Annotated in this window: 67 protein-coding genes (2 of these 67 only partly in view); 25 read left to right on the top strand and 42 right to left on the bottom strand. The window is 66.1% G+C overall.

Going from position 1 to position 52,742, the window contains the following annotated elements; translation table 11 throughout:
* Window positions 1–237, bottom strand: the 5' portion of a protein-coding gene (locus ACFULV_RS04900; RefSeq protein ID WP_378653230.1) for a MerR family transcriptional regulator. The gene continues 72 nt to the left of window position 1, outside the view; only the first 237 of its 309 coding nucleotides appear in the window; it begins with the start codon at window positions 235–237; the stop codon falls past the left edge of the window.
* 157 nt (window positions 238–394) lie between these two features.
* On the opposite strand from ACFULV_RS04900, the gene ACFULV_RS04895 reads away from it, so the two are divergent.
* From ACFULV_RS04895 to ACFULV_RS04865, 7 genes are all read left to right on the top strand, one after another.
* Window positions 395–820: an Hsp20/alpha crystallin family protein gene (locus ACFULV_RS04895; RefSeq protein ID WP_378653228.1), complete on the top strand. Its 426-nt coding sequence runs from the start codon at window positions 395–397 to the stop codon at window positions 818–820.
* Between the two features lie 260 nt (window positions 821–1,080).
* Complete coding sequence (locus ACFULV_RS04890; RefSeq protein WP_378653226.1) at window positions 1,081–1,233, top strand: hypothetical protein; 153 nt, start codon at window positions 1,081–1,083, stop codon at window positions 1,231–1,233.
* 166 nt (window positions 1,234–1,399) lie between these two features.
* Entirely contained in the window at window positions 1,400–2,359 is a 960-nt protein-coding gene (gene ligD / locus ACFULV_RS04885) for a non-homologous end-joining DNA ligase (RefSeq protein ID WP_378628525.1), read from the top strand.
* Between the two features lie 582 nt (window positions 2,360–2,941).
* Window positions 2,942–3,232, top strand: coding sequence for a hypothetical protein (locus ACFULV_RS04880; protein ID WP_378653225.1), 291 nt, complete (start codon window positions 2,942–2,944; stop codon window positions 3,230–3,232).
* Between the two features lie 75 nt (window positions 3,233–3,307).
* Complete coding sequence (locus ACFULV_RS04875; protein WP_378653223.1) at window positions 3,308–3,904, top strand: hypothetical protein; 597 nt, start codon at window positions 3,308–3,310, stop codon at window positions 3,902–3,904.
* 127 nt (window positions 3,905–4,031) lie between these two features.
* Window positions 4,032–4,220, top strand: coding sequence for a hypothetical protein (locus ACFULV_RS04870; RefSeq protein WP_378653221.1), 189 nt, complete (start codon window positions 4,032–4,034; stop codon window positions 4,218–4,220).
* A gap of 108 nt (window positions 4,221–4,328) precedes the next feature.
* The gene (locus tag ACFULV_RS04865; RefSeq protein ID WP_378653219.1) at window positions 4,329–4,481 is read left to right on the top strand and encodes a hypothetical protein; all 153 of its coding nucleotides are present in this window, start codon (window positions 4,329–4,331) and stop codon (window positions 4,479–4,481) included.
* A gap of 46 nt (window positions 4,482–4,527) precedes the next feature.
* Here ACFULV_RS04865 and ACFULV_RS04860 read toward each other — a convergent pair whose 3' ends face one another.
* The 12 genes from ACFULV_RS04860 to ACFULV_RS04805 form a co-directional block, all read right to left on the bottom strand.
* Complete coding sequence (locus ACFULV_RS04860; protein WP_378628534.1) at window positions 4,528–5,013, bottom strand: hypothetical protein; 486 nt, start codon at window positions 5,011–5,013, stop codon at window positions 4,528–4,530.
* Between the two features lie 463 nt (window positions 5,014–5,476).
* Window positions 5,477–6,052, bottom strand: coding sequence for an alkaline shock response membrane anchor protein AmaP (locus ACFULV_RS04855; protein WP_378653214.1), 576 nt, complete (start codon window positions 6,050–6,052; stop codon window positions 5,477–5,479).
* Complete coding sequence (locus ACFULV_RS04850) at window positions 6,049–6,585, bottom strand: DUF6286 domain-containing protein (protein ID WP_378653212.1); 537 nt, start codon at window positions 6,583–6,585, stop codon at window positions 6,049–6,051. Before ACFULV_RS04850 ends, ACFULV_RS04855 begins: the two co-directional genes overlap by 4 nt.
* Window positions 6,582–6,896 (bottom strand): Asp23/Gls24 family envelope stress response protein, encoded by a 315-nt coding sequence (locus ACFULV_RS04845; RefSeq protein ID WP_378628541.1) that lies wholly within the window; start codon window positions 6,894–6,896, stop codon window positions 6,582–6,584. The genes ACFULV_RS04850 and ACFULV_RS04845 overlap by 4 nt, the downstream gene beginning before the upstream one ends.
* Complete coding sequence (locus tag ACFULV_RS04840; protein WP_358114335.1) at window positions 6,893–7,081, bottom strand: hypothetical protein; 189 nt, start codon at window positions 7,079–7,081, stop codon at window positions 6,893–6,895. Before ACFULV_RS04840 ends, ACFULV_RS04845 begins: the two co-directional genes overlap by 4 nt.
* Before the next feature lies 1 nt (window position 7,082).
* Window positions 7,083–7,556 carry an Asp23/Gls24 family envelope stress response protein gene (locus tag ACFULV_RS04835; protein WP_378653209.1) on the bottom strand — a complete coding sequence of 158 codons (474 nt, stop codon included), beginning with the start codon at window positions 7,554–7,556 and terminating at the stop codon, window positions 7,083–7,085.
* A 74-nt stretch (window positions 7,557–7,630) separates the two neighbouring features.
* Entirely contained in the window at window positions 7,631–7,966 is a 336-nt protein-coding gene (locus ACFULV_RS04830) for a hypothetical protein (protein ID WP_378653206.1), read from the bottom strand.
* A complete protein-coding gene (locus tag ACFULV_RS04825; RefSeq protein WP_378628547.1) occupies window positions 7,963–8,340 on the bottom strand; it encodes an Asp23/Gls24 family envelope stress response protein in 378 nt (125 codons plus the stop codon). Before ACFULV_RS04825 ends, ACFULV_RS04830 begins: the two co-directional genes overlap by 4 nt.
* Window positions 8,337–8,912, bottom strand: coding sequence for an Asp23/Gls24 family envelope stress response protein (locus ACFULV_RS04820; protein ID WP_378653204.1), 576 nt, complete (start codon window positions 8,910–8,912; stop codon window positions 8,337–8,339). The genes ACFULV_RS04825 and ACFULV_RS04820 overlap by 4 nt, the downstream gene beginning before the upstream one ends.
* Window positions 8,903–9,469 carry an RNA polymerase sigma factor gene (locus ACFULV_RS04815; protein WP_378628550.1) on the bottom strand — a complete coding sequence of 189 codons (567 nt, stop codon included), beginning with the start codon at window positions 9,467–9,469 and terminating at the stop codon, window positions 8,903–8,905. Before ACFULV_RS04815 ends, ACFULV_RS04820 begins: the two co-directional genes overlap by 10 nt.
* A 331-nt stretch (window positions 9,470–9,800) precedes the next feature.
* Window positions 9,801–12,032 carry a catalase/peroxidase HPI gene (gene katG / locus ACFULV_RS04810; protein WP_378653202.1) on the bottom strand — a complete coding sequence of 744 codons (2,232 nt, stop codon included), beginning with the start codon at window positions 12,030–12,032 and terminating at the stop codon, window positions 9,801–9,803.
* A gap of 22 nt (window positions 12,033–12,054) precedes the next feature.
* Window positions 12,055–12,483 carry a Fur family transcriptional regulator gene (locus tag ACFULV_RS04805; protein WP_378629990.1) on the bottom strand — a complete coding sequence of 143 codons (429 nt, stop codon included), beginning with the start codon at window positions 12,481–12,483 and terminating at the stop codon, window positions 12,055–12,057.
* Between the two features lie 380 nt (window positions 12,484–12,863).
* Here ACFULV_RS04805 and ACFULV_RS04800 point away from each other — a divergent pair, with 380 nt between their 5' ends.
* The gene (locus ACFULV_RS04800; protein ID WP_378653200.1) at window positions 12,864–13,082 is read left to right on the top strand and encodes a hypothetical protein; all 219 of its coding nucleotides are present in this window, start codon (window positions 12,864–12,866) and stop codon (window positions 13,080–13,082) included.
* Window positions 13,083–13,161: 79 nt separating this feature from the next.
* Here the strand turns inward: ACFULV_RS04800 and ACFULV_RS04795 are convergent, their stop codons facing one another.
* The 4 genes from ACFULV_RS04795 to ACFULV_RS04780 form a co-directional block, all read right to left on the bottom strand.
* On the bottom strand, window positions 13,162–13,422 hold the full coding sequence (locus ACFULV_RS04795) for a DUF4235 domain-containing protein (RefSeq protein WP_378653197.1): 261 nt from the start codon (window positions 13,420–13,422) through the stop codon (window positions 13,162–13,164).
* Window positions 13,419–13,826, bottom strand: a complete 408-nt coding sequence (locus tag ACFULV_RS04790; protein WP_378653195.1) for a DUF3618 domain-containing protein — start codon at window positions 13,824–13,826, stop codon at window positions 13,419–13,421. The genes ACFULV_RS04795 and ACFULV_RS04790 overlap by 4 nt, the downstream gene beginning before the upstream one ends.
* Window positions 13,823–14,242: a phage holin family protein gene (locus tag ACFULV_RS04785; RefSeq protein WP_378653192.1), complete on the bottom strand. Its 420-nt coding sequence runs from the start codon at window positions 14,240–14,242 to the stop codon at window positions 13,823–13,825. The genes ACFULV_RS04790 and ACFULV_RS04785 overlap by 4 nt, the downstream gene beginning before the upstream one ends.
* A 318-nt stretch (window positions 14,243–14,560) precedes the next feature.
* Window positions 14,561–15,028, bottom strand: a complete 468-nt coding sequence (locus ACFULV_RS04780; protein ID WP_378628559.1) for an SRPBCC family protein — start codon at window positions 15,026–15,028, stop codon at window positions 14,561–14,563.
* Between the two features lie 236 nt (window positions 15,029–15,264).
* On the opposite strand from ACFULV_RS04780, the gene ACFULV_RS04775 reads away from it, so the two are divergent.
* Complete coding sequence (locus ACFULV_RS04775) at window positions 15,265–15,939, top strand: TetR/AcrR family transcriptional regulator (protein WP_378653191.1); 675 nt, start codon at window positions 15,265–15,267, stop codon at window positions 15,937–15,939.
* A gap of 34 nt (window positions 15,940–15,973) precedes the next feature.
* Entirely contained in the window at window positions 15,974–16,375 is a 402-nt protein-coding gene (locus tag ACFULV_RS04770) for an ester cyclase (protein WP_378653189.1), read from the top strand.
* A gap of 78 nt (window positions 16,376–16,453) precedes the next feature.
* Here the strand turns inward: ACFULV_RS04770 and ACFULV_RS04765 are convergent, their stop codons facing one another.
* Window positions 16,454–17,107, bottom strand: a complete 654-nt coding sequence (locus ACFULV_RS04765; protein ID WP_378653187.1) for an HD domain-containing protein — start codon at window positions 17,105–17,107, stop codon at window positions 16,454–16,456.
* Between the two features lie 112 nt (window positions 17,108–17,219).
* On the opposite strand from ACFULV_RS04765, the gene ACFULV_RS04760 reads away from it, so the two are divergent.
* Window positions 17,220–18,182 carry a GlxA family transcriptional regulator gene (locus tag ACFULV_RS04760; protein WP_378653185.1) on the top strand — a complete coding sequence of 321 codons (963 nt, stop codon included), beginning with the start codon at window positions 17,220–17,222 and terminating at the stop codon, window positions 18,180–18,182.
* A gap of 229 nt (window positions 18,183–18,411) precedes the next feature.
* On the opposite strand, the gene ACFULV_RS04755 is transcribed toward ACFULV_RS04760, so the two are convergent.
* Together ACFULV_RS04755 and ACFULV_RS04750 are read right to left on the bottom strand one after the other, a co-directional pair.
* Entirely contained in the window at window positions 18,412–20,061 is a 1,650-nt protein-coding gene (locus ACFULV_RS04755; protein ID WP_378653183.1) for an FAD-dependent monooxygenase, read from the bottom strand.
* A gap of 130 nt (window positions 20,062–20,191) precedes the next feature.
* Complete coding sequence (locus ACFULV_RS04750) at window positions 20,192–20,713, bottom strand: hypothetical protein (protein ID WP_378653181.1); 522 nt, start codon at window positions 20,711–20,713, stop codon at window positions 20,192–20,194.
* 245 nt (window positions 20,714–20,958) lie between these two features.
* Between ACFULV_RS04750 and ACFULV_RS04745 the strand changes: the two genes are divergently transcribed.
* Complete coding sequence (locus ACFULV_RS04745) at window positions 20,959–21,840, top strand: hypothetical protein (RefSeq protein ID WP_378653178.1); 882 nt, start codon at window positions 20,959–20,961, stop codon at window positions 21,838–21,840.
* 112 nt (window positions 21,841–21,952) lie between these two features.
* On the opposite strand, the gene ACFULV_RS04740 is transcribed toward ACFULV_RS04745, so the two are convergent.
* Window positions 21,953–22,576 (bottom strand): carbonic anhydrase, encoded by a 624-nt coding sequence (locus ACFULV_RS04740; RefSeq protein WP_378628569.1) that lies wholly within the window; start codon window positions 22,574–22,576, stop codon window positions 21,953–21,955.
* A 526-nt stretch (window positions 22,577–23,102) separates the two neighbouring features.
* Here ACFULV_RS04740 and ACFULV_RS04735 point away from each other — a divergent pair.
* Complete coding sequence (locus ACFULV_RS04735) at window positions 23,103–23,480, top strand: hypothetical protein (protein WP_378653175.1); 378 nt, start codon at window positions 23,103–23,105, stop codon at window positions 23,478–23,480.
* Window positions 23,481–23,497: 17 nt separating this feature from the next.
* On the opposite strand, the gene ACFULV_RS04730 is transcribed toward ACFULV_RS04735, so the two are convergent.
* Both ACFULV_RS04730 and ACFULV_RS04725 read right to left on the bottom strand, forming a co-directional pair.
* Window positions 23,498–24,214, bottom strand: a complete 717-nt coding sequence (locus ACFULV_RS04730) for a phosphodiesterase (RefSeq protein ID WP_378653173.1) — start codon at window positions 24,212–24,214, stop codon at window positions 23,498–23,500.
* A 161-nt stretch (window positions 24,215–24,375) separates the two neighbouring features.
* Entirely contained in the window at window positions 24,376–24,546 is a 171-nt protein-coding gene (locus ACFULV_RS04725; protein WP_378653170.1) for a VOC family protein, read from the bottom strand.
* Window positions 24,547–24,629: 83 nt separating this feature from the next.
* Between ACFULV_RS04725 and ACFULV_RS04720 the strand changes: the two genes are divergently transcribed.
* Complete coding sequence (locus ACFULV_RS04720; RefSeq protein ID WP_378628576.1) at window positions 24,630–25,451, top strand: class II glutamine amidotransferase; 822 nt, start codon at window positions 24,630–24,632, stop codon at window positions 25,449–25,451.
* A 29-nt stretch (window positions 25,452–25,480) separates the two neighbouring features.
* Here the strand turns inward: ACFULV_RS04720 and ACFULV_RS04715 are convergent, their stop codons facing one another.
* From ACFULV_RS04715 to ACFULV_RS04700, 4 genes are all read right to left on the bottom strand, one after another.
* Window positions 25,481–25,708, bottom strand: a complete 228-nt coding sequence (locus tag ACFULV_RS04715; RefSeq protein WP_378653167.1) for a three-helix bundle dimerization domain-containing protein — start codon at window positions 25,706–25,708, stop codon at window positions 25,481–25,483.
* 86 nt (window positions 25,709–25,794) lie between these two features.
* Window positions 25,795–26,928: a glutamate--cysteine ligase gene (locus tag ACFULV_RS04710; protein WP_378653165.1), complete on the bottom strand. Its 1,134-nt coding sequence runs from the start codon at window positions 26,926–26,928 to the stop codon at window positions 25,795–25,797.
* 65 nt (window positions 26,929–26,993) lie between these two features.
* Window positions 26,994–27,422, bottom strand: a complete 429-nt coding sequence (locus ACFULV_RS04705) for an acetyltransferase (protein ID WP_378653162.1) — start codon at window positions 27,420–27,422, stop codon at window positions 26,994–26,996.
* Between the two features lie 395 nt (window positions 27,423–27,817).
* Window positions 27,818–29,275 (bottom strand): MFS transporter, encoded by a 1,458-nt coding sequence (locus ACFULV_RS04700; protein WP_378653159.1) that lies wholly within the window; start codon window positions 29,273–29,275, stop codon window positions 27,818–27,820.
* A gap of 131 nt (window positions 29,276–29,406) precedes the next feature.
* Between ACFULV_RS04700 and ACFULV_RS04695 the strand changes: the two genes are divergently transcribed.
* A complete protein-coding gene (locus ACFULV_RS04695; RefSeq protein WP_378653157.1) occupies window positions 29,407–30,204 on the top strand; it encodes a TetR/AcrR family transcriptional regulator in 798 nt (265 codons plus the stop codon).
* A gap of 150 nt (window positions 30,205–30,354) precedes the next feature.
* Window positions 30,355–30,720: a VOC family protein gene (locus tag ACFULV_RS04690; RefSeq protein ID WP_378653154.1), complete on the top strand. Its 366-nt coding sequence runs from the start codon at window positions 30,355–30,357 to the stop codon at window positions 30,718–30,720.
* A 207-nt stretch (window positions 30,721–30,927) separates the two neighbouring features.
* Here the strand turns inward: ACFULV_RS04690 and ACFULV_RS04685 are convergent, their stop codons facing one another.
* The 7 genes from ACFULV_RS04685 to ACFULV_RS04655 form a co-directional block, all read right to left on the bottom strand.
* The gene (locus tag ACFULV_RS04685; RefSeq protein WP_378653152.1) at window positions 30,928–31,341 is read right to left on the bottom strand and encodes a GNAT family N-acetyltransferase; all 414 of its coding nucleotides are present in this window, start codon (window positions 31,339–31,341) and stop codon (window positions 30,928–30,930) included.
* A gap of 230 nt (window positions 31,342–31,571) precedes the next feature.
* Entirely contained in the window at window positions 31,572–32,405 is an 834-nt protein-coding gene (locus tag ACFULV_RS04680) for a hypothetical protein (RefSeq protein WP_378653150.1), read from the bottom strand.
* Between the two features lie 58 nt (window positions 32,406–32,463).
* Window positions 32,464–32,787 (bottom strand): hypothetical protein, encoded by a 324-nt coding sequence (locus ACFULV_RS04675; protein WP_378653148.1) that lies wholly within the window; start codon window positions 32,785–32,787, stop codon window positions 32,464–32,466.
* A gap of 17 nt (window positions 32,788–32,804) precedes the next feature.
* Complete coding sequence (locus ACFULV_RS04670) at window positions 32,805–33,032, bottom strand: hypothetical protein (protein ID WP_378653145.1); 228 nt, start codon at window positions 33,030–33,032, stop codon at window positions 32,805–32,807.
* Between the two features lie 201 nt (window positions 33,033–33,233).
* Window positions 33,234–34,289, bottom strand: a complete 1,056-nt coding sequence (locus ACFULV_RS04665; RefSeq protein ID WP_378653143.1) for an SEFIR domain-containing protein — start codon at window positions 34,287–34,289, stop codon at window positions 33,234–33,236.
* Window positions 34,290–34,495: 206 nt separating this feature from the next.
* Window positions 34,496–35,323 (bottom strand): Mov34/MPN/PAD-1 family protein, encoded by an 828-nt coding sequence (locus ACFULV_RS04660; protein WP_378653140.1) that lies wholly within the window; start codon window positions 35,321–35,323, stop codon window positions 34,496–34,498.
* Complete coding sequence (locus tag ACFULV_RS04655) at window positions 35,320–35,589, bottom strand: hypothetical protein (RefSeq protein ID WP_378653137.1); 270 nt, start codon at window positions 35,587–35,589, stop codon at window positions 35,320–35,322. The genes ACFULV_RS04660 and ACFULV_RS04655 overlap by 4 nt, the downstream gene beginning before the upstream one ends.
* A gap of 122 nt (window positions 35,590–35,711) precedes the next feature.
* Between ACFULV_RS04655 and ACFULV_RS04650 the strand changes: the two genes are divergently transcribed.
* From ACFULV_RS04650 to ACFULV_RS04630, 5 genes are all read left to right on the top strand, one after another.
* Window positions 35,712–38,087 carry an NB-ARC domain-containing protein gene (locus ACFULV_RS04650; RefSeq protein ID WP_378653136.1) on the top strand — a complete coding sequence of 792 codons (2,376 nt, stop codon included), beginning with the start codon at window positions 35,712–35,714 and terminating at the stop codon, window positions 38,085–38,087.
* Between the two features lie 48 nt (window positions 38,088–38,135).
* Window positions 38,136–38,672 carry a hypothetical protein gene (locus tag ACFULV_RS04645; RefSeq protein WP_378653133.1) on the top strand — a complete coding sequence of 179 codons (537 nt, stop codon included), beginning with the start codon at window positions 38,136–38,138 and terminating at the stop codon, window positions 38,670–38,672.
* 171 nt (window positions 38,673–38,843) lie between these two features.
* Entirely contained in the window at window positions 38,844–39,518 is a 675-nt protein-coding gene (locus ACFULV_RS04640) for an NPCBM/NEW2 domain-containing protein (RefSeq protein ID WP_378653131.1), read from the top strand.
* 98 nt (window positions 39,519–39,616) lie between these two features.
* A complete protein-coding gene (locus tag ACFULV_RS04635; RefSeq protein ID WP_378653128.1) occupies window positions 39,617–40,450 on the top strand; it encodes a DUF1707 domain-containing protein in 834 nt (277 codons plus the stop codon).
* Window positions 40,451–40,533: 83 nt separating this feature from the next.
* The gene (locus ACFULV_RS04630; protein ID WP_378653126.1) at window positions 40,534–41,676 is read left to right on the top strand and encodes a serine hydrolase domain-containing protein; all 1,143 of its coding nucleotides are present in this window, start codon (window positions 40,534–40,536) and stop codon (window positions 41,674–41,676) included.
* A gap of 162 nt (window positions 41,677–41,838) precedes the next feature.
* Here the strand turns inward: ACFULV_RS04630 and ACFULV_RS04625 are convergent, their stop codons facing one another.
* Both ACFULV_RS04625 and ACFULV_RS04620 read right to left on the bottom strand, forming a co-directional pair.
* Window positions 41,839–43,203, bottom strand: a complete 1,365-nt coding sequence (locus tag ACFULV_RS04625; RefSeq protein WP_378653123.1) for an NtaA/DmoA family FMN-dependent monooxygenase — start codon at window positions 43,201–43,203, stop codon at window positions 41,839–41,841.
* 10 nt (window positions 43,204–43,213) lie between these two features.
* Window positions 43,214–44,422: an LLM class flavin-dependent oxidoreductase gene (locus ACFULV_RS04620; RefSeq protein WP_378653122.1), complete on the bottom strand. Its 1,209-nt coding sequence runs from the start codon at window positions 44,420–44,422 to the stop codon at window positions 43,214–43,216.
* A gap of 439 nt (window positions 44,423–44,861) precedes the next feature.
* Between ACFULV_RS04620 and ACFULV_RS04615 the strand changes: the two genes are divergently transcribed.
* From ACFULV_RS04615 to ACFULV_RS04600, 4 genes are read left to right on the top strand one after another with little or no spacing between them, the layout of a single operon-like run.
* The gene (locus ACFULV_RS04615; protein ID WP_378653119.1) at window positions 44,862–45,017 is read left to right on the top strand and encodes a hypothetical protein; all 156 of its coding nucleotides are present in this window, start codon (window positions 44,862–44,864) and stop codon (window positions 45,015–45,017) included.
* 26 nt (window positions 45,018–45,043) lie between these two features.
* Window positions 45,044–46,105, top strand: a complete 1,062-nt coding sequence (locus tag ACFULV_RS04610) for an LLM class flavin-dependent oxidoreductase (protein ID WP_378653117.1) — start codon at window positions 45,044–45,046, stop codon at window positions 46,103–46,105.
* On the top strand, window positions 46,102–46,947 hold the full coding sequence (locus tag ACFULV_RS04605; RefSeq protein WP_378653114.1) for an MFS transporter: 846 nt from the start codon (window positions 46,102–46,104) through the stop codon (window positions 46,945–46,947). Before ACFULV_RS04610 ends, ACFULV_RS04605 begins: the two co-directional genes overlap by 4 nt.
* A 5-nt stretch (window positions 46,948–46,952) precedes the next feature.
* On the top strand, window positions 46,953–47,348 hold the full coding sequence (locus tag ACFULV_RS04600) for a hypothetical protein (RefSeq protein ID WP_378653112.1): 396 nt from the start codon (window positions 46,953–46,955) through the stop codon (window positions 47,346–47,348).
* A gap of 295 nt (window positions 47,349–47,643) precedes the next feature.
* On the opposite strand, the gene ACFULV_RS04595 is transcribed toward ACFULV_RS04600, so the two are convergent.
* The 6 genes from ACFULV_RS04595 to ACFULV_RS04570 all read right to left on the bottom strand — a co-directional run.
* Window positions 47,644–48,675 (bottom strand): aldo/keto reductase, encoded by a 1,032-nt coding sequence (locus tag ACFULV_RS04595; RefSeq protein WP_378653110.1) that lies wholly within the window; start codon window positions 48,673–48,675, stop codon window positions 47,644–47,646.
* 356 nt (window positions 48,676–49,031) lie between these two features.
* A complete protein-coding gene (locus ACFULV_RS04590) occupies window positions 49,032–50,075 on the bottom strand; it encodes an LLM class flavin-dependent oxidoreductase (protein ID WP_378653108.1) in 1,044 nt (347 codons plus the stop codon).
* Window positions 50,072–50,896: a DUF1684 domain-containing protein gene (locus tag ACFULV_RS04585; protein ID WP_378653105.1), complete on the bottom strand. Its 825-nt coding sequence runs from the start codon at window positions 50,894–50,896 to the stop codon at window positions 50,072–50,074. The genes ACFULV_RS04590 and ACFULV_RS04585 overlap by 4 nt, the downstream gene beginning before the upstream one ends.
* Window positions 50,897–51,125: 229 nt before the next feature.
* Complete coding sequence (locus tag ACFULV_RS04580) at window positions 51,126–51,539, bottom strand: hypothetical protein (protein ID WP_378653103.1); 414 nt, start codon at window positions 51,537–51,539, stop codon at window positions 51,126–51,128.
* Window positions 51,540–51,594: 55 nt separating this feature from the next.
* The gene (locus ACFULV_RS04575) at window positions 51,595–52,419 is read right to left on the bottom strand and encodes an SAM-dependent methyltransferase (protein WP_378653101.1); all 825 of its coding nucleotides are present in this window, start codon (window positions 52,417–52,419) and stop codon (window positions 51,595–51,597) included.
* A gap of 32 nt (window positions 52,420–52,451) precedes the next feature.
* Window positions 52,452–52,742 carry the final stretch of a helix-turn-helix domain-containing protein gene (locus ACFULV_RS04570; protein ID WP_378653099.1) on the bottom strand. 603 nt of this gene lie beyond the right edge of the window, so only the last 291 of its 894 coding nucleotides appear in the window; its start codon lies off the right edge, out of view; its stop codon occupies window positions 52,452–52,454.

Below are 52,742 nucleotides of genomic sequence, written 5' to 3'. Positions count from 1 at the left end.
GCGAGCCACCGCGGTCAGATTGACCCCCTCGCCGGTGAGGGTGGTAATCCGGTGCAGGCGCGTCAGATCGTCACCGCTGTAACGACGGGTGCCACCGGCACTGCGTGCGGGAATGAGCAAGCCGTGCTGCTCGTACAGGCGCAGGGTCTGGACCCCGATGCCGGCCAACTCCGCGGCAACCGAGATCGCATACACCGCCTGTGCTGGTGACGGCCCTGAGTCGTGCCGGGAGATCATCTGTGTCCTCACCTCGATTCGTGTCGTCCACTCTCAGATTACTTGTCTCCAGTACTTGCACTCACCTGGGTCGAGTGCTAGAAAATATCTATGTCAGGTGACAGAGGTTATCTGATGACAATCCTACCGAGAATGGAGTGAGTTGGAGGTGGCGACCATGTTGATGCGCACCGATCCTTTCCGTGATCTGGACCGGTTGACCCAGCAGATGTTCGGCACAGCAGCGCAACCGGCGGCAATGCCGATGGATGCCTGGCGCGACGGGGACGAGTTCGTCGTCGAGCTCGATCTGCCCGGAATCGACCCGGACTCGCTGGATCTGGACGTCGAACGCAATGTGGTGACCGTGCGCGCGTCCCGGCCCGGCCTCGACGTGAATCGGTCGATGATCGCCGCGGAGCGTCCGCGCGGAGTGTTCAGCCGACAGCTGTTCCTCGGCGAAAGCCTCGACACCGACCAGATCCGCGCCGACTACCGCGACGGAGTTCTGCGACTGTCGATCCCGGTCGCGGAGAAGGCCAAACCCCGCAAGATCGAGATCGCCCGCGACTACGACCGCGAACGCCAGGCGATCAACGCCTGAGCCCGTGAAAGAGGTCGGCGATGACTGCCTCGATCACCGGGGCGGCTGGTTCGGTCGCGCCCACTCAGCGCAGCCCTCCGCCGCGCACGCAACCTCGTAGCAGCCGTTTTGCCGGTTCGTCACCGGTGCTGTCCCGAAAGTGAGGTGATCCGTATCGAACGATCCCCGAAGCCCTTTCGAATGAGCTGAATTCGACCTCCCTGCAATCCGGTGGCCGGGTCACGGACCCGGCCACCCTGAGCGCACCGACTGGATCACCGATGCCGATCGACTACGCCATCGAACGACGAGAACAAGCCGAACCGACCGATCCGACCGCGATCCGGTGGCCCGAGCCCAGCCCGCTCGAGCCGTGGTGGACCGAGATCATGGACGGTGTATCACCGCTACACCTGCCGCGACCTGATCGCTGACCCGCTCCGAGCGGCCCTCCTGTCGCTGCCCCCAATGGCAGTGGATCCGGGACGGCCGCACGGTGGTCGAGCTGGTCGTCGTGACATCGGCGCGTAACGCACCAGAGCTATGCTGAATGTTTGCTGACGGTGTCCAGGGGATCGATCAGGTGATGGCGAGGCCTGTATGACCCGATTGCCGCACTATGCCGCGATGCTGGCCACGGCGGGCCATCTACCTGCCGACGATGACCGCTGGGCATACGAAGTGAAATACGACGGCGTCCGGGCCATTGCCTATATCGACGACGAATTGCGGCTCGAGTCGCGCAACGGCAACGACATCACCGTCGCCTGGCCCGAGCTGTCCGGGCTCGCCCCCGCCGAGCCCGGGTTCGTGGTCGACGGCGAGATCGTGATCGAACACGCGGGCCGATCCTCGTTCCAGGCATTGGCGCCGCGGATGCATCAGCGCAATCCGGCCACTATCCGCGCCCTCGCGCAATCGACTCCGGCGACTTACATGATCTTCGACCTTCTCCACATCGGCGACCGGTCGCTGATCGAATTGCCCTATGCCCAGCGACGCGAGCTCCTCGAACATCTCAGGTTGACCCGCTCGCATTGGCGGGTCCCGCACTTGCTCCCCGGTCCCGCCGCCGACGCCCTGGCGGTCTCGCAGGAACTCGGGCTGGAAGGCATCATCTGTAAGCGTCGCAACAGCTGGTACCTGCCCGGGCAGCGCAGCCCCGCCTGGACAAAGGTCAAGAATGTCACTCACCAAGAGGTCGTGCTGATCGGCTGGAAGAAGGGCGCCGGTCGCCGTGCCGGGCAGATCGGATCCTTGCTGGTCGCCGTGCCCGATGATCGCGGCAGCCTGGAATACGCCGGCAGTGTGGGCACCGGATTCACGACCGCGATGCTCGCCGACCTCTTCGAACAGCTCGCACCGCTGCACCGCACCGATCCGCCGATATCGGGCATCGGCCGTACCCCGGACGGGGTCTCGTGGGTGCAGCCGAAACTGGTCGGGGAAGTGGCGTTCACGGAATGGACCGGCGACGGCCGGTTGCGGCATCCGAGTTGGCGAGGTCTACGTTTCGACAAGGATGTCGACGAGGTCGAAACCCCGACCGGGCGCAATTGACTGTCCGCGCACGCATTTGTTCGGTGCTGTTCTCTCGGGGTCGGCGCGGATGTCGATGCCTGGCCGCTATCACTGCCTCGGGTCGGTGGATTGTGTTCGAGGTGCGCCGGTGTGCAAGTGGCAACGCAAGTGAATGTCAATTCATGCTGGAAGTGCCGAGTGTGATTCGGACTCGGGATTCCATCGGGAAGCAAATAGCGTGACAAGCTGCTCGAAGTCGTGTCGTGCCGACATTTGTCACGATTGCATAAACTACGCCGGTGAAATTCTTGCCTGCCCGATGCGTGAAGCGCCCTGCTTGCCGCGTGTGACCTGGTATCAGGGAAAACGGCCAATTGTCACCGATAAATAACGGCCCTTCGCGAGGTGCGGGAATTTCGGTTTCTGCTTCCATCGACTTCCACCATCTGGCACTCTATGGGTCATCGAGATCGCGGCACCGATTGCGGCGACCGCAAATCTCGGGTGAGCTCATCGTCGTTATAGGGGGAATGAACGGGCGCATAAGAGAAATGGTCCGGCTGGGGTAGCCGGGTGGGAGGATTCATGGTCTACATCAGAGCTCACTTCGATAATCGGTTCGTGCTACAGGAGCATCGCGACGGTCCGCGCGGCATCTCGGAGGAACGCGGCGACGAGTTGGCGCCACTGGCGCCGCTGGCCGTCATTGTGTCGTTCGTGCTCGTGGCGGCGGGATGCATCGCGTCCTCGGCAATGGGGGAGTGGACCCGCGACTACGGGGCAGAGCTCGTCGTCATCGCCTTTTGCCTGCACATGTTCCTTTCGGCTCTGTTGGGCTCGTGGGGACTTCGCATGTGGCTGCAGCCCACCCGGATCTGGCGTCGGTTCGAGCACCGATCTCTGCGCGGCTGAGTCATATCCGCCTCAGTACTACTGCGCTAGGAAAATCCGCGGCAGCCCGCGTGGATGCCATGAGTGGGAGGCGTTGTGAGAAAGACCGTCGAAGTACCGATCTTGTCCCGGCGCGTCACCGAAGGCGGCCAGATCGTGGCCATCGAGGTCAGTCGGCCGCGACCGGTTGGCGGAAAGGTGGAGTGCGCCTATCGGCTGGCGGACACGCGGCGCACCACCGAAGGCCCCGATTCGCTGGCGGCGCTCTACCGGGCTTTACTCGAGATCGGTGACTTGCTGGCGCAGGCGAATCGCGGCGCGTCGGCGCGGTTTGTCGTCCCGGCGAATCTCGGCTTTCCGGTACCACCCGCTGGTGATCGCCCCGATGCAGTGGACGGCGCCGATGTTGTGGCGACGCAGACGATCACCCATGCCGGCGACCGGCACACGATTGCCATCTGCCGACCTGTCCCGGCTGTCGGCGGGGACGGCATGCTGTGCCTGTTTCGGGTCGACGGCGAAACCTGCGCGATCGCGAGAGGTTGGGACGGCGTAGACGCGGTGCTGAATGCGGTCGCGATGATCGGCGCAAGGTTTCGTCTCGCCACGGATTGGCCGTTGTCGCCGGCCGGAGGTGGATTCGCGCCAGAAGTGGCGACCGTCGTCGCGACGGGTGCTCCAACGGCGATCTAGGCACGCGGGTTCTGTGGTTCCACCATCATCGTCGGGCTCGACGTTCTTCGGTCCGGACCGCGCCGGTTTGCCCGTATGGCTTCGGGGTAGTTCGAAGCGACGACGGCTCGATGAGGAAGGAAGGGCAATGACAGCATCCGGCGATACCTCCGACGCCTCGCGAGATGCGGGCACGGACGAGCCACGGCACGATGTAGTTCCCGGTTCGGCACCGCAAGCGGCGGGGTCGGCGCCCGGCATCGGCGCCGACAAAAAATCAGGAAATTCGGTCGACGCGGCAGACGAAGTCGACCAGGAACCCGGCGCACCCGAGTGATTCGCTCGACAGTGAGCTGAGTTCCCGCCGTCACCGCGACATCGGGTAACGCCCTGGTCGGCGTTGCGCGGAAGTGAGTACAGCGAACCTCAGTCGAAGGAGCGAGGCATGTCCCGACCGAAAGACCATGACGACGAAGACACCGAACCTGAAGGCGGCCGGCCCGGCCCCACCGATCAGGGCAAGAACGGTGGGATGGCTACCCGCGAACGTGCACCGGAAATCGCCGAGACCGAGCACGCGCAGGAACCGCCGGACTGATCCGACCCTGGCGCGTCGCTTCGAAACGGGGAGACCGAGCGGAGTTCTATGTCGCCGCGGCCGGCCAGCTGATAGTGGGCCACGACTTCGGCAGGTTGACCGAACCGTCCAGGACCAACCGCACCAGGTCCTCGTAGCCCTCGCGCATCTCGGCCAGATGGTGCCAGGCTCGATGTCGCTGGGCGTCCTCGGCGTTGTGGAGCGCCCAGTGGGCATAGGTGGCGGCTTCGGCGACTCTGCCGATCACCCCGCCCACCGTGTCGATTCCACGCGGAGCGCCGGGGCGTGGCCGCGGAAGCTGCGCGGTGATCCACACATCGATGGTGTGCGCGACCTCCGCGATCTGGCGACCGACCCATACGGCGGACGGTTCGGCCAGCCAGTCCCGATACAACGACCCGAGGGTGCGAGCCCAGCGGGCGAGCGGCTGATCACAGTCGGCGCCCCCGTTGATCGCGGCGAGCAATTCTTGCGGCGAAAGGAACGGACCGTGTTGAGCCGGCGCCGGGTACCACGAATCCGGTGCGCTCACCTGCGCTCACCGGACTGGCCTGCCCCGAGTTGACGCTGCTGCGAAATTGCGGAATTCAGATTTCTAGCACCGGACAAAGCAAACTCCTGATCAAGCACACATCCGCGTGAACGGGTCGACCCAGCGGACAAGCAAGGTTCTGATCCTGCGCACGGTCCCGCACCGGCGCCGCGAGGGTCTTTGCAGAATCCGATATTCGTATCCGTCAAGCTATCAGGCGGCAGACGTGGTCGTCGCAGCCGGTGCACTCTCTCAAGAAACATTTAATAACGTGCTCCGACCAGCGAATCTGCGGCAGATTCGGCGGCCGGGCGGTAACTCCTGACTGCACAAGGCATTTCGCTGAAGGGGGTTCTCCGGAGCCGCCTCACCTACGACGCGCGCGGCCGAGGGGGCGGGTACTCCGGGCCAACCGCACGCCTTCGCGCACCCGCTGGATGAGGGTCTCGACAGCTGACGGGCGTTATCGCGCGCGTGCCGCACGCCCGCGATCGGCGATCCGGAATTCGACCGTTACGGGAATGGCGCTGAGGTCCAATGCCGTGCGCAGCCGCGCGACAGCGTGCTCGAGGATCCGGCGCCGCAATGCGGTCAGATCTGCCGTGGGGTCGGTGGTGACCAGCAGGTGCAGTTCGGGTGCGAGCGCATTGCCGGAGAGCCGGGCGGTGGCCGAGCGGACTCCGGCATAGGTCTCGACATCGACGGCCACCGGTTCGGCGGCTGTGCTCGACACCAGCTGTGTGCGTCCCAGGCCGTCCGCCGCCCCGACCTGCCACACAGCGCTCTTGGGTAGTCGCGTGAACTGGGCGGCCAGCCAGCGCAAGGCGGCCAGCACGAGCACCACGGCGCCGGCGATCACGAGGTAGAGGACCAGGCGCGGCGGTTCCTCGGTACCGGGTACCACGGCCGCCTCACGTGAGCCCTGCCCGAAGGCCCCGAAATGCGCGGTGATCAGCAGACCGCCCGCCGCGACGAGCAGGATGCCGAGTAGTCCGAGCAGACCCCGATTCAGGCGGGCGGGCCGGTTGGCGCTGGTCATCGCTCACCTCCGTGACCGATCGTGCGCAGACTGGTGCGCAGGCGGGGGACATGGGCGGGCTTGATGCGATCCAACCGTGTCGCGACGGCTTGGCCGACTTCCTGTGCCGTCCGCTCCACGGTGTGGTGGGTGTGTCCGGTGACATGGATCTTGCTGCGGCGCAACCGGACCCGAGCCTTGTCGAGACCGTCGACACCGTCCGCGGCGTCGGCGAGCGCGTCCCGCAGACTACGGCGCGCGATGCCGGCGTCGACACCGTCACCGGGTTCCAACGCGAGCAGTACCGGCTTGCCTGGCAACGCCGCCGCAGCCAGCAGCGCCAGCCCGAGCACCACGACGACGATGCCCGCGCTGAGCACCCACACGCTGCCCCACGATGTGTCGTGGAGCCGGGCGGCGACACTGTCGTAGGACACCCACTCCCGTGTGCCGGTCAGTCGCTGGATCAGCGATACCGCGACGAGCACGGCGGCGCCGGCGAGCAGGAGCGCGACGATGACGGCCGGTACGACCCGGCGGGGGCGGCGTGTCATCGAACTCTCCTCTCGGGCGGTGCCGGCACCATGGCCGAGACCTCGATGTCGACTCGCGGCACTGTCATGCCGGTCAGCTCCTCGGTCCGGGCGATCAGATGCGCGCGACACTGCTCGGTGACGCGGGAGATCGGCAGTGGGTAGCGGATGGGCAACCGGACGTGCAAAGTGGCGCCGGTACCGATCACCTGGGCGCTCACCTGCACCTGCGATTGCACTCCGTCCACCTCGGTCGCGGCTCGTGCGGCGATGCGCCGCACGACCCGCTCGTCGATCGTCGTCGTGCCGGGCAACTCGGCGGTGTCGGTCACCGCCGGCTCCGATCCTGCGCAGAGCGCAGCAGGCCGGACAGATCGACCTCACCGTCGAGCCAGCGCCCGATCAGCAGGCCGAGGCCACCGAAGATCAGCACGACCGCGAATGCGCCGAGCCCGCCGAAGGCGGCGGCGAAGCCGAGGGACAGCCCCATGACGAGGCAGATCATGGTGGCGTTCATATCACTGCACCCGGTCGCGCGTCGGCTGCTGCGGCTGCTGATCGGCGTCGTCCTCGATGTAGACGTCGTTGACGTTGATGTTGACCTCGACGACCTCGAGTCCGGTCATCTGCTCGATGGCGGTGATCACGTTGCGGCGTACCGCGCGCGCCAATTCAGCGATGGCCACCCCGTAGTCGACGACGAGTTCCAGATCGACGGCGGCCTGCTTCTCGCCCACCTCGACCGACACACCCTGGCCGATGCTGGAGGACGCACCCGGAATGCGGTCGCGCAGCGCGCCGATCGCGCGGGCGGTGCCACCGCCGAGGTCGTAGACGCCGCGCACCTCGCGCGCAGCCAGTCCCGCGATCTTCTGGACCACAGTGTCGGCGATGCTGGTCGTGCCCTGATCGGTCACCAGGGCGCCGTTACGGTTGGACGACTCGGCCGCCTTCTCGACGGTTTTGGTGGTGTCGGTGCTCGTGCTGGTCATGGCTACTCCCGCTTGTGTTGTGCTGCAACATTTGTCGAACTGACACTGGTAGGACACACCTGGCCCCCGTTTCGTCACGGGCCAGGATCGTGATCTGGGTCGCTCTCGGAAATGAACACGTCGGTATGCAGATCGACGACATGGACCCGCAATCGCGCAGCGGCCCACGGGGTCTGGTCGAGCAACGGCCGAATCGCGGCGTCCAACTCGTGCAGTAGCGGCCGCAGCGGCAGAGTCGCGGCGACGACCCGGATCTGGACCACAGTGTCATCGAGGTCGACGGCGGCACTGCCCGCGTTCCACGGCAACCACCGGCTGTTCTGCAAAACCATCGGGACCGCGGGGTACACCCCGGCAACGGCGTCGATCGCCGCCACGATCCGGTCGATCAACGCGGACTCACTGATCACGATCGCCCCGGCTCGATATCGAGGACACAGACCGTCACTTCGTCGACGTCGGCACCGGTGTGTTCGGCAACCGCCCGGGTGACTGCTCGCTGCACCGCCCGGCCCACGTCGCCGACCTGCCCGGACGCGGTCAGAGCCAGGTCGACCTGGATGCCGAGAAGCCCACCGGAGCGCCGGATCCGGACACCGGCGGACGGGATCGGTTCCTGGCCCATCCACAGGTGGCGGCCGGTGCGTGCCAGGTGCCCGACCAAGCCGAGCACCCCGGGCTCGAGCCGCGCCACGCCCGGCACCAGCAGCGCCGCCCGGGCGGCGACACCGGCGATCACGGCGTCGCCGACGACCAGCTCGGTCTCGGGCAGGGTGCCGGTCACCGGTTCTCCTCGTAGATGTCGACCACGGTGATGTCGAGTGCGCTCAGCGCGACGCCGACGCGGGCGGTCGCCGCGGCGCGCACTCGCGCGCGCACCACCGAGACCAGTTCGTCGATGCTCGGCCCGCCGTGGCGGACGGCGAGGGTCATGCTCACGGCGATCACTTGGTCGCCGTCCTCGTCGATGTCGGTGCTCTGCACGCGGCAACCGCGCGCCCGCACTCCGTCTACGGTGTCGGCGGCGAACCGCAGCACCACCGCGACAGCCTGTTCGCTCACCAGGACCGCACCAGGGTGCGGAGTGTCGAGGGTGAGGGTTCGTCCGCGGCGCACGTCGGCGCGCACGGCGGACATGATGCGCCCGAACAGGTCCGGCGGCGGCGGGTCGGGTTCTTCGATGAGTTCTCGGGTGGCGGTCCGCAACGTCAGCAGGCTTTCCCTGGCCGCGGCGCAGTGTGGGCACGACGACTCGTGCCGGTCGATATCACCGTCGTCGAGCCGCTCCCACACCTGTTCGAGCCCGCGTCCGCACGGGAGCAGGTAGTCGTTGTCGGTGCTGTGGGTCACCGCCATGGCTTCATCACCTCTGCCAGTTGGGCTCGGGCGCGGGCGATCCGCCCGCGCACCGCTGTGCTGTTGGCGCCGACGATCTCGGCGATTTCGTCATAGGAGCGGCCGTGCACTTCACGCAACAGCCAGCAGGCCCGCTGTTCGGGCGTGAGCAGTTGCAGTGCGTCGGTCAGCGCTGCCATCTGACTGCTCACCTCGGTCGCGTGGTCGGGGCGGGTGTCGGGATGAGTCGAGGCCGTCGTTTCGGGGTCGACCTCGGCGGCGGGGCGACGGGCCCGGATGACGTTGAGACACCGGTTGGTCGTCATCCGATACAGCCATCCCGCGAAGGCGCCGTCGTCCTGTAGCCGAGCGATCGTTCGCCAGGCTTTGAGGAAAACCTCCTGGGTGACGTCCTCGGCCTCGGCGCGATCGGCGAGCATCTTGGCGGCGAGGCGAAACATCGGTCCTTGGTAGCGCAGCACCAGCTGCTCGTATGCGCGGACATCGCCGTCACGCGCCCGACCTGCCAGGGTCGCGTCATCCAGCTCCGCCTCGGTCGCGGGTGACGTCGTAGTCACACGGCACCTCCTCCGCTGTTCCTGTGATGGACACCGACGCGCAGGACATCGTCACGGCGAATTATGGGTGATCGTCGTCTCGTTCTCGGTCCCGTGCGCTTTCGGGGTGTCGCGCGGTCGGCGACGAGGAGCTGCGTGTCGAGGGCAAGGCCGACCAGCTCGAGCGGGCGTCAAGCGCGCGGTCGACGAGGTGAAGTCGACCGTCGGCGATGCCGTAGACGCGGTGAAGCAGAAATTCGGCAAGTAAGCGCTCGATACGAATCGAGCCGACCGGGACACCCGGTCGGCTCGATCGTGGGCGCCGACGTGCGATCGTCGGCGGGTCGGCAGGTCAGCGCAGATCGAACCGATCGTTGTCGACCACCTTGACCCAGGCGTCGACGAAATCGTTCACGAACTTCGCTCCCGCTGTGTTCTGCGCATACACCTCGGCCACCGCGCGAAGCACCGAGTGCGAGCCGAAGACGAGATCGTTGGCGGTGGCCGTCCATCGCTTCTCGCCGGTCCGCCGGTCGACACCGTCATAGACGTTCTCCGCCGACTCCGAGGGCTTCCACTCCGTGCTCTGATCGAGCAGATTCACGAAGAAGTCGTTCGACAGCACGCCCGGCCGGTCGGTGAAGACACCGTGTGCGCTGCCACCGTAGTTGGCGCCGAGCGCGCGCAGGCCGCCGATCAGCACCGTCAGCTGCGGCGCTGTCACGTCGAGCATGTAGGCGCGGTCCAGGAGCAGACGCTCGAGCGGAGCCTTCTCGCCGGGACGCACATAGTTGCGGAACCCGTCTGCCCGCGGCTCGAGCACATCGAAGGTGTCGACATCGGTGTTCTCCTGCGTGGCGTCGGTGCGCCCCGGCGAGAACGGCACGGTGATCTGATGACCGGCGTCGCCGGCTGCCTTCTCGATCGCCGCCGAACCGCCCAGGATGATCAGGTCGGCCAGCGACACCGCCTTGCCACCGGTGGCAGCGGCGTTGAAATCTCGCTGGATCTGCTCGAGAACCGGCAACACCTTCGCCAGCTCGGCGGGTTCGTTGACGTCCCAGCCGCGCTGTGGTTCGAGCCGGATCCGGGCACCGTTCGCGCCGCCGCGCTTGTCGGTGCTGCGGAAACTCGCGGCCGAGGCCCACGCCGTCTTGACCAGTTGCGCGACCGACAGACCGGACGCGAGCACTGTGTTCTTCAGCGCGGCGATGTCCTGTTCGTCGATGAGTGCGTGGTCGACAGCGGGAACCGGGTCCTGCCACAGCTGCGCCTCGGGCACCCACGGGCCGAGATAGCGGCTGAGCGGACCCATATCGCGGTGCAGGAGTTTGTACCAGGCCTTGGCGAACGCCTCGGACAGCTCCTCGGGGTGCTCGAGCCAGCGCCGGGTGATCTCCCCGTAGATCGGGTCTTCGCGCAGGGCCAGGTCGGTGGTCAGCATCGTCGGGGTGCGCGCGGGCCCGCCGAACGGATCAGGGATAAGGCCTTCGCCCGCACCGTCTTTCGGCTTCCACTGCCAGGCCCCGGCGGGGCTCTTGGTGAGTTCCCAGTCGAACCCGTAGAGGTTCTGCAAGAAGCCGTTGCTCCACTGGGTCGGGGTGGCCGTCCACACGACCTCCAGGCCGCTGGTGATGGCGTCTTTGCCCTTGCCCGTGCCGTGCGTGCTCTTCCAGCCCAGACCCTGCTGCTCGAGCGGCGCGGCCTCGGGCTCGGCGCCCACCAGACTCGGATCGCCCGCACCGTGGGTCTTGCCGAAGCTGTGACCACCGACGATCAGGGCGGCGGTCTCCTCATCGTTCATCGCCATCCGAGCGAAGGTCTCGCGGATATCGCGTGCCGCGGCCACCGGATCGGGCCTGCCGTTGGGCCCTTCCGGGTTCACGTAGATCAGGCCCATCTGGACCGCGCCCAGCGGGCCCGACAGTTCACGGTCGCCGCTGTAGCGTTCGTCGCCGAGCCAGGTGTCCTCCGGGCCCCAGAACACTTCCTCGGGCTCCCAGATATCGGGTCGGCCGAAGCCGAAGCCGAACGTCTGGAAACCCATGGACTCGAGGGCGACGTTGCCGGTGAAAACGAGCAGGTCGGCCCAGGAGATGCTGTCGCCGTACTTCTGCTTGACCGGCCACAGCAGCCGACGAGCCTTGTCGAGGTTGGCGTTGTCGGGCCAGCTGTTGAGCGGGGCGAAACGCTGGGCGCCCTGACCGCCGCCGCCGCGTCCGTCGGCGATGCGGTAGGTGCCGGCCGCGTGCCAGCTCATGCGGATGAACAGGCCACCGTAGTTGCCGTAGTCGGCGGGCCACCAGTCCTGGGAGTCGGTCAGGACCGCGGCGATATCGGCTTTGAGGGCGTCGACGTCGAGCTCGGCGAATGCTGCGGCGTAGTCGAAGTCCTCGCCCAGCGGGTTGGACTTGGACGAGTGGGCGTGCAGAACCGAGACGTCGATCTGTTCGGGCCACCAGTCCTTGTTGGAGTGAGGGCGGTGGTCGGTGTCCGCGGTGGGCGAGGGGATCGCCGGGTTCTCGCTCTCGCTGTTGCTGAGAGTTTCGGCGTCAGGAGCGGGTGGGCGGCTATCGGAGGTCACGATATTCCTTCCTGGACGGGTCTTACAGGCTGGGAGCGGAGTTGTGTTCGCTGGGCGCGGAGTTCGCGCATTCGGGGCACAGACCCCAGTAGATGACTTCGGCCTCGTCGATCACGAAGCCGAAGTCGTCGGAGGCAGTCAGGCAGGGTGCTTCGCCGACCGCGCAGTCGACGTCGGCGATCGCGCCACACGTTCGGCAGATCAGGTGGTGGTGATTGTCACCTACTCGCGCCTCGTAGCGGGCCAGCAGGCCGCGAGGTTGGATGCATCGGAGCAGTCCGGCAGTGGTGAGCGTGCGCAAGGTGTCGTAGACGGCCTGATGCGAGACCGCGGACAAACGGGACCGAACGGCACGGATGATCGAATCCGTGTCGGAGTGCGGGTGGGCGTGCACGGCGCTCAGCACCGCCACGCGCGGTGCTGTCACCCGCACAGAAACTCCCCGCAGCATCTGCTGGAACTCCGCGTCCGTGGGCACACCAGCAGTTTTGCGCGTTTTCTGGAATCAGTCAAGTATTTGCTGGCCGTCGTGTCTTGGCGCTGACCACGTCGGCGCTCCGCACCCGGCACGGATTCCGCCGCGCGGCGTCGCCGCTGTCGTTGTGGCTGTGGCGTTCGGTCGGTGCGGTGGCGGACACTGCTCGCGCACGAGGCGCGGCGGCGGTGCCCAACGGGGTATGTCCACACGCCGGAAAATAGCCCGAAGTTTGCGATCTCGGGTCGATTTCTGGCTGTTTGATGTTGTCGGAGAAGGGAATTCCGTGTGCACCCCAACAGAAGAACTTTCGCCGCGCCGGTGGCCTTGCCGTGCGGGACACGAGGAGACCGCTCATGCCGATTTCTGGTCCAGCTCAGCAGCTCGACAGAACTCCTGAAAATGGTGATATCGAGACCGCTGCGGCGATGGTGTCGCACGACAACCAGCTTGTCGCCGACCTCCAAGACCGGGGTCTGCGCAGGCTGTGTACGTGCGCCGCCGGATTATCCAGCCGGGCTCAGCGGCGGCTCGAAGCGGTAGCTGAAGCATTGCGGAACACCGAAGAGCTCTGATTCCGGCTGCGGAGCATCGCGCCTCCCCTGACCCCGAAGCCGACGAATACGCCCGAAGCTTCGGAGCTCGGGCTCGCGCCTAATTGCCGGGCCAGGTTCCGGTCAGGGATTTGTAGCCGGTTGCGCCCGCACGGTCCACGGACGCTTTGACCAGACCGAAGATCGCACCCTGCAGTGCGGCGGCGAGCAGGACCTCACGCCAGGTGTGGTCGCGGGCAGTGGCCGACGGCGGTTCCTCGCCACCAGCGACCACACCCCAGACACGGTTGAACACCGCGCCGGCGGCGATCCCGCCGAGCACCCCGACGATCATGCCGAGCGGACGGTACAGCGTCTTCATGACCGCCCTCTCCGTGCGAGCCACCAGATCAGTGCCGCCGCGGATACCGCGCCGGCAGCTACAGGCACCGGGTTCCGGCGTGCCACCCCAGCTGCTTGTTTGCCTCGATCGGCCAGCGGCTCGGGAACGGAGGACTCGACCTTCTCAGCTGCCTGCAGGGTCTTCTCCTTGGCAACGGCTTGCGCCTGTTCTGCCTTGTCCCTCGCCTGGTCACCGGCGGCGAGGGTCTGATATTTCGCGGCGGTGACCCGCTCTTTGGCCACCTCGGCCGTCTCGTGCACCTTGTCCTTCGCGCGTGCGGGCACGTCCAGCTTGTCGACGAGCTCGGCGACGGTCTCGCTGAGCTCCTGACGTGCCTGTTCGCGGTCGTTGCGTAGAGCCTTCGGGTCGTTGGGATCACTCATCGTCTACTCCCGTCCTTCACGATCTCGATGTCTTCTTTGACGCCTTGCACCGCTTCTCGCGGGACCGGCGGCGCGGCGTCGGTGACATTCTTTTTGCCGAGCAGTCCCAGACCCGCGCCGACCAGGAGCAGCGCCGCACCGACGATCAGCGCGGCGGCCCAGTTAGGCAGGACGAGCGCCAAGGCGAGGACAGCGGCTGCCGTGAGGGCGATGCCGCCGTAGAAGGCGAGCAACCCGCCGACACCGGCAATGCCGGCGCCGCGAGCGATTCCTTTTGTACGGCCCCGCATCTCGACGCGGGCGAGCTGGATCTCATCGCGAACCAGCCGGGTGATCTGCTGGGTGGCGTCGTCGACCAGCTCGGTCACCGAGCGGCTGGATGAGGTGGCGGGTGGTCCGGTTTGTGCGGTCGCCATAGCGTGACCTCCTTGTTCGGGGCCGTCTCTCGAGGGAAGGACGGGTTCGGCTCGGGTGCCTGGCTCTGTTCGATGCGGCGGCCGCGGGCCGGTTCGGCGTCGAACTCGACGACACCGCGAACTGCTGACTGCCGTGCTCGCCGGCGACGAGCACGGCAGTCAGGCGGTGGTTGTCGACGTGACTTTGTCGGGCCGCTACTACGAGCGGTCGCCGATCACACGGTGGAAGTCGGCGGCCGGACGATCTTCACGGCTACCGGTCTTACCCCCGAGGCCCAACGCAGAGGCCTGTAATGCTCCACCGGAAAGCGTCGCGGTTCAGATCCCGGCGTCGGGGCGCGGGATATCGCCACGCCAAGCTCCGGTTGCGCGGCCCTCGCTCTCGATGAACTGCTTGAAGCGTTTCATGTCGCCGTTCACTCGGTGTTCGAGCACGCCCAGCTTGTCGGCGGCGGTTTCGACGAAACCCTCCGGGTCGACATCCATTTGCGCGGTGATCCGGGTATGGGTGTCGTCGAGACGGTGGAATGTGACCACCCCGGCGTGGTTGGGTCCATCGTCGGACCTCCACGCGACCCGCTCGTCCGGGTGCTGTTCGGTGATGGTGGCGTCGAATTCCCGTGTCGACGGCCCGACGTGGATGCGCCAGTGAGTGTGTCGGTCGTCGACTTGACTGACCTGTTCGACGCCTTCCATGAACTGCGGAAAGGTCTCGAACTGCGTCCACTGGTTGTAGGCGGTGCGGATCGGGACGTCTACATCGACAGTTGCGGCTACTGTGCTCACGAGTACTCCGTTCCCCAGCCTGCCTGCGTCGCCGCCACAGACTGGATTCGTTCGCAGCTGCACGCCTTCGAGGCGCTGCAACTCGTACAGTGGCGGCCTACCCGGGGCCCGAAAGTGCAAACAGGAGTGCGGCACCCGGATTGCGGGGTGGCGATTGACCGATTCCGGTGTTTTCGTGATCATGGCGGTGTGAGTTGTCGCTCACTGTTGTTCCACCTGCTCTCGAGGTCTACCTGATGCCAACCCACGCCGATCAACAGCGCAAACGCCCTCGGCAGGATCGCGCGAAGGAGACCAAGGCGCGGATTCTCGACGTGGCCGCTCAGCTCTTCGGAGATCGAGGTATCGGCAACACCTCGACGAACCGGATCGCCGCCGAAGCAGGCATGAGCATCGGCACGCTGTACCGGTATTTCACCGACCGGGAGGAGATCGTCAAGGAACTCACCGACAGCCTGTTCGTGCAGGCCGAGGAACAATACGCTCGGCTGCTCACCAAATCGGTCGCCGACAAACCTCGGCGCGACACGGTTGCCGAGATCATCCGTGTCGGCGTCGAAATACTCGTAGCCAACGGCCCCCTCGTGCGCGCCCTGGTGGCCGACCTGCAGTTCTACGGCAGCGGGATCCCCGAATTCGAACCGCGGTTGCGAATGCTCATCAAGCTCTACCTGATCCAGTCGCTCGGTCCGACCCACGGCCTCGACGTCGACACCATGGCCTACATCGTGCTCAACGCGGGCTTCTCCACCGCGCTGCGCTCGGTCAAGATGGACGAAGAGGGCATGGACCGCGACGCGGTGATCGATCAGACCGCCGACATGATCGGACTCTGGATAACCTCAGTGGCACAGGCTGATTCGTCCGAGCGGTCGGGCACCAGCATCGGTGCCCGACCGCACAGAACATGATCGCTGACCGATCGACGGTGGGAGGCCACGACAAATGAGTGCGAGCGACCTCAGTGATCGCTATCGAACCTACATAAGTCACTGCAACGCACGCCGATTCGACGAACTCCACGAATTCGTCGCGCATGATGTCATCGCCTCCGAGACTGCCGAAGGCATCGACAATTACATCGCGGGGATCGAAGCGGTCGTGACCGGATTCGCCGACTACCGGTGGGACCTGCGGCATCTGCTCGTAGACGGCACATGGATCGCCGCGCGGCTGCTCGGTGTCGGAACCCATACGGGCCCGTTCCGGGGACTTGCCGCGACCGGCCGTGTGATCCGCGTCCAGGAACTGGCGATGTACCGCACCGAAGGAGGATTGATCACACGGTGTTGGGGAGACCTCGGCGCAACGCTGCGCGACGAACTGGTCTCCGGCGCTACGAGTTGATGGAAGAGGCGGAATCCGCGGTCCCGGCGGCCCTCGGTCGGTGAAGACGACCGATCCCCCTGCGGACCCGCCCACCGGCTAGTTGCCCCACCGACCGGCTTCACCGGCGATCTCCATGGCCACCTTCGTCGCACCGGCCTGTCGTTCGGCGGTGAAGATCAGCGCAGGGGAGAACGGTGGCTGCTTCTCCGGGCGGTCGCGCGCTTGCTCGACGATGATGTCGACCAGACTGGTCACCATGTTGTGGCGCGGAAACGCCGCGTTGATTGCCGCGCCCTCCTCGTCGGTGATCAGCTCAGGAGCCCAGTCGAAATCGCAGCCGACTCCCGTGCTGGTCAGCTGGCACAGCGTGCTCTTTCTGGTCGCGATCTGCGGAGAGGTGTGCAAGGCGATCGCCTCCCACACCGCATCGACATCGGGCGCAGCGTAGCCGCGCGCACTCATGAACTCCGCCGCAGCATCGGCGCCGTCGACTTCGAATCGGTACCGCCGGTCGGCATAGTCGCTGAGGCCGACATCGTGGAGCACTGTCGCCAGGAACAACAGGTCGGGGTCGAAGTCCCTTCCGGGGTCGGCGCCGAGCCGTTGGGCGGCCAAACGGCCGAACAAGTAGCTGCGGATGCTGTGATTGGCGATCGCCGGTTCGGTCACTGTTGCCACCAGACCGACTGCTGCTTGCGCGATCTCGGTGCCCGGAATCTCGGTCACCGCCGCTTCGGTGAGCTCACCCATGATCGTCTCCTTCGTTCATTCAAGCGCGGCCTTGCGTTCCCGGCACCACGTTAAGGCTGAGCCGACCAGGCGAAACAGTGGCACGATTGCCACGTATCGCTACGATTACGCCATGACCGGATCGGTTCAGAGCGCCCCGTCGCATCGCATAGCGGTGCTCGCACCTCGCCGCGTGAACTTCTTGGACATGGCCATCCCGACCGAGATCTTCCGTGGGACCGAGGCGTACACGCTCGATATCGTGACCGTCGACGACCAGCCGATCGAGTCCTCCACCACGGGCATTCGGGTCGAACCCACCGAGTCGATCACCAACCTGGCCGCGGTGGACACGATCATCGTGCCCGGCTACACCGACTTCGACCAGCGACCACAGGAGGAGCTCTCGGAGGCGCTGGCCCTCGCGCACGAACGCGGCGCACGGATCGCCTCGGTGTGCACCGGAGCCTTCGCCCTCGCCGCGGCCGGACTGCTCAGCGGGCGGGTGGCGACGACACACTGGAGTGCGTGCTCGCTGCTGGGAGCGCAATATCCCGACATCCTGGTCGAGCCCGACAAGCTGTATGTCGATACGGGGGAACGCGTTCTCACCTCGGCCGGTGTGACCAGCGGCATCGACCTGTGCCTCTACCTCGTGCGCGGCGACCTCGGCGCGACTGTCGCCAACGACGCGGCCCGATATCTGGTCGCCCCGCCGGTGCGTGACGGTGACCAACGCCAATACATCAAGCCTGCTCGAAGCCCGAACCCGGCTAGTGACCTGAACGAGATACGCGCCTGGATACTGGAAAATCTCACCGAACAACACTCCATCACTGCTCTCGCCGACCGCGCGAACATGTCCGCACGCACCTTTTCGCGCCGGTTCACCGAGGAGACCGGATCATCGGTCTTCACCTGGATCACCGCCGCACGACTGAACTCGGCGAGAACCTTCCTCGAATCCTCCGACCTGCCTATCGACCGGATCGGGTTCGCCACCGGCTTGGGAAGCCCAGCCAACCTGCGGGCCCGATTTCGGGAAGCGTTCGGCGTGAGTCCACGCGAATACCGGCGCCGATTCCGCAGCTCCTGACTGAGCTCACCGGCACCCGGGAGTCACAGCGCTGCGGGGCGCTCCAGTCGATCTTCAACTCCGGGTCCTGGAGTGATCGAAGGGCGCGCAGTTCGGCCGAGTTCGAAGTTCTGCCAGGAGAGTTGGCAACGGAAACGGTGACGCAGCACCAATTGCGGTACGCGCGCTTCCATCCCGCTGGCAGATCATTCTTGCCATGGCGAGGGAATGTTGTTGCTGGGCTGGCGAATCAGGCGGTGCCCAGAACACTTTCGGGGGACGGGGCGAAGGTCGACTCGACATGTCGAATGAGGTCGTCCGGGGCGGCAGGGGAGGCGGCACAGCCGAGGTAGCCGTCGGGGCGGACGACGTAGGCCGCGCCGGCGGCGCAGTGATACTGCCGGGCGAAGTCGCCGTCGCTGTCACGGATGACCGGGAGGATCGTCGGGTCGACGGTGGCGCGGGGGCTCGCGACAAGGTAGGTGTCGAGGTGGCCGTCGGTCAGTTTTCGAAGCAGGTCGACCTGGCGTTCGATTTCGGTGAGAGTGGCTGTGTCACAGGTGTTGCCGACGTACCAGAGCACGGTGTGGTCGGGGCCGGTGAGCAAGGTGAAGAGCCGGAACGGCGACGTCACGCCGTCCCGGGTCAGCCCGATCACGTCCGGAGCGCGGCTGCCCGCCAGGGGAGACGGTGCGCCGCTGGGGGATTCGGTGACGATAGGGCTGTCGCGATAGTCGATCAGGAGTTGCGCCTCGCGGAGCAGAACGCGTTCGGGGTCCGATTCGCCGGCACCGATTCCGTCGCGGGCGTCGCGGACGGTGCGGCCGACCACCTCCTCGCCGATCGGTCTGCGTTCGGCGTCGTAGCTGGCCAGCAGTGTCGGTGCGGCCAGCTCCGCGACGGCCAGGGCGAGCTTCCAGGCGAGGTTATGGGCGTCTTGGATGCCGGTGTTCATGCCCTGGGCGCCCGTGGGCGGGTGGATGTGGGCGGCATCGCCCGCGACGAAAACTCTTCCCCGACTGTAGGAGTCGACGATGCGATGGCTGATCCGGAACACCGAGGACCAGCGCAAGTGCGAGGCAGTCGTCGGTTGGGGCGCGAGCCGGTCGAGCACCGCCTGAATATCGGCCAGTGCAGGTCCGGGCCCGGTGCCGAGTCCGTGTTCGACCTTGTCGCCGCCGACGGAGTTGTCGGACGTCAGTTCCGGGGGGACCCGCATCGACACCCGGTAGCGGTGGTGGCCGGGCAGCGGGACACACACCAGCACGTCGTCGGTGACGCCGTTGGTCTGGTGCATCGACCGCACGGTGTAGCCGTGCGGTTGTGACCAATCCAGCTCGACATCGCCGAGCATGTATTGCTCGGCGAAGGCCGCGCCCTCGAACGTCAGGCCCAGCGTCTTGCGGACGGTGCTGTGCGCACCGTCGCAGCCGACCAGATACCGTGCCCGCACCGTGTGCTCGCCCTCTGGCCCGGCGAGCACGGCGGCGACGCCGTCCTCGTCCTGGGTGAACCCGACGAGGCGGACTCCGCGCTCAACTCGGGTGCCCAGCGATTCCAGGTGCTGGCGCAGGATCCGCTCGGTCTCGTATTGGGGAAGTCCGAGAAACCCGAAAGGAATCTCGGAGGGCAGCGCCAGATCCATGCGGTCGGTCTCGGCGCCGTTGACGTACACGATCTGGCCGCGCAACAGGATCGCGGCGTCGAGGACCTCGCGCAGGATGCCCATCGCCTCGAACAGTTCCAGCGTGCGGGGCTGGACGCCGACCGCTTTCGCGTACCGCGGCGGATCGGATTGCGCGTCGATGATCCGGCACCGGACGCCGCGCCGGACCACCTCAACGGCGGCGGCCGAGCCCACCGGACCTGCGCCGACGATCAGAACATCGGTATCGAACATGCGACATCACCTCGCGCTGGAAGCCCCCGCCTCATGTTGTTCGCTGATCGTACGCCTGGCACCGGCCTGCGGAATCCCACGAATCGACGGGTCACCGGGAATCGAGTCATCGGGGCCGGTCACCTCGGCATCACGATTCCGAGCGCTGGCACTGAGCCTGCAGAATCCGGTCGCGGTAGACCCGCAGTGCCGCGACGACAGCGAACAACGCCGTCAGTGCTCCCAGCACCACACGCACCGAGTGCGCGACCCCGATTTCGTGGGCCGTGCGGTGCAATTCGTCGACGGTATACAACGCGCGATCATCGAACAGAACCGTCCACCGCGGCCACAAGTACAGCGCTGAGAGCAGGAACAGTCCGGAGACCAGCGACAGCATCGAGGCAAGCGTCCAGATTCGTGATGTCTTCGACCACAGAGTGGCTGCGACAGCGACCACGCCGGTCAGCATCAGCGCAGCGCCCAGCGGACGCATCACGCTGCCGACCGAGACGACGGCGGTGAATTCGTCGGCCACGATCAATGACGCCGGAATGTCGTGAAAGTAGTTCGGGTACAAGAAGACGGTTTCGGCGATCATGGTGCAGAACACCAAGGTCGCCAGTGCCGCATACACGGTGGTGGCTGCGAGTGCCGCGGTAAGTTTTCGCATGGAGCGCCCTTTTTCTGAAGTTCTGCTGTCGACAGTAGGCAGGCTCGGAGGCGACGACATCCGGCGACAGCCCTGATTCCACATCAGGGACCTCCCTGACTCACTCGGTTCCTCGAACTGTGTGATCCGCCGGGTTGCCGGGTGCTCGGGCGCGGCGATGCGTAACGCGGGGGGAGCCGGATGCGACCGCAATGGTGGGAGCAGGGCTATCGAGGACAGGTCGGAGGCGCGTGACAGTCGGTCGGATGAGACGGACAGCCGTGGTGGCAGGGGCGGTGGGCGCTCTGGGGCTGCTCGGCTTCGGCGGGCTTGCGGCTGGTGAGCCGACCGCTGTCCCCAGGGACAAGATCGGCGTCACCGAGGGACTGGGCTCCACCGAGGTTCCCGGCGGTGATGGATTCGCCGACGGCGACACTCTTCGGTTGGTCGCAGGTCCGGGAGACCACGGCAATGGCGGCAATAACGGGAATTCGGACCCGGGCAGCGGTAACGGTAACCAGGGAAATGGTGGCGGTAACCAGGGCAACAACGGGAATCAGAACCCCGGCAGCGGTAACGGTAACCAGGGAAATGGTGGCGGTAACCAGGGCAACAACGGGAATCAGAACCCCGGCAGCGGTAACGGCAACCAGGGAAACGGCGGCGGAAACCAGGGCAGCAACGCGAACCCCGGTAATGCACCCGAACCGCGGGCGCCTGCCCCAGAATCCGCCCCCGAAGCCCCGGCGCCCCGTGCAAGCCCCGAGTCCGAGAGCGCCCAGCCCGACACCGCCGAACCCGGCAGTGCACCGGGCAGCGACGCACCGGGCGGTGGCGGCGGCGCACCGCCGGCCGGATCAGCTCCCAACGGAGCCGGAGAGTCACCCCGGTCACCGGCCCCCGCCGGAGCAGGGGATCCACCGGCCGCGCCCGCACCCGGTGGCGGTGCGGCGGTTCCCGCCCATCAGGTCCGACCCACCAGCGACACGGGGATCCTCCCCGAGCCGAATCTCCTCTCGGTGATCGGTGGCCTCATCGCTCTGGGGCTCGCCGGCGGCGGATCGGCCGTGGTCAGTTTCCAAGGCGCCGCACAGGCCCAGGCACGTATCGCCGCCGCCCGAGCCGAGTTCTTCGGACCGCGAGCGTGATCGTGGGCATCGCCTTCGGCCCGCTTCATCGGCTGACTCGGTTGAGAGCGGCGGCGGCTGATCCGCACTGAGAGACGTTGCCGCCGTAGCGGATCCGATGCGGACGCCGCGACTACTCGAGTTCGCCGATGTTGCCGATCACCCGGTTCAGTTGGACCCTTCCCTCGGACAGGTTGTAGGTGACACACGCGATGGCGAGTTTTCCGGCCTGGATCTTCTCGGCGATGGCGCTCGACCGTTGGGTCAGCAACAGGCCGGTCTCCTCCACGTGCCGTGCTTCGAGTTCGTCGACGGAGCTCAGTCCTTCGCGGCGGCCCAGCAGGATCGACGGGGTGACTCGTTCGACGACACTTCGAATGAATCCACCGGGCACGGCGCCGGAATCGAGGGCGTCGATCGTCGCGCGGACCGCACCGCAGCTGTCGTGCCCGAGGACGACGATCAGTGGAACGTTGAGGACCTCGACACCGTATTCGATCGATCCGAGCACGGAGCCGTCGACGACATGGCCGGCTGTGCGCACGACGAACATGTCGCCGAGGCCGCGGTCGAAGATGATTTCGGCGGCGACTCGGGAGTCGCCGCACCCGAACAGGATCGCGGACGGGTGCTGCCCGGTGGTGAGTTCGGTTCGGTTCGCTGCGCCTTGGTTGGGATGCTGCAGTCGTCCTTCGACGAAGCGATCGTTTCCCTCGCGGAGGGTCTTCCAGGCGGCAACAGGACTCGTATGCGGCATATGTCCAGTTCTAACATGCGCTGGGTTCGCGACCCTCGGGGTGGTGGTCGGCTCCTTGGAGGTCGACAACGAGGTCGATGGCGTACCGGTCCAGGCCCTGGCGGGCTGACGTGCGACGACGCCGATCCGGCGAGACCGCGACTGCGAATCACTGATGCTCGGTGGCTGACTGCGCAGCGCCCGGGTGGCATGCCGGTCGGCGTGGCCGAGCGACGCTGTGCCGCTCGCGCCACGTCGACTGGCAACACCGAGCCGGGCAAGGCAGTTTGCGAGCCGACGGTCCGGCCCCGCAGCGACGTATGCTGGTCGCGATCGGCGCCCAGGGCACCTTCGAGTACTTTCCCGCCTCGAACCGGCTACGTGTCCACTGACAAGCGAGAAGGTCGTGTCGAAAAGCCCGAATTTACGGTGGTTCTGGTCCGTCCTCACGCTCGTGACGTGTGGAGCGCTCTTGTGGGGGTGCGCCGCCTCCGTTGTCATACCGAAACTGGACAAGGACCTCTCCGCCGAGGAGGCGCGACGGGTCATGGAACGGCGAAGTATCTGGATACCTGACTCGTTCGAGTTGGTCAGCATGCGCCGATTCGGGTGCCCGCCGTTGGCGGGGATGTGCGGCTACGCGGGCAGCTATGTCGCACCAGCGGAACATTTCCCGGACTACCGGGCGATTTACACTGATTCGACGTATACCCAACCGCTGCAGAAGATTACCTGCGCCGAGCTGACCAAGCGGCTGGGATTCCAGCCGACGACCGAGCGCAAGGACTGGAAGTTCGATTGCGCGAACGCGATCGAACTGTTCGCCAGCGCGCCCTATGGCGACATCAGCCCCGACTACCCCGGGGTGACGATCGTTCGGGATGCTCAGTTCGCCACAATCCACTTCTATTCACGTCCGAGCTGACGTGACCGGCTCGCCGATCAGATCGCGGGCTGGGCGCCGTCGTCGGTGCGGCCGCGGCGGCTTCCGGTGTAGGCGTTTTCGCGCAGCCAGTTCACCACCCGAGGCATCAAGGTGACGTCGGCAGGATGGTTGAGGATCGGATCGAAGAAGTCGGTGCGGTATTCGCCCGGCTCGGCCCGCCGTAGATCGAGTTCGCCGACGGTTTCGGCTGGGCGGCCGATGCCATCGGCGGTGATCGAGAACCGGAGCACCCGGTCGTCGAGGTGGTCGTCGAGGGCCCGCAGGGACGCTGTGTTCGGCAGGTCGTCGGTGTCGAGCGGTTCGGCGAAAAGCCAGACCGGTGACGCGTCGGCGAATCGGTAGGGCAGCAGCGTGCCGAAACGGGCCGTGGCCCAGGCGCGAGCGGGGGTGATGACGAACCGGCCCACCGCACTGCGACCGGTGGTCGCCAGCGCGAAGTCCCAGGGACGTTCGTTGCGATCGAGTACCCGGAAAGCCAGCCCGAGTACGTCGGGCACGCCGCCGGGGCTGCCGATACCTTTCGACTGCCGGGCGATGACCGCGCGGTCGCCGGGTCCGAACCAGGGCTCGTAGGCGCTGGTGGCACGGAATCGGCCCGCGAGGCGGACACCGCGCGGGTGGAACACCCGTGCGTGCCGCAACCGAGCCCCGGTCTGGAAGGTGGTGCGGACAACGGTATTCGGTAGTTCGGCGACACGGTGCATATCGATCATCGGCGCTGGTCTCCTGTCACGGTGGTGGTCATACGGTGCGCCTACCCCCGGCGACGGAGCCCAATCGCTGTCCGGCGATCGGAAGTGGTCGATCTGGTGAGAAGAGTGTCGTCACCACGCGCTTGTCGCGAGCTCCAGCGTCTCCGAACTCGAGCGATCGCTCAGGTATCGCCGGCCGTAATTCCCCACACGAGGCAGAACGTATGACCTGCGGGATCGCGGAATACCCGGAAGCGGTCTTCGCCGACAGCATCGGTCACGCGCGTAGCGCCGAGACTCCACCGGTAGCGGGCCGGCAGCCACAATCGGGCACTGGCGGAGACGAAATTCATTGCGGTGAATTCGAAACTGCTGTCGGATTCGACTCCTTAACATCGGCGATCCGGTCTGCTTGAATGGATATATGTGCAGATGGATGGCGTACGTGGGGGAGCCGATCCTCGCGGAAGAACTGTTGTTCACGCCGCGGCACTCGTTGATCGACCAGAGTTTGCATTCCCGACTCGGAGCCACGACGACCAACGGTGACGGTTTCGGTATCGGCTGGTATGGGGAGGGTGCAGAACCCGCGGTGTTCAAGAGCATCGAACCGGCGTGGAACGACCGAAATCTGCGTGAAGTGTCCGGTCAGATCCGTACGCCGTTGTTGTTCGCCCATATTCGCGCGTCGACCGGGACGCCGGTACAGCGCAGTAACTGCCATCCGTTCCGGCACGGTCGGTGGCTGTGGATGCACAACGGAGCACTGCGTGGCTTTCGCGAGGTCCGCCGTGACTTGGTCACCGCGATCGACCCGGCGTTGTTTCCCGACCTCGAAGGATCGACGGATTCGGAAACACTGTTCTATCTGGCGTTGACCTTCGGTCTCACCGAAGATCCACTCGGCGCGGTCGCCCGCGCGGTCGGATTCGTCGAAGACGTAGGTCGCGCGCACCAGGTGGAGAATCCGGTCCAGATGACGGTCGCGACGACCGATGGACAGTCACTGTGGGTCTTCCGCTACTCCAGCGAACGTCAGTCGAGATCGCTGTTCTTCTCGACGAAGATCGCTCAGCTGCGCGCGCTGCACCCCGAGGTGGAAGTGCTGCACCGTCTCGGCGACCACACCCGTTTCGTGGTTTCCGAACCGCTGCGCGACCTTCCCGGCGCGTGGAACGAAGTTCCCGAATCGTGTGCCGGAATCGTGCGGGCCGGGGCGGATGAACTCCTGGGGTTCGAGCCCATTTCGCCGGTCTGAGCCGGCGAATCGAGATCTGTGAAACCGCGCTAGATCGTGGCCATCGCCTCGGAGCTGTGCGGGTCCTCACCGGTGACCTCGATCGGGTAGACGCCGACAGTTTGCGCAGCGGCCTTCTCGACGAGCAGCGGAACGAAATCGCGGACACGGGCGTCGGCGAATCGCTCATGAATACGGCGAACCAGGAGCTCGATCCCCGCCGGTGGCTCTGCCGGGAAACGGGCGATCAAGCGTTCGATCACCTGATCGATCTGCACAGATTCATTGTCGTCGCGCATCATCCACCCGCCTGCTCGCTCTCAACTCGCCGGTCGTGTCATCTGCTCCGCTGGGAATCGCCGGTCTATTCGCACCCTTCGACGGTCAGTCGTGCGAGCACAGCGAAGACATTCGCCAGGCCGCCTGCCCGTAGTGCACCGCGTTGCCGGACGGCGCCGTTGCCGCTGGTGAGCACTGCCGCCAACGCATCGCGGGTGAATTCGTAGTCACCGGATTCCTCCAGGGCGGAACGGACGTGGCAGAGCAATTGGGTCAGGGCGTGGCGGGTATCGTGCCGACCCACGATGGTCGTGGGGAATCGTGGGCTGGAGAGCCCGTGGCGGGCCGCGTAGCGGCATGCCGAGCGCAGGTGCGTCCGGGCGATCGGATCGGCGAGGTGCCCACGGCCGATGGCGGCGACCGAGGTGATGACGAGGGCCCGTATCAGACTCGCCAACAGTGTCGTTTCCACGACGGTCGCGGGCACGTCGCTGATCCGGATCTCGATCGTCGGCAGGTGAGCCGACAATCGGACATCCCAATAGACCATCGCCGGGTCGAGGATCTGCCCGTCTTCGGCGAGTCCCGCGACGATGTCGTCGTAGTGCGCTGCCGACTGGAAATACGGTGGTGGGCCGGCACTGGGCCACCGCGCCCACACCATGTGGCGCCAACTGGCGTGCCCGGTATCGGTGCCCTCGGCGATCGGAGAATTCGCTGTCAACGCCAACAGCGCGGGCAGCCAACGACGCAGGTGATTGCTGACCTGCACCGCGAGGTCGCGCTCGGGGACACAGACATGGACATGGCAACCACAGGTCACCTGGTCGGCCAGTGCCTTGAAGTGTTCGGCTATGCGCTGGTATCTCGGCGTGTCGGTGATGGAACCGGCAGGCGGCCCCCAGATCGGTACCCCCACCGCCAGCGGAAGCGAGCCGGAGCGAGCCGCGGCGTCGACGATCGTGACTCTGGCTCGCCGAACCTCGCGGTGTACCGCCTCGATGCTCGCGCAGACGGGAGTGCAGGTTTCGATCTGGCATCGCGAGAGTTCCAGCTGCAATTCGACGTCGGTCCCGGCGGCCGCGACGGTGGTGTTGGTCAGGCAAGGGCGCCCGGTGGCGGGGTCGATCAGCACGAACTCTTCCTCGACGCCGACGGTGAACGCGCGCAGATCGTTGCGGTGTGACCGATCGCGTCGGTCGATCGACAGGGACGCCATCGTTCCTCCTGGTCGGCGTCGCGCCCACCGGTAGACGAGCTATCGGGGAGAGATCCGACGAGGACTCAGCGTTCGGGTCGCCAGGTGGAGACAGCCCAGATGATCACGACACTCAGCGCGATGATCACGATGGACCATGCCGGGTAGTACGGCAGGGACATGAAGTTCGCGACGATGACCAGTGCGGAGATCCCCAGCGCGCCGTACCGACCCCACGTCGACCCGATCGCGAGTCCGACGCCACAGATCAGCGCGACGGCGCCCAGCACGACATGAATCCAGCCCCACGTCGTGGTGTCGAACTCGTAGACGTATTCGATTCCGGCGACATACAACTTGTCGTCCGCGATCGCGGAGATGCCCTGCAGAATGGAGACCGCCGCCAAAATGACAAGCATGAACGCGGCGGCGATGGATATGCCCTCGGCGACCGCCTCCCGCTGGAAGGGCTCTTCCTCGGGGGCGTTGTATACCGGTGACGTGTTGCCGGTCATGATCGACTCCTCGGTGATACTGAGGACCGCCCACTCGACGCGGTTGAATGGAAGCAGGTCCTGTCGGAAACTTCTACTTTTCGAATCGTCTGTCCGTGGACCACGTGTATTGGATATCGTCGCGATGAGGGGTTCTATTCGTGCGCGACTGTTTGCTCGGTGTCGCGGTGCATCATCGAGGATCACATGCCCAGCGAAATTGTCTGCGGGGGTGCAGTATCCGCATTTCGTGGGTTGCTCAGAGTTTACCGGAGTGGATTCCTCTTAACAAGGCGCGGTCCGACGAGAGGCGGCAATCGGCATTCACCCGCAACAATTACGGTCGCGGGTCAGGTGCGGGAGCAAGCACTTCGTCTGGTCGCTGTCGAACTACGTCCGCAGGGGCCGAACGGACGTCAGGCCGCGACCGCCTGCTCGGGTACCTTGACAACGAACAGGCTGATCAGCAGGGCCGCCGCCGTGAAGATCACGGCAGCGATCACGGCGCTGGACATGCCGTGCGCGAGGATATCCGCGGCCCCGGTGCTTTCCTGGGCCCGTTCGGCTCGGGCCGACTGATAGATGGTGGTCAGAATGGCCACGCCCAGCGAAAGTCCCAGCTGCTGGGTCGCTTGGAGCAGCCCGGACGCGGCGCCCATGTCGCGAGGCTCGAGTCCGCCGAGCACGGTCATGTTCAGCGTGACGAAGGCCAGGCTCAGACCGGCGCCGAGCAGAACGAAGGGGCCGAGAACGCCGGTGAAGTAGTTGGTCGATTCATGGGTGGTGGTCAGCCAGATCGCTTCCAGCATCATCAGGACCACCCCGGTGAGCAATACCTGCTTGCGGCCGAATCGGGCGATCAGTCTCGGCGCCGCCTTCGCGACGGCGAACTGGACCGAAGCCATGGGAAGGAAGGCGATTCCGGCGATCAGCGGGCTGAAACCGAGCGCTTCCTGGATGTAGAGCGAGAGCAGGATGTAGGTACCTGCCATGGCCGCCATCAGCAGAACGAATGTGAGGTAGGCGCCGGCCCGAACCGGATCGCCGAGCAGCCGCAACGGCATGACCGGGTGATCGGCGCGCCGTTCGGCGCAGACGAACGCCGCGATGAGCACGATGCCGACAACGATCGGTACCACGGTGACCGGCTCGGCCCAACCGTCGGACCCGTGAGTCAGCCCGTAGACGACACAGACCATGCCGAGGGTGGACAAGATCGCCCCTAGCAGATCGAATGTGCCTGTGTGGCGCTCGGTTTCGGTCAGGTAGCGCAGCGCGAGCACGATGGTCAGCACGCCGATCGGCACATTGACGAAGAACACCAGACGCCAACTCAGGGTGGTGAGGATGCCGCCGAGGATCAAGCCGAGCGTGATACCGAATCCGGTGACCATGGAGAACACCCCGAGCGCGCGCGTGCGTTCAGGCCCATCGGCGAAGGTGGCGGCGATCATCGACAGGGCGGCGGGGCTCGCGAAGGCGAAGCCGACGCCTTGCAGCGCCCGCGCGGCGATCAGCAAGCTCTCATCGGGTGCGACGCCGCCGAGGATCGAGGCGGCCACGACGAGGGCGAGTCCCCAGATGAACATCCGGCGCCTGCCGAGAAGGTCGCCGGCCCGGCCGCCCAGCAGCAGCAGGCCACCGTAGGCCAGTGAGTAGGCACTGAACACCCAGGCGAGTGCCGGTCCGGACATGTCGAGTCCGGAACGGATTTCGGGCAGGGCGATATTGACGACATTGCTGTCGACCGCGACCATGAGCTGGCAGGTCACGATAATGCCCAACACGATCGACAGGCGGCGGTTGTGTCTGCCCGCCGTCTGCGCGGTCTCGTCGTGAGCTCGGGTGGCGGGCTGGGTATCTCGGCTGGTCATCGACATCCGTTCGAAGGATTCGGGAAAGGTCGAGCTGCTGCGCGGCACTGCGCTTCTGCTCTACGCTTGTAGACTGAGATCAGCATAGGCACGTCTGCCTATTTCGTCTACAGATGTTGAGCGAGGTTGCGATGACAGGGCACGAACTCGACGCGGCGTCTGCGCCCGTCAGCCGGGCCGAGCGGCGCAGCCAGACCCGGCAGCTGATCCTGGACGCGGCGCGCGAGCTCTTCGCCGAGCGTGGTTACCTCGAGACCACGATTCGGGCCGTCGCGCAGCGCGCCGATGTTGATCCGGCGCTGGTGATGCAGCATTTCGGTGCGAAGAACGCGCTGTTCGATGCGGTCTCGGGCATTCCGATCACCCTCGACGACGCGTTGGAAGGCCCGCCGGAGGAGCTCGGTGAACGCCTGCTTCGGCACGCCTTGGCGGATGTGGACCGCAAGGACGACCGGACGATGCCGGTACTGCGGTCGATGCTCACTCATCCGGAGGCCGCCCATGCCGTGCGCTGCGCGATCGTGAATCCGGAAACGAGCCCGTGGACGCGCGTGCTGGTCGGCCCGGATGCTGAGCGGCGGTCCGCGTTGATCGGCACGCTGGTGCTCGGAGTGCTGGTCGCGCGCTACATGGTGCACATTCCCGGGGTATCCGATGCTCCGGCGGAACGGTTGGTCGAGTTGGTCGGACCGTGCCTGCGCCCGCTGGTGATGGATGGTTTGCCGCCGGAGCCGAAAGAGCCGAGCACGGCCCTGGCGGCGCTGGCCGAAGCGGACGCCGCGCGTCGGGCTGCTGCTGAACGGGTCGACGAGTGCGCCAGGATCGCGCTGGCCGGCGGCGCGTCCTACGGTGATGTGGGCCGACTGGTCGGGATCAGCCGACAGGCGGCCCGCAAACGGTGGCCAACTGCCACGGCCGTTGACAACTGAAGTTGTCGCTGATCGGCGCGACTTCGATGACGGAAACTCAGTCTGCCAAGATTGACAACCTGAGTTGTCATTGCGGCGCGCACTGCCCGTGTTGTGAGCGTGACGATCCGAAGTGGAGACGACTCGAGACTTGCTCTCTATGGTGGATCGATGGTGTCGGTTAAACAGATCCAGGTCACCTTCGACTGCGCGGAGCCCGAGCGTGTTGCTCGTTTCTGGTCCGAGGTATTGGGGTACGAGCACACCGGCTCGGCATGTGTCGATCCCTCAGGTGTGGGCCCGCGCCTGTATTTCCAGCGCGTGCCTGAGGGGAAGGTCGTCAAGAACAGGCTTCACATCGACGTGCGGGTGGGCACCGGGCTCGTGGGTGAGGAGCGCGTCGCCGCACTCGAAGCCGAATGCGCACGGCTGATCGCACTCGGCGCGGTGCGCCTGCGACTACTGCGTGCCGATGGCGTCAACGAGTCGTGTCTGGTGATGCAGGACGTCGAGGGCAACGAATTCTGTCTCGACTGAGTAGCCGGGAACGCCGCACCTTTGCCGTGGATGTCTTGGCTCAGAGCGCAATTGGGCCCGGGACCACATACCGCCGGAGTGGCCCGGCAATCGGGTGCCCAAGCAGACGCACCTTAATCTGTTCGGGACTGATCTCGATGTCTCCGAGGCTGCGGCGATCGGCTGTGGCGCGCTGCCTTCGCGTGTCCTCGCTGACCGGGCCGGGTATCAGTCGGTGCGGAGCCGGGCGTAGAGGTGCATGTCGTGGCGGCCGTCACTGTGGCGCCCGGCTCCACGCAGTGTGCCCTCGAAGGGGAATCCGCATTTGGCTGCGACCCGGCACGATGGCAGATTGTGGACCGAGTGGGTGAGCTCGATCCGGTCGAATCCGACGTCGTGAAAAGCCCAACGGGTCAGCATGTTTGCGGCGCCAGGCGCGATGGAGTGCCCGCGCCGGGCGGGCAAGGTCCAGTAGGCGAGTTCGGTGACGACCTCGGTGAGGTCCGACTGCCGAAATCCGATGCGTCCGGCGACTTCTCCGTTGCTTGGTGACAGCCCATTGACCGTTGCCGCTGGACCAGGCCGAGCGCCATTGGCGAATCCACTGGCGAACCTGCTCGATGGACTCGGCCGTCCGAACATTGCTCGGATACCTTCGAAGGTCCCGGATCGGTTCAGCTGGGTGAGTTGGCGGTCGACCTCTTAGAGCCCGGCTTGGCGTTGGGCTTCGATGAGGAAAGTGGCGTCGGCTCGATCCTGCCGTAATGCTGTACGCGTAGTCGACAGCGGAGAACCTCGCTGCGGCAGTGATGAACGTATCGGTGCGGCGGCGCGTATCGCCGTTCAGCGCCGCCGCGGTCCGCTCCTTCCGGTCAGAAACGCTCGAGATCGTAGAGCTCGGTCCCGGACGCATCGAAAACGGAGGCGTGCTCGGCATCTGTGAACTCGACGAGGTATTTCGCTCGATTGGGGCTCTGCGTCACTATCAACGTGTACCGGCCCTCCGTATCGGCTTTGCTGGATATCGAGCATGTCATCGGTCCGCCGATGTCGAGCGGTTCGCCGTTGTTGTAGAAGAATCCGTCGCACCGGCCACCGTCGGAATTGAAGGTCTTGGTTCCGGTACCGTCGGATGCTGTCCACGTGCCTGCCATGGCCTCTGCGCCACCACCAGGCTGTGGACCCGAGGTCGGATCGCTCATCAGCCGGTCGGCGGAGAAGCCGAGCAGCGCGACCGCACCGACGACAACGAACGTCGTGAGTACCGGATGGCGCTTGGCCTGATGCACGATCTTGCTCTTCACATTGACCGGGCCGGTGGCGTTGATACCGCCCATCACACCGGCGAAAGTGCCGGAGTTGTTGTACTGCGACCCGGAACCGGCCGGGGCAGGTGGCGGAGTCGGCGGTGCGGTCAGCCGGTCGAGTTCGGCACTGAAGCCGCTGTCGCCGGCGACCGCGACCGAAATGGACCGTTCGGCGGCGACCTGCGTGGCCGAGGACACCGCACCGTTGGTCGCGCGGGCCTCGTTCAGCAACTGCTGTACGGCCGGGTCGCCACCGAGCTTGGCAACCACGGCGTTGCGTACTCGATTCACCGCGAGGTCCAGCGCTTCGTCGGTGAGTCCATTGATGGGTTTCCCGACCCGGTTGGCCTTGCCGACCGCCCAGGCGATCAACATGGCGACGGCAATTTCCACGGTCATTGCGTATTCACCTTTCCCGAAATGCGGATCCGGCCGCGATGGTCCGCGGCGGGCGGGTTCAGCCCCATGTCCCGGAGTCCCAGTCGACGGCGTTGTCGATCGACTCCGCGCCGTTGCGGCCTGCCTTGCCGCCGGTGTCCTTGCTGAATCCGAAGGTGCCGCAATAGGAGTCCACTTCACTGCGCACACCGATGGTGTTGGCGGTGGACAGCGTCTCCAGATCATGGTCGGCCAGTAGGTCGTCGAGGGTGTCGTTCTGGTCCTCGTAGCTCATCGCGGCGAACTCCGAACAGGTCACATCCTTGGGGTCCTGCCCGCACGAGACGGGTGTCAGAGCCACGAGGATGCCTACGGTCACCGGAAGGATGCGTCGGAATGTCATGTGCGGTCCGCTCCCTGTCAACGATTGAGGCCGGCGAAGAGAACGAGCCCGCCGACGATGGGGAGCGCGTAGAACCAATCCGTCATGAAGTAGCTGCCACGCGAGAACGCGATATATCCGCCGTACCCGACGGATAGCAGACCCAGGGCGATCAGCACGATCGCGCCGGAACCATAGAAATTGAATCCCGCTACACAGAGCATGATTCCGAATACTGCTACGAACAATGCGTTGACAAATCGCATTCGATATCCTCTTATCCGTTTTCCGATGGGCGGAGGTGCGCCGATTCGAGCGCACCCCGCCCGGCGCCCGAATCGGCGGGCCTTCTCGTGACGACGCCATGGGCGTTGCCGAATCGAGGATGCACGGCCGCGGCGATGTTCCGGCGCGTGGCGTGGAAACGCTGGAAAACGCTGAACGCCACTGGAAAACGAGAGGTCGGCTCAGGTGAACAGCGTGGGGTTTCCCCAGGCCAGGGCCGGTAATTTGCTGGGGCGCCCGACAGCGGCACCCAAGCCTGCCAGCATCGGATTGGCGACCGTGTCAGGCCGATAGGCGACCAGGCGAAGCCGCAGGACATCGCTCACGTCGTAGCGGATGCGCGCCGGCTCACCATGGGCCACCTCGACCTGTTTCTGCGCCTCGCCGTCGAGGAAGACCTGGAAGTAGCCGATCTGCCGTGCGTCCACGGCGTCGTCGAGGACGCCGACCACGGTTTCGAACTCTCGAAACGACCGGCGCAGGTTGTACTCGATCGGGCTGCGCGGGTCGCCGCAGAAGTTCGCGCAGCGGTGAACAATGCTGTTGCCGTAGTGGATTCCGTTGAGATCGGCTCCGGTGATCTGCAGATCCGGGCCTCGCGTGATCGGGTCGAAAGCGTCGGTGAGCAGCTGTGCCTTGCGTTTACGTGGTGCGTCGGCACTCTGCGGTTCGGTGCGTCGGCTACCGAACTGCGGGCCGACCCACTTGCCGCGACGCGGGGCAGGATGTTCGGTGACTCCGCTGAACGCCGCGAGCAGATCGTTGATGCCCTCGGTCGTGAATTCGCTGATCTCGTAGTGAGTGGTGGAATGGGCAGCCAGGAACACCGGGACCTCGTTGACCGAGCGGCCCGGGAGGATGACCGGCAGGATCCGTCGGGTTTCCCCGCGTAGATCTCTGGTGAGGCCGTCGCGGATGATCGCCGCCTCGAATTGCGCGCCGCGCCCCTCGTCCGCGGCGGCGGTGCCGTCCGCGCGGCGTTTGTAGGCGGGGGAGGCGATGACGAGGACGAAGTCCGCGTTGGTCAGTTGCTCGATGGCCCACAGCGACCAGTCGCGGCGCTCGTAGTCGTCCCAGGCGTCGAGCCGGACGTCGACGCCCGCCTCGCTGCGGAGGAATGTGCTGAACTCGCGCACTAGTTCCTTGTGCTGGGGTGAGTCGTGCGAGTAGGAGACGAACACCCGGGGAGCTACGTTGTCGCCAGCTGCCGTGGTGGCCGCGTCCTGCTCGGTACTCACTGGAGCGCGGTGGGCTGCTCAACAGCCCGCGTCGGTGCCATCATTGTCGTGTTCTTCATTTCTTCCCTTCTGATAAACGTCCCGAATGCGTTCTGCCCGAGTGGAATACGATTAGCAGATATAAGGACTCCACCCATCCGAAGCCGGTGACGGCCCAGAATGGTAGGCGACCGGGACCGGGTTCCGGGCCGCATCGCGGCAGGAATTCACCACGGATCCGGCGCGACGTGTAGCGCACGCGCCAACCGGGATTCCGCTGGAACGGTCAGGTCCCAGGTGAGGGGCAGCGGGAGTATGCGGTGGTGTCGGTGGTCGATGCCGAAGCGATCCAGCAATGTCGACCTGCCACTGTCGAATTCGTCGGTGCGCTCGGCGAGCACGATCGGCGCCTGTGTCGGGTACAGCAGTGGGAACAGCAGCGTCAACTCCAGTCCCGCCGTACGCATCACCGCCGTGACGTGGACGACTCCCTCGACATCGACCGTTCTCGGTGTGGAGACCGATGTGCCGAGTGCTGTCGCGAGACTCGTGCAGTCGCGACCGACCGGCAGGATCTGAACTCGGGCGGGACGGACCTCGACCGTCCCCAGCGGGGTCGGCACCGAGACGAAGACGGACAGGAGACCGTTCGGCAGCAGCACCTGGTGGTCTCTCGTGCGCTGATTCTGGTGCGTGACAATGGGAGTGACGTACCTTCCGAGCCAGGGGGCCAGGCGGAGGCAATCGGTGATGGCCTCCAGGTCGTCTGCCGAGGGGTGCTCCGCGCCCTTGGCGTGCGAGTGCACGATTCCCTTGAGTTCGAGGTCGGGCTCGGTCTCTTCTGTCCGGGTGAGCTCTCGCTGGAACGCGGGCGAGATGCGGAAGGTCGTCGCGGTCGAGATCGCGTCCGGGTCCGGAAGGAACGCTGTGATCAGGGGAAGCCCCAACGGCCCGAGCAGTCCGCCGCCACGTTCCGGCGGGTGGGCGGCGACGTGCCGGTCGATCGCGGTGAGGACGGAGTCGACGAGAGAGATGTGGCGAAACACTCCGCTCACGCGCCCCGGTGGGCATCGCGCCGGAACCCGTTGCGGTCCACGGGTAGTCGATGTCGCGCCGTCGCGGTCGGCGCGTCGAACGTCTCGGTGGTGACCTGTGAGAACTGGCGGTCGAGGAGTTCCTCTGTTCTGTCCACCAGCAGAATTCGCCCGTCGGTGTCCAGCACCAAACCGTACGGACGGGACGGGGCGCCACTCGGCCCCGCCGTGGTGTCGTCGAAGGGGATATGTTCCAGGGATTTCGGTCGACTCATCGCATCGGACACGGTCGTCTCCTTCGGTAGACTGAGCCGTCATGCCAGCACGATCGAGGTGCGAGGCGCCTGGGGTTCTGGAAAGCACTCGAAAACCCTGAGCGGTGCTGTGCGATCCGAGCAGGAGGCTGACGATGGGCGGCAAGGAGCGAACACCGGAGATGGAACGATTCGCCGGTGAGCTGAACGCTGCCGCACTGCGAGCCGAGAAGACGCACGGCCGGGTGGAGTGCTCACGAATAGCCAAGCAGCTCAACGTTTCTACCAGCAGTGTGTACGCGTATTTGAAAGGAAGCACACTGCCGAGCACCGGGCGTCTCGACAGATTGCTGGCGGCGCTGCACATCTCGGGGGACGAGGCCAAGCGGCTGACCGATCTGCGAGACACGCTCGAGATCGAGCGGCGCGGCGAGTCCGGGGGTGTCAAGAGAACCGTCGATGGCGGTCGCGATCCCGAGACCTCGGCAGGGGTGGCGAACCAGCACACCTACCTGCCGCGCGACATCGCGGTTCTGCACGGTCGCGAACGCGAACTCGACCGAGTGATCGCGATAGCGGGAGCCGGTAGCGCGGTCTGTGTGCTGTCGGGTCTCGGAGGTGTGGGCAAAACCGCGCTCGCGGTTCGCGCCGCCCGCCGTCTGCTACCCCGATTCCCCGACGGCTGCCTGTTTCTCGACCTTCACGGATACGCCGCAGGGCCGGTCGTGGCAGCGGAAGTAGCCGCGGGCGCGCTGCTACGCCAGTCGGGTCTAGATCCTGAATTAGTTCCCGCTCAACCGGATTCGCGAATCTCGCTACTGCGGGAGATGCTCGGTGCGGGGAAATATCTCGTTCTGCTCGACAATGTCCTGGACGCGGCCCATGTGGCGCCGCTGCTGCCGGGAGCGGGCGCCTCCACGATTCTGGTCACCAGCCGCGGCACGCTCAACGGACTCGACGAGGTGGATCGAGTGCCGATCGGACGGCTGGCGGACGAGGATTCGGTAGCGCTGCTCGATCGCCTCACGGGCGGGCTGCCCGCTGAGCGCACACCGACTCCTCAGCAGAGCGCCGCGATCGCTCGGCAGTGCCACGGACTGCCGGTGGCTGTGCGGATCGCCGCGGCGATCCTGCGCAGCGAGATGTGGCCGACATCCGCGGGAGGAGGCGCCGAGCCGCTGGTCGAGCTGGAGATGCTGCACGACGGCGATCGCGATGTCGCGACGTTGTTCGAGCACTCCGTGGCTCGCCTGCCGGCGGATTCGGCGCGCGCGTTCACCGTGCTCGGCCTGCACCCGGGGACGAGTTTCGACCTCCGGAGCGGCGCGGCCCTGATGGGCGTGGAGCCCTCGGCGATGTGGCGGCACCTGCGCCTGCTGGTCGAGGTGAACCTGCTCGAACCCGACGCGCGCGGGCGATACCGATTCCACGATCTGTTGCGCGACTTCGCGCGTCGTCGCGCCGTCGCATGCTTCGACGATGTCACCACGCGGGCGGCCGTCACTCGCCTCGTCGACCGGTACACCGTGTTCGCCGACGGCATGGACCGGATCCTGACCCCGTCTCGGCATCGCGCGCAGATGGCGCCCAGCTCGCTCGGCCTCGACGCGACGGTATCGACCTACCAGGAGGCCATGCGGGCGATGACCGCCGAGCGCGACAACATGGTCGCCGTGGCACGTGCCGCGGCCCGGTACGGGCTCGACGAGCAGTGCTGGCAGCTCGCCTTCGCGGTGCGTGGGTTCGCGTTCATCACCAAGGACATCGAGTTGTGGACCGAGACCCATCGGCTGGCTGTGGCCGCTGCGGTGCGGGCCGGCAATCAGTACGCGGAGGCTGTGACCTGCAACAACCTCGGTCTCGCCACGATGACCGCCGGTGACGACGTGGCTGCTGCGGCGCTGTACGAGCGAGCCCGGCTGCTGTTCGTGCGTCTCGGTGATCGGCACGGCGAACACACCGCTGTGGCCCACCAGGCATGGGTGCACGTGCGCAGGCGGGAATTCGAGCAGGCGCTGAAGCTCAGTCTCCGCGCACTCGCGTTCGTCGACGTGCACGGCACTCCACGCAACAGGGCCATCCTGTTGCGTGATACCGCCCTCATCGAGGTGAACATCGGCCGATTTTTCGACGCCGTGCCGAGGCTGCTGAAAGCGTCGGAGATGTTCCGGACGTTCAACCTGTTCGTCGACGAGGCCATGACCTCGAACGTGCTCGGCGACGCTTATCTGGCGCTGGACGATCTCGCTGACGCGTGGGAGGCCTTCGACCGCGCTGTCGCGCTCGGACGGATGGCGGGCAGTCCCGTCGAGCAGGCTCGTGGCCACGACGGGCTCGGAAAGGTCGCGGGCGCCCGGGGCGAAACGGCGGTTGCGCGACAACACTGGCGCACTGCGATCGATCTGTGCACCCAGGTACGTGACACTGCTCGTGTCGCCGAGATCGCGGCCCGAGCCGAAAAGTTCGAGTCTCGTTCAGAGGGGACGGCGACTCCTGTCGGAAGTCGGCTGGAAAACTCTGTAATCGCCTGAACACCAGCACTATCCCGATTCGGCCTCGCCGTCACTACGGTGAAATCCGTGAACATGGTCGCCGCTCTCATCACGGCCGTGACGACCGTCTCGGTCGCCGGACTCGCCTACCTGCTCAACCAGCGCGGCCAGCTCGCGCAGGAACGCCGGCAGGCGCGATTGCTCAGGATCAGCAGGCAGATTCGTGAGCTGTACGGCCCGCTGCACGTCATGGTCGACATCAACGAGCGCATCTGGGAGAAGCTGCGTGAATCGCAGTTGCCCGCCGCGTCCCACCGCCGTCCCGACCTCGCCACCGACAACTGGCGTCGGTGGCGCGACCACGCGTTGATGCCGGTGAACCGGGCGATGCGTGATCTGATCATCGAACACGCCGATCTCGTACCGGACTACCAAGTACCGGAACCGCTGCTGACGTTCTGTTCGCATGTCGCGTCCGTCGAAGTGCAACTGGCCGCCGAATCCGACGGCGTGCACGTTCGGTCCTTGGTGCCGCACCCGGGTGCGACCTATGTGCGCTATGTGCGCGACACCTACGGACAACTCAAAACCGAACAACAGAAGCTGGTTCGCGCGGTGGATTGACCCGACCGACCGGAATTCAATTCCGAACGGTATCGATTCGGGCGTTCCGATTTCGCCGATCAGGTTGCGGCAGAACAAATAGTGACGTATTTATCTACCCGGTGGGTGTGCTGTCGGCAACGCTGCCGCGAACAGTGTCACCACTGTCATGGATCTGGACTGGAGCATGTCTTGAGTTTCATCAAAGCGAGGCGATCGCGATGGCTGGCCGCGACGACGGTGTCGGCCTTGGCGGTCGCAGCTCTCGCGAATGCCGAAGGCGCGTTGTCGTTTCTGGAGCGACTCACCTCGGCGACCTCGGCATCGCCGGACCCGACGTCGACGGACGAGCGTGCCCTGCCCACCGCCGCGACGACGCCCACCATGTCCGTCGTTCCCACATCGAAAGTCGTGTCCCCGACGGTTGCGCCCTCCGCTGGGTGGTACGAGCTGACCTCGTACCGATCCGTCACCTGGAACAACGGATTCGACCCGGTCGATCCTGTTCGGATCGGTTCGGCGAGCTTCCCCAGCAGCATCGTCGGGTACTACCCGTCCACGACGTCCGACCCGATGAACCGCGCGATATGGGCGGTGGGCGGCAAGTGTGATCGTTTCTCGGTCTGGATCGGCAAGGACGCCGATTCCGCTTCGTCCGACGGTGTGGGCCGTTTCGTTGTGCAGACCGATGATCGAGAGGCCTTCGCGGGCGAGATGTCGATGGCGGACGCCGCCCGCGAGGTCGATATCGACATTTCCGGTGTCGTCCGGCTGACGTTGCTCGACACGAGGCGATCCCAGGATGCCAAGAACGCGTGGGGAAAGCCCCGGGTGCACTGCACTGAGCCCCCCGGTCGCAAGCGCTGAGCCGGGCGTCGGCGGGGTAATTCTTTCGTCAAAGTTACTACTTCAGCAAACTATCGGCTGAGTGTGGATTTCCCGCACTCCGTACATCGGAAGAGAAAATGACTCCACGGATCGGGACAGTCGAAAAGGATCGCGCTCTGGCGGTTCTCACCGAGCATCAGGCGGCCGGTCGCATCGATCTCCGGGAATTCGATCTGCGGGCTCAACAGATCACCTCCGCTGTCACCCAAGCGGACCTGGACGCCATCTTCGCGGACCTGCCGTCGCCCGCGGACGATCGACGCAATCCGTGGCTCGTGGCCACCGTCGCGTTGGGGATCACGTGTGTCCTGCTGATCGGCGCGGTGGTGGTACTGGCCACGCAGCGCTCGGCCGCCACGACGAGCGAAGTAGCGGCGACCGTTTCCACGACCCCGCCGCGGGTGAGTGCCGTTGCCACCGCTGCGACTTCGTCTCGATCTGCCACGGCCACTTCGACTTCGACGACGACCTCGAGTTCTACCTCGGGCGCACTGTCGGATGTGAGCACCGATGCGGTGCAGTACGTGATGGATTTCAAGGCCCTGTCCGGAGGAAAGTACTCGGATCTCGAGGTCGGGCCCAGCCAGGTGTCGGGGACGTCCTACAGTCGCTCTGTCCTGCTCGAGCCCTACTTCGAGCAGTTGGCGTTCGTCGAGTACGACCTGGGGCGCAAGTTCACCCGGCTCGATGGAGTGCTGGGCATTCAGGACGATTCGACGCCCAGCGACATCGCTGTGCAGTTCCAGATCTACGCCGACGGAGCGCTGCTCACCGATGTGGTGGTGAAACTCGGTGCCACGGTGCCGGTCCATCTCGAATTCGACAAGCCGCTGCGCCTACGGCTTCAAGTGACCGATACGACCGGCGGTAACTGCGTCGGAGTCTTCGGAGATCTGCGCGCCACTCGATAGTCGTCGTCGGTAGTGTCAGCACTACCGGGTTTTGGGGAGTCGGCAGGCTTCTCGTGGCAGGGCGTTCTCCCTAGTTTCATGGGATGCGGATGAAACTTGCGATGCTGGGGATGACGGTCTTGATAGCCACGTCGTGCGGCGTGGATACTTCGCCCGGCGCCACGGAAGCGGGGCGGGCAGAGATCACGGACGCGCTGAACAGTGCGGTGCGCCAGGGCTATCCGGGGGCTCAGGCGGTGATCACCGATAGCGGGCATACCTGGACAGTCACCGCAGGTGTGGCCGACCTGGATACCGGCAGGCCGTTTTCCGACGACGATCGGCTCCGGATTGCCAGTAACACCAAGCCGTTCGTCGCCACCGTGATGCTGCAGTTGGTGGCTGAGGGCAGGGTCGAGTTGGATGCGCCGGTGGAACGGTATCTGCCGGGGGTGGTGCACGGGCCGGGCATCGACGGCGATCGGATCACGATCCGAAACCTGTTGCAGCACACCAGTGGGCTGCCCGAATATGCGGCCGAGTTCGGGGCGCCGCCCAAGCCTGGCCAGGTCGCGGGCCTCACCGAGCAAGTCCGGTGGGGGATAACGGATATCGCCCAAGTGGTCCGCGACGCGCTCACCGCGCCCGCCGATTTCGAGCCCGGTGCGCGATGGGCATACTCCAACACGAACTACGCCATCGCCGGCTTGGTGATCGAGCAGATCACCGGAAACCTGGTGGGCGCTGAGGTCACTCACCGCATCATCGAGCCCCTCGGCTTGCAGAACACCTATTATCCGAGTTCTGATGAAGTCGACATCCGTGGCCCACATCCGAAGGGGTACACCGAAATTGGTGGCGTACGAGTCGACTACACCAGCCAGAACGTATCGTGGGCCGGTGCGGCCGGTGCGATGGTCGCCTCCGGCGCGGACCTGAACCACTTCTTCCTCGCCCTGTTGGACGGAAAGCTGCTCCCGCCCGCGCAATTGGCGGAGATGAAGAACGTCCGGCCAACCGGAGTGGACAGCAAATGGGCCTACGGTCTCGGCCTGGCGCGAATCACCATGTCGTGCGGCAACGAGCTCTGGGGCCATACCGGCGGTCTGTCGGGCACGGTGACCTATGACGGCGTAGTCCTCACCACAGGCCGTGCCATGACGATCGCCCTCAACCAGGACCTGATGGATGACCGCTACCAGGAAGGCTCGCGCGCTTTGGACGCTGCCGCCTGCTCGGCACCCTAGGGTCTGTGTCGTAGTCCTATCCGGCGCGGCAAGGACGAGTACCGCGCCGGCGGCCAGTGCTGTTAGGACCCAGGGGGACGCCGCGGATCCGTGAGATCGCGGCCAGGTGTGGGACGGTCTGCTGTGGGCACCGGCACGAGATGCCCACAGCAGCAACATCACTCAGGCATCGACGGATACGGTGGCCGATCGGAGGTCGGGCAGGCCGAGGTTGTCTCGCAGGGTGGTTCCGGTGTACTCGGCGCGGAGGGCGCCGCGGTCTTGGAGCAGGGGGACCACGCGGTCGACGAATTCGTCCAGGCCGGTCGGGACGAGGTGGGAACCGAGGATGAAACCGTCGGAGCCGTCGCTGCTGACGAAATCGTCGATCTTCTCCGCGACCTGGGCCGGTGTTCCGACGATCGGGCCGCGCTCGAACTGGTCGATCACGGTTTCGCGCAGGGTCAGCTTCTTGGCCTCGGAGACCTCACGCAACCGTTCGACCGTGGCGAAACGGTCCTGGTGCAGGAAGGCGCGGCCCTGGATGAACGGTGCCGCGTCGGGATCGGGCTCGACATCGGGGATCGGCCCCTCTGGGTCGTAGCCGGACAGGTCCCGGTTCCAGATCTGTTCGAGCAGTATCAGCGCGGTCTGTCCGGTGACCTGTTCGTTGCGGATGGCGTGGTACTTCTCGATCGCCTCGGCTTCGGTGTCGCCGAGGACGAAACTCGCCGACGGCAGGATCTTGATGTCGTCGGGCGAGCGCCCGGCCGCTACCGCGCGAGCCTTGATGTCGCGATAGAAGTCCGCGGCTTCGGGAAGCTTGCCGTAGGGGGAGAAGATGGCGTCGGCATTGGCGGCGGCGAAATCGCGTCCCTGTGGTGAGACGCCGGCTTGCAGGATCACCGGCCTGCCCTGCGGGCTGCGCGGCACCGTGAACCGGCCGGAGATGTCGAACTGCCGACCGCGGAACTCGAACGCACCGGCATCGGGCCGGGCCAGGAATCGCCCGCTGTCCTTGTCGGCGGCGATATCGTCGACGTTCCACGAATCCCACAGGGCTCGAACAGCATTCAATGTCTCCTCGGCCCGCACGTACCGGTCGGCCGGGTCGAGGTAGCCGCCACGCCGGAAGTTCTGTCCGGTGAACGCGTCGAAGGAAGTGACCACGTTCCAGGCGGCGCGCCCGCCGGAGAGGTGATCGAGAGTGGCGAACTGCCGGGCGAGTTCGTAGGGCTCGTTGAACGTCGCGTTGATGGTGCCCGCGAGGCCGAGGTGCTCGGTGACCGAGGCGATGGCGGCCAGCACGCCGAAGGTGTCGGGACGGCCGATGATGTCCTGGTCGAAGATCTGGCCCGCGCGTTCACGCAGGATGAGTCCTTCGGCGAGGAAGAAGAAGTCGAACTTGCCCCGTTCGGCGGTACGCGCGGTGTGTTCGAAGGAGCTGAAATCGATCTGGCTGCCCGCCTGCGGGTGCCACCAGGCGGTGTGATGGTTGACGCCGCCGAGGTAGGCGCCGAGGATGACCTGCTTGCGGGGTGTACTCATCGGTGGGACCTCACACTCTGGCGTAACGGTTGGGCACGGTGGTCGACAGGCCGAGTAGTCCGCGCAGGGAACCCTCGGGGTAGCTGGTGCGGAACAATCCGCGATGCTGCAGGGCGGGCACGAGTCTGCCCGCGATCGCGGCCAGGTCATCGACCGCGACACCGGGACGCAGCCGGAACCCGTCGACACCCTGGGCATCCCAGTCGGCGAGCAGATCGGCGAGTTCCTCGGCGCTACCGGTGAAAGTGGCCGCGTCGGAGGTGAATTCGGCACCGGACTGGTCGTTGAGCCGGGACAGGCGTTGCGCGCCGGTGTCCTCGTCGGTGTCGAGGAAGACGACCACGTCGGCGTAGACCCGCAGCGGTTCGCCCACCCTGGTCGCGGCGGCGGTCGCGACCTGTCGCAGGATCTCCGCCGGTCCGTGCTCGCGTGTGGGTGTGACGAAGACGAGATCGGCTGCCGCGGCAGCGAATTCGTAGACGCGCTCGGCGTGGCCGAGTGCTGTGACCACCGGCTGACCTTGTGGTGGGCGCGGGGTGATGGCGGGACCGCGGACACTGAAGAAGCGGCCTTCGAAGTCGATGTAGTGCAGTTTGTCGCGGTCGATGAAGCGGCGGGTGGCGACGTCGCGGATCTCGGCGCCGTCCTCCCAGCTGTCCCATAGTCGCCGCACCACCTCGACGGCGTCGGTGGCCTCCTCGAACAGTGCTTCGGCGTGTTCGGGGAGATTGCTGGTCGCGATGATGTCGGCGAACTCGGCGGGTGTCGGGTCGGTGATCTCGCGGCGCCCGAAGTGCTGGGCTTCCTCGGCGCCGGCCGAGACTCGAACCTGCCAGCCCGCGCGGCCACGGGAGGTGTAGTCGAGGGTGGCGATGGCGGTGGAGACGTGGAACGGTTCGGTGTGGGTGGTCGTCACCGTGGGGATGAGACCGATGTGGTGGGTGGTCGGGGCGAGCGTCGCGGCGATGAGATGTGCGTCGAGACGGGCGCGGACCTGGTCTACGGCCTCGTCGTCGCGGGTGTGCAGCGGACCGGGCACACGCAGGCTGTCCTCGATCGTGACGAAGTCGAGCAGACCGCGCTCGGCGGTGCCGACAAGGTCGGCCCAGTATCGGGCGCTGAACAATTCGGTGGGCCGCGAGTTCGGTGCTCGCCAGGCGGCCGGGTGCCAGCCCGCGCCGTCGAGCGCGACACCCAGGTGCAGTGGGTTCGGTGCCATCGTCTGCCATTTCTGTGGTTCGGTGAACGGTGCCTGATGCAACGTCCCATGCCGGGCACCGAGTAGTAGGCCGGATCCCGGGCGGCCAGTCGGAATACGGGCGGCACAGCGATGCCGGCAACGATCACCGGTGGCCAGCGGGGGTGGCCGGGTGAACACGACCGGTCCGCTGTGGCGAGGTCAACCATTGAATTCAGCCCGATCGACAGGAAATAGGCTGTCGCCCCGCAGATCGCCGCGCACCGAACTTGCGAGGATCAGGAATGCCGCGCCGTGGCCCGCGGCGGATCCTCGTCGCCAGACGCGTCGCACCGACTTCTCGCTCTGCGGGAATTTATCTCCGTTGACCTCCTGTCTACGCAGGTAGAAGCGGTACTGCTCGGTATGAAGCGGAGGTAGATAAAGGCTTTCGCTCGTTGTGCGGGTCGATACTTTCGACGTGAACGCAGCGCACGACAACGCGAACGACGAATTCCTCGTCCGAGTGCGCGACTACACCGAGCAGGTGTTGCGACCCGCCGCTGGCCTCTTCGTCCTGGTCCAGGGCCAGACGACAGATGTCCGTCGCGCCCAGCTCGCTGCGCTGGCCCGCTGATCACCACCGAACGGAACCACCGAACAATGAGTCTCGAATTCCTCTGGTACATCCCCAATCAGGTCACGCCAGGACATCGCGGCGAGCCCGTGGCCGCCGACCACAACAGCCTGGACACGCTGACCACGCAGGCGAAGGCGCTGCAGGCGCACGGCTGGAAGGGTGCGCTGCTCGGCACCGGCTGGGGCCGCCCCGACACTCTCACCGTCGCCGCGGCGCTGGCGGCGCGGACCGAGTCCTTCGAGCCACTCATCGCGATCCGGCCCGGCTACTGGCGCCCGGCGAACTTCGCCTCCGCAGCGGCGACCCTCGATCACCTCTCCGGTGGCCGGGTGCGGGTGAACATCGTCTCCGGCAAAGACGACCTGGCCGCCTACGGCGACAGTGAGGGCGACCAGGCCGACCGCTACGCCCGCACCAAGGAGTTCCTCCAACTCGTCCGCAAGCTGTGGACCGAGGAGAACGTCACCTACCGTGGCGAGCACTTCCAGGTCACCGATTCCACGGTGGTGCCCCGCATCGAGCCGCGAGGCGACCGCCGTCATCCGACGCTGTACTTCGGTGGCGCCTCCGAGGCGGCGGAACGGGTCGCCACGACCGAGGCCGATGTCCAGTTGTTCTGGGGTGAGCCGCTGGAAGGGGTGCGTGAGCGCATCGAACGGTTGCGCGCGCTGAGCGCCGAACTGGGTCGTGAGCACGCGCCGCTCGAATTCGGTTTGCGCATCACGACTTTCGTCCGCGACACCACCGAGCAGGCGTGGGCCGATGCCGAGGCGAAGGTCGCGGAGATGGCGAAGAACAGCCAGGGCGCCTCGAATCCGCACCGCCGCGCCGCCGTCGGCCAACAGCGACTGCTCGACCTGGCCGCGCAGGGCGAGGTGCTCGACGACAATCTCTACACCGCGCCGGGCAAATACGGTGGCGGCGGCGCGGGTACCACCTGGTTGGTCGGTTCCGCCGAGGATGTGGCGAAGTCGCTGCGCAAATACCGCGATCTCGGCATCACCCATTTCGTGCTGTCCGACACCCCGTATCTGCGCGAGATCGAACGCCAGGGTTCCCAGCTGCTGCCGCTACTCGGCGAGTGAGTGCCGCCGCTGTCCTGACCGTCGACCCGGTGCGCAGCCGACGGTTCCGGCTCATCGCGGTGTTCGCGGTGACCCAGACCGTCGGCTATGGCGCGATGATCCAGGCGTTCACCGTGCTGCTGGTCCCGATGTCGCATGCTCTGGCGGTCTCGCGCACCGAAATCGCCGCCGCCGCCACCATTTCCACGCTGATCGGGGCGCTGGCCGCGGTGCCAGTGGGCAATCTGCTCGACCGCTACGGTGGGCGGGCCTTGATGACGGCGGGGTCGGCGCTGGGCGTCGGCGCGGTCGTGCTGTGGTCGCAGGTGCAGAACGTGGCTCAGCTGTACCTGGCGTTCACGCTGATCGGTGTGGCACTGGCCACCTCGACCTATGAGGCGGCGTTCGCCGTACTCGTAGTGGCCACCGAACCCGAACACCGGGATTCGGCGATCGTCGCGGTGACCACGGTCGTCGGACTGGCCACCAGCCTGTACTACTTCTTCGCGGGCTGGCTCGAGACGCAACTGGGCTGGCGCACCACACTTCTGGTGTTGGCGGCCGGATTCGCGGTGATCGTCGTGCCCGCGCATCTGTGGGCGGTGCCGGGGCGGGCCGCGCACACCAGCCGGGTCGCGCAACGCACCGGCGTTCCCCGCGGCGACGCCCTCCGTGACCGCAAATTCTGGCTGCTGGTGGTGTCTTTCGTCGCCCAGAGTGGGTCCACCTCGGCCTTCCTGCTGATGATGGTCACCTATTTCCGCGACATCGGCTATTCGCCGCCGCCCTCCCGATCGCCGTCGGCGTCACCCAGATCGCCGCCCGCCTGGCCCTGGCCCCGATGGCTCGCCGCTTCGGAATGACCTGCGTGACAGGAGTGTCTTTCGCCCTGCAGGGGGCGGGATTGCTGGCACTGCCGCTGGCAGGCACCTCACTGCCGCTGACGCTGGCCTGCATCGTCGCCTTCAGCACCGGCTACGGCACCAGCGTGATCGCGCGCCCCTCCATCGTCGCCGACAGCTTCGGCGTCCCCCAGTTCGCCGGCATCCTCGCCGTGATGACGGTCCCGATCGCCCTTTCCCGTGCGGGCGCGCCCTTGGCCGCCACCTGGCTCGGTGACTGGCGATTCCTGGTAGCCATCGGGCTGGCCGCCCTCCTCGCCGCGATCGCGCTGATTCCGCTGTCGCGCACCCCTCCGGTCGACCACCCGCCGGTCCCGACCCAGGACTCGGTCACTGGGCACCACTGCGGCGCGGCCCCGTAACCGAGTCCGGGACACGAGAAACGGTGCCGGGGAGATCGTCGACGCTGATCGTATGTCTGGACCCGACCGCGTCCGGATGATCGACATACCGAAAGATGCTGCGGCAGTTGGTCTCCTGGTGGGGATGATATCGACCGCCGCGCGCCCCTTCGTCACGTGAGCGAGCGCCTGGGATCGCCGAGCGAGATCGTCGGGGGAGTTGCAAATCGTCAAGGGGTGTCGATGTAGGCGAGCGGGTCGGCGGGGTCGGATAGCCGGGCTCGGCGGGAATGTCGCGGTCGTGTGCGGAAAGAAATCAGAGCTTCAGGCCGGTGCCGTGGACACCGTGCTCCTCGATCAGAGCGAGTTCCTCGGCGGTGAAGTCGGGGAAGTTCAGCGCGGCGGTGTTGTGGTCTAGCTGGGCCACCGAACTCGCCCCGATCAGTGCCGAGGTGACCTCGGGGCGGCGCAGCACCCACTGCAGGGCCAGCTGGGCCAGCGACTGCCCGCGCGCGGCGGCGATCTTGTTCAGCTCGGCGGTGCGTTGCCGGTAGGTCTCGTCGATGACATCGGGGGACAGGAACGTACTGTTCTGCGCGCGAGCGCCGTCGGGAATGGTCTCGAGGTACTTGTCGGTGAGCAGGCCCTGGGCCAGCGGTGAGTAGACGATCACACCGAACCCGTCCTGGGTCGCGGTGTCGAGCAAACCGTTCTGTTCGGGGCGGCGATCGTAGATCGAGTAGCGAGCCTGGTGGATCAGCAGCGGGACACCGGCGGCGCGCAACTGCTCGGCGATGTCATGAGTGCGGTCGGGCAGGTAGTTGGAGATGCCGATGTAGAGCGCCTTGCCCTGCTGCACCGCGCTGACCAGCGCGCCCACGGTCTCCTCGAGCGGGGTGTCGAGGTCGGGGCTGTGGTGGTAGAAGATGTCGACGTAGTCGGTGCCGAGATCGCGCAGGCTGTGCTCGAGGGAGTTCAGGATCGACTTGCGCGAGCCGCCGCGCAGGTACGGGCTCGGCCCGATCGCGTTGCCCGCCTTGGTGGACAGCACGATCTCGTCGCGGTACGGCGCGAGATCCTCGGCGAGCACCCGGCCGAAGTTCTTCTGCGCGGCGCGGTGCGGGGGACCGTAGCGGTCGGCGTTGTCGAAGTGGGTGATGCCCAGATCGAAGGCGTGCAGGATGATCTCGCGCTGGGTGGCGAAGGCGTAATCGGCGCCGAACTTCTGCCACAGCCCGAAGGAGAACGCGGGCAGGTCGAGGCCGGAGGTGCCGGTGCGCCGGTACGGGACCTTCTCATAGCGGTCTTCCGCGGCGGTGTAGGTGCGGTCGAAGTGGCCGTAGCTCATCAGGGTGGATCTTTCTCTCGGTGGATCGGAACAGACCGGTGGTCGGGGGTTGTGGTCGGCGGTGGTGCGGGCGTTGCGCCGATGCCAGTCGAAGCGGAGGGTGCGGTCGGTGATCGACCCGCCACCACGTCGAAAACGAGTTCGGCTGCGGCGAGCGCGGATTCGATGGCGATCACGCCCGCCTGTGCGACCTCGTCTGCAGCCCACGCACCCGCGGCACGGTGAACCGCAGCGTATTCGGCCCTCGGTCTGCGCCTGCGCGGAGAGCCAGTGCGCGTACAGCCTTCTCCCGCAGCAATTGCCGCGCCGCACAGCTGGCGATGGCTCGAACGGTCGGCGATGCATCCAGCCGCCGGTCACACCGACGTCGGCGCCTCGTTCGTGAACGTTGGTTTCCAACCCAGTTCGGGAGCGATCAGGTGCACGGTGTCGTGCAGGATCTGCTCGTAGTCCTCACGGTGGAATTCGTAGGGCAGTTCCAGGCGCAGCTCAGAGGTCTGCGCGAGTACCGGGTCGGTTCGCAGCTGTTCCAGGATCTGCTCGGCGGTGCCGACGATGTCCGGCGCGAACAGGATTCGGCGTTCGCCCTGCGGGCCGAGGGTGCGGTCGTGGCGGCTCGCGGCATAGGCGCGGTAGCGCTCGCGGGTCGCGTGGTCGGCGCTGTCGAACGGCACGATCACGCGACCCACCGCCACGCGGGCGGGTCGAGCCGGGTCGATCAGGCGGCGATAGTCCGCGATCAGGGTCAGCTGGGAGGTGGTGAAATCGTCGCTGGCGTCGCCGAAGACGACGTTGCCGCTGAGCAGATTCAGTCCGTTCGCCGCGGTCCAGTGCACGGATCGGACGCTCCCGCCGCCGTACCACACACGATCGGCCAGGCCGGGGCTGTGCGGTTGAAGGCGGGGACGCTGGGTGTTGCCCGGGGAGTGGATGACGGTGCCGGCGTCGCCGAGGTAGTCCCCGCGCAGGTTCGCGAGCAGGCGGGCCACGCGACCGTAGGACAGGTCGAAGCTGCGCCAGTCACCATCGAAGACCAGGTCGCCGATGAGATCGGCGTGCGGTGGGGTGCCCGCACTGAATCCGGGCTGGAGTCGCCCTCGCGACAGCACATCCGCCAGCGACAGGTCCTCGGCCAGCCGGAACGGGCTCTCGTAGCCGATCGGAATGACCGCGGTGCCCAGCTCCACTCGACTGGTGCGCTGGGCGGCGGCGGCCAGGAAGACCGCGGCCGAACCCACGCCGTGCTCGAGATGGCGCTGCCGGATCCACGCACCGTCGAAGCCGAGGCGCTCGCCGTATTCGAACAGTTGCAGCGTGTCCTCTAACCCGGTGTACGGATCGTCGTCGAGATAGTTGCCCGGCGTCAGGAACGCCAAGGTGCTGATCTGCGGCGCGCTCATCCCTGGCGCTCGTAGGGGATCTTCTCTCCAGCCTCGACCGCGATCGGGAGCCTGTTCTCGGCGGGCGGCAGCGGGCAGGTCGCCAGATCGGTGTAGGCACACGGCAGGTTGACCGCCCGATTGAAATCGAGCACGACGGTGCCGTCGGCGGCCGGAGTCGATACCTGCACAACGCGATTCGCGGCGTAGGTGGTGACTCCGGAAGTGGCATCGGTGAACAGCACCGACAGGTCGCCGGGGTTCCTGCCGGGGAACGCGGTCAGCCGCAGCGGTTGACCGTCGATGTCGAACTCGACCTGTCCCGGTGCGTCGTAGACGTGTTCGAGGCCTTCGACCGAGGCGCCGACGGTGGTCGGTCGCGGCTGTTCGAAGCGAACATAGCGACCCGTCACCACCCACTTCGGATCCGGCGCGAATACGGGCGTGCCCCGAAAGGCGGTGCGCAACTGGTTGTTCGGGTGCCGGGGGCGGACGATGTCGTTGCCACCACGGCGGGCGACCTCGATCACCGCATCACCCCACACAGCGTTCACCCCGTCGCGCTCGGCGATCGCACCGAACTCGTAGCGCCCGCGCACCGGTGTCCCCTCCACGACCAGTTCCTCGCCCTCGTCGAGAACCACGACCACACCGTCGGCACCGGTGGACCAGGTGCCGGGCGCGTCGGTGAACCGCTCCGGGGTTTCGGTGAGCCAGTGCAGGTTCGTGATGGCCAGGAATCCGTGCCGGTCGGACAGGCGCGCCTCCTGCTCGCGGTGCCATTGCTGCCATTCGGCGGTGAAACTGTCTACCTCGGCGACCGGGGTCTCCTGTGTTGCCATGGCATCGATACAACCCGACACCACCGCCGACGAACAGAATTGCGCTCATCCCGAACACAAGTCACCCGATCAGCCCGTGCGCGGTCGAGATCACGAACACACCGGCGGCCGAAACCACCGGCCGATAGCTTCGGCGATTCGTGGTTTGCCGTCGACAGACTCTGTCCGAGGTGCTGGATAGTGCTGCGGCCGCACGGAATCGGCACGCAGCGGGACAAGGCCGAATCGGTCACGCGGCGTGAGAGACGAAGGTTGCTCGTTCGAACTCACGGTGTCGCACCGCGTGGACGAACGCGGCGTATTCGAGGTGGTCGAAGAAGAGCCGGGCGGTTCCGGCTGAGGCTCGGCATTCCGGCGCGGCGCTGAATTCGTAGAGGTCGTCGGATCCTCGGGTGATCGTCAGGGCTCCACGGATGGGGCGACCTGCTCGGATCGCGGCCTGGAGGGCCTCGAACTGGTGGTGGTCGAGGGTCAGGCATTCCTCGAGGGGGACAGGGTGTGCCGCGGTGGCGACCGGGCGCGCGAGCTTGTCGTCCCAGATGAGGGTGCGGTGGTTGTCGCGGTAGACCATCACGCACGCCTGCTGAGGGGAACTGGCGGCCGCTTTGCGGAAGTGGGCGGCGGGCGGTGTCGGTAACGACATGGTAGATCCTTTCGAACAGCGCGGTCGGCGACGGTGCCGACCGCGCGGGCGCACACTAGGGCAGGCTGCCGATAGCGGCGAAATTGCAGGGGCGGGCGTAGTCGTCGTGGTCGATCGGCTGTTCGGGTCGCCAGTCCGTGGCGTAGGTGATGCCCGGCTCGGCGATCGTCCATCCGTCGAAGAAGGTCTGGAACTGCGCGCGGGTGCGCAGGGTGACCGGTGTGCTGGCGTCGGTGAAGATCGCAGCGCCCGCGGCGACCTGGGATTTGATCTCCGCGCCTGCGTCTTCGAGGGACACATGTGTCATCGCGATGTGGCTGCCGGGGGCGAGGGCGTCGCGCAGTTGCGCGACGATCTTGCCGGGCTCGCTGGCGTCGGTGACCCAGGGAAGCACCGAAACCAGCAGCAGTCCAACGGGTTCGGAAAAGTCGATCAGGCGTTGGGTATCGGGGTGGGCGAGGATGCGCGCGGGCTCGCGCAGATCGGCGTCGACCATCGTCGCGGTGTCGGTGACACCCTGTTCGCGAAGCAGGTCGCGGGCGCGGTTGATCGCCTCTTCGTCGTTGTCGACGTACACCACGCGCGAGTCGGGCACGAGCTCGCGCGCGACCTCGTGGGTGTTGCCGCCGGTCGGCAGGCCCGACCCGATATCGAGGAACTGGCGAATCCCGGTGCCGGCCATGTAGCGAACGGCGCGGGCGAGAAACCGGCGATTGTGCTGGGCCCACAACGGATAGAAGGGGATATCGGTGTAGAGCCGATGAATGAAGGGCAGATCCGATTCGAAGATCACCTCGCCGGTGATCATGTGGTGATAGATGCGTGCGGAGCTGGGCTTGTTGGTGTCGATCGGGCGTGGCTCGAAGTCGCTGTCGGACATCGTGATTCCTCTGCGGGTGCGGTGGTGCCGGTCTATCGCTGAATGGTCGGTCGGCTGCGGAGGCCGCGGACGAGGTGTTCCATGAACTGACGTGAGTCGTGGGGGCTCAAAGCCGTCATCGCCAGGCGGTTGAAGATCTTGTCGCGGATACCGACGGCGGGTTTGTCGTCGATGTAGCGGATCTCGCCCTGAGCTTCGATGACGGCCATCTCGAGATCGCCGGCCGCTCCGGGGGAGGGCACACGAACCAGGATGTAGCGGTCCTCCATGCCGGCGCCGGGTGCTTGGTGGGTGAAGGGCATGACCTGGATCTGGATGTTGGG

Origin of the sequence: Nocardia sp. NPDC057272 (assembly GCF_042668615.1) — a bacterium.
Classification (GTDB): Bacteria; Actinomycetota; Actinomycetes; order Mycobacteriales; family Mycobacteriaceae; genus Nocardia.
This window is presented reverse-complemented; position numbering and strand designations above follow the sequence as displayed.

Bases quoted from the DNA above. Each gene is read 5' to 3' on its own strand.
- ACFULV_RS04895 (WP_378653228.1), top strand. From the start codon at position 395: ATGTTGATGCGCACCGATCCTTTCCGTGATCTGGACCGGTTGACCCAG.
- ACFULV_RS04890 (WP_378653226.1), top strand. From the start codon at position 1,081: ATGCCGATCGACTACGCCATCGAACGACGAGAACAAGCCGAACCGACC.
- ligD (WP_378628525.1), top strand. From the start codon at position 1,400: ATGACCCGATTGCCGCACTATGCCGCGATGCTGGCCACGGCGGGCCAT.
- ACFULV_RS04870 (WP_378653221.1), top strand. From the start codon at position 4,032: ATGACAGCATCCGGCGATACCTCCGACGCCTCGCGAGATGCGGGCACG.
- ACFULV_RS04865 (WP_378653219.1), top strand. From the start codon at position 4,329: ATGTCCCGACCGAAAGACCATGACGACGAAGACACCGAACCTGAAGGC.
- ACFULV_RS04855 (WP_378653214.1), bottom strand. From the start codon at position 6,052: ATGACCAGCGCCAACCGGCCCGCCCGCCTGAATCGGGGTCTGCTCGGA.
- ACFULV_RS04850 (WP_378653212.1), bottom strand. From the start codon at position 6,585: ATGACACGCCGCCCCCGCCGGGTCGTACCGGCCGTCATCGTCGCGCTC.
- ACFULV_RS04840 (WP_358114335.1), bottom strand. From the start codon at position 7,081: ATGAACGCCACCATGATCTGCCTCGTCATGGGGCTGTCCCTCGGCTTC.
- ACFULV_RS04835 (WP_378653209.1), bottom strand. From the start codon at position 7,556: ATGACCAGCACGAGCACCGACACCACCAAAACCGTCGAGAAGGCGGCC.
- ACFULV_RS04820 (WP_378653204.1), bottom strand. From the start codon at position 8,912: ATGGCGGTGACCCACAGCACCGACAACGACTACCTGCTCCCGTGCGGA.
- ACFULV_RS04805 (WP_378629990.1), bottom strand. From the start codon at position 12,483: ATGCTGCGGGGAGTTTCTGTGCGGGTGACAGCACCGCGCGTGGCGGTG.
- ACFULV_RS04800 (WP_378653200.1), top strand. From the start codon at position 12,864: ATGCCGATTTCTGGTCCAGCTCAGCAGCTCGACAGAACTCCTGAAAAT.
- ACFULV_RS04795 (WP_378653197.1), bottom strand. From the start codon at position 13,422: ATGAAGACGCTGTACCGTCCGCTCGGCATGATCGTCGGGGTGCTCGGC.
- ACFULV_RS04790 (WP_378653195.1), bottom strand. From the start codon at position 13,826: ATGAGTGATCCCAACGACCCGAAGGCTCTACGCAACGACCGCGAACAG.
- ACFULV_RS04785 (WP_378653192.1), bottom strand. From the start codon at position 14,242: ATGGCGACCGCACAAACCGGACCACCCGCCACCTCATCCAGCCGCTCG.
- ACFULV_RS04775 (WP_378653191.1), top strand. From the start codon at position 15,265: ATGCCAACCCACGCCGATCAACAGCGCAAACGCCCTCGGCAGGATCGC.
- ACFULV_RS04770 (WP_378653189.1), top strand. From the start codon at position 15,974: ATGAGTGCGAGCGACCTCAGTGATCGCTATCGAACCTACATAAGTCAC.
- ACFULV_RS04765 (WP_378653187.1), bottom strand. From the start codon at position 17,107: ATGGGTGAGCTCACCGAAGCGGCGGTGACCGAGATTCCGGGCACCGAG.
- ACFULV_RS04760 (WP_378653185.1), top strand. From the start codon at position 17,220: ATGACCGGATCGGTTCAGAGCGCCCCGTCGCATCGCATAGCGGTGCTC.
- ACFULV_RS04755 (WP_378653183.1), bottom strand. From the start codon at position 20,061: ATGTTCGATACCGATGTTCTGATCGTCGGCGCAGGTCCGGTGGGCTCG.
- ACFULV_RS04750 (WP_378653181.1), bottom strand. From the start codon at position 20,713: ATGCGAAAACTTACCGCGGCACTCGCAGCCACCACCGTGTATGCGGCA.
- ACFULV_RS04745 (WP_378653178.1), top strand. From the start codon at position 20,959: ATGAGACGGACAGCCGTGGTGGCAGGGGCGGTGGGCGCTCTGGGGCTG.
- ACFULV_RS04740 (WP_378628569.1), bottom strand. From the start codon at position 22,576: ATGCCGCATACGAGTCCTGTTGCCGCCTGGAAGACCCTCCGCGAGGGA.
- ACFULV_RS04735 (WP_378653175.1), top strand. From the start codon at position 23,103: ATGGAACGGCGAAGTATCTGGATACCTGACTCGTTCGAGTTGGTCAGC.
- ACFULV_RS04730 (WP_378653173.1), bottom strand. From the start codon at position 24,214: ATGATCGATATGCACCGTGTCGCCGAACTACCGAATACCGTTGTCCGC.
- ACFULV_RS04725 (WP_378653170.1), bottom strand. From the start codon at position 24,546: ATGAATTTCGTCTCCGCCAGTGCCCGATTGTGGCTGCCGGCCCGCTAC.
- ACFULV_RS04720 (WP_378628576.1), top strand. From the start codon at position 24,630: ATGGCGTACGTGGGGGAGCCGATCCTCGCGGAAGAACTGTTGTTCACG.
- ACFULV_RS04710 (WP_378653165.1), bottom strand. From the start codon at position 26,928: ATGGCGTCCCTGTCGATCGACCGACGCGATCGGTCACACCGCAACGAT.
- ACFULV_RS04705 (WP_378653162.1), bottom strand. From the start codon at position 27,422: ATGACCGGCAACACGTCACCGGTATACAACGCCCCCGAGGAAGAGCCC.
- ACFULV_RS04700 (WP_378653159.1), bottom strand. From the start codon at position 29,275: ATGACCAGCCGAGATACCCAGCCCGCCACCCGAGCTCACGACGAGACC.
- ACFULV_RS04695 (WP_378653157.1), top strand. From the start codon at position 29,407: ATGACAGGGCACGAACTCGACGCGGCGTCTGCGCCCGTCAGCCGGGCC.
- ACFULV_RS04690 (WP_378653154.1), top strand. From the start codon at position 30,355: ATGGTGTCGGTTAAACAGATCCAGGTCACCTTCGACTGCGCGGAGCCC.
- ACFULV_RS04685 (WP_378653152.1), bottom strand. From the start codon at position 31,341: ATGTTCGGACGGCCGAGTCCATCGAGCAGGTTCGCCAGTGGATTCGCC.
- ACFULV_RS04680 (WP_378653150.1), bottom strand. From the start codon at position 32,405: ATGACCGTGGAAATTGCCGTCGCCATGTTGATCGCCTGGGCGGTCGGC.
- ACFULV_RS04675 (WP_378653148.1), bottom strand. From the start codon at position 32,787: ATGACATTCCGACGCATCCTTCCGGTGACCGTAGGCATCCTCGTGGCT.
- ACFULV_RS04670 (WP_378653145.1), bottom strand. From the start codon at position 33,032: ATGCGATTTGTCAACGCATTGTTCGTAGCAGTATTCGGAATCATGCTC.
- ACFULV_RS04650 (WP_378653136.1), top strand. From the start codon at position 35,712: ATGGGCGGCAAGGAGCGAACACCGGAGATGGAACGATTCGCCGGTGAG.
- ACFULV_RS04635 (WP_378653128.1), top strand. From the start codon at position 39,617: ATGACTCCACGGATCGGGACAGTCGAAAAGGATCGCGCTCTGGCGGTT.
- ACFULV_RS04630 (WP_378653126.1), top strand. From the start codon at position 40,534: ATGCGGATGAAACTTGCGATGCTGGGGATGACGGTCTTGATAGCCACG.
- ACFULV_RS04625 (WP_378653123.1), bottom strand. From the start codon at position 43,203: ATGAGTACACCCCGCAAGCAGGTCATCCTCGGCGCCTACCTCGGCGGC.
- ACFULV_RS04620 (WP_378653122.1), bottom strand. From the start codon at position 44,422: ATGGCACCGAACCCACTGCACCTGGGTGTCGCGCTCGACGGCGCGGGC.
- ACFULV_RS04610 (WP_378653117.1), top strand. From the start codon at position 45,044: ATGAGTCTCGAATTCCTCTGGTACATCCCCAATCAGGTCACGCCAGGA.
- ACFULV_RS04595 (WP_378653110.1), bottom strand. From the start codon at position 48,675: ATGAGCTACGGCCACTTCGACCGCACCTACACCGCCGCGGAAGACCGC.
- ACFULV_RS04590 (WP_378653108.1), bottom strand. From the start codon at position 50,075: ATGAGCGCGCCGCAGATCAGCACCTTGGCGTTCCTGACGCCGGGCAAC.
- ACFULV_RS04585 (WP_378653105.1), bottom strand. From the start codon at position 50,896: ATGGCAACACAGGAGACCCCGGTCGCCGAGGTAGACAGTTTCACCGCC.
- ACFULV_RS04580 (WP_378653103.1), bottom strand. From the start codon at position 51,539: ATGTCGTTACCGACACCGCCCGCCGCCCACTTCCGCAAAGCGGCCGCC.
- ACFULV_RS04575 (WP_378653101.1), bottom strand. From the start codon at position 52,419: ATGTCCGACAGCGACTTCGAGCCACGCCCGATCGACACCAACAAGCCC.